General features: G+C 45.2%; 26 protein-coding genes, 1 tRNA gene and 3 pseudogenes (1 of these 30 cut by a window edge). 15 read left to right on the forward strand and 15 right to left on the reverse strand.

The genetic code is table 11. The annotated features are described in order from the left end of the window. The 3 genes in view from tilS to ACFW2W_RS21460 are tightly spaced (at most 34 nt apart) and all read right to left on the reverse strand, a layout consistent with a single transcriptional unit that may run on beyond the window. Window positions 1-937: the 5' portion of a tRNA lysidine(34) synthetase TilS gene (gene tilS, locus ACFW2W_RS21450; protein WP_378182952.1), read on the reverse strand. The gene continues 110 nt to the left of window position 1, outside the view; 937 of the gene's 1,047 nt are visible here — the first part of the coding sequence; its start codon is at window positions 935-937; the stop codon falls past the left edge of the window. 34 nt (window positions 938-971) lie between these two features. Beyond that, window positions 972-2,057, reverse strand: coding sequence for a glycerate kinase (locus tag ACFW2W_RS21455; RefSeq protein WP_378182955.1), 1,086 nt, complete (start codon window positions 2,055-2,057; stop codon window positions 972-974). Further along, entirely contained in the window at window positions 2,057-2,413 is a 357-nt protein-coding gene (locus ACFW2W_RS21460; protein WP_378182958.1) for a DUF565 domain-containing protein, read from the reverse strand. Before ACFW2W_RS21460 ends, ACFW2W_RS21455 begins: the two co-directional genes overlap by 1 nt. A gap of 580 nt (window positions 2,414-2,993) precedes the next feature. On the opposite strand from ACFW2W_RS21460, the gene ACFW2W_RS21465 reads away from it, so the two are divergent. From ACFW2W_RS21465 to ACFW2W_RS21505, 9 genes are all read left to right on the forward strand, one after another. Next, complete coding sequence (locus ACFW2W_RS21465) at window positions 2,994-4,853, forward strand: ATP-binding protein (RefSeq protein ID WP_378182960.1); 1,860 nt, start codon at window positions 2,994-2,996, stop codon at window positions 4,851-4,853. 86 nt (window positions 4,854-4,939) lie between these two features. Beyond that, a complete protein-coding gene (locus tag ACFW2W_RS21470; RefSeq protein WP_378182963.1) occupies window positions 4,940-8,419 on the forward strand; it encodes an ATP-binding protein in 3,480 nt (1,159 codons plus the stop codon). 177 nt (window positions 8,420-8,596) lie between these two features. Further along, window positions 8,597-9,139, forward strand: coding sequence for a hypothetical protein (locus ACFW2W_RS21475; RefSeq protein WP_378182965.1), 543 nt, complete (start codon window positions 8,597-8,599; stop codon window positions 9,137-9,139). 246 nt (window positions 9,140-9,385) lie between these two features. Then, window positions 9,386-11,587: an ArnT family glycosyltransferase gene (locus ACFW2W_RS21480; RefSeq protein WP_378182968.1), complete on the forward strand. Its 2,202-nt coding sequence runs from the start codon at window positions 9,386-9,388 to the stop codon at window positions 11,585-11,587. A 218-nt stretch (window positions 11,588-11,805) separates the two neighbouring features. Beyond that, window positions 11,806-13,047, forward strand: a complete 1,242-nt coding sequence (locus ACFW2W_RS21485; protein ID WP_378182971.1) for a murein hydrolase activator EnvC family protein — start codon at window positions 11,806-11,808, stop codon at window positions 13,045-13,047. Window positions 13,048-13,162: 115 nt separating this feature from the next. Then, window positions 13,163-14,089 carry an acyl-CoA desaturase gene (locus tag ACFW2W_RS21490; RefSeq protein WP_378182974.1) on the forward strand — a complete coding sequence of 309 codons (927 nt, stop codon included), beginning with the start codon at window positions 13,163-13,165 and terminating at the stop codon, window positions 14,087-14,089. A 456-nt stretch (window positions 14,090-14,545) separates the two neighbouring features. Further along, the gene (locus ACFW2W_RS21495) at window positions 14,546-15,826 is read left to right on the forward strand and encodes a class I SAM-dependent methyltransferase (RefSeq protein WP_378182977.1); all 1,281 of its coding nucleotides are present in this window, start codon (window positions 14,546-14,548) and stop codon (window positions 15,824-15,826) included. A gap of 408 nt (window positions 15,827-16,234) precedes the next feature. Beyond that, window positions 16,235-23,296 (forward strand): ATP-binding protein, encoded by a 7,062-nt coding sequence (locus tag ACFW2W_RS21500; protein WP_378182979.1) that lies wholly within the window; start codon window positions 16,235-16,237, stop codon window positions 23,294-23,296. Between the two features lie 167 nt (window positions 23,297-23,463). Next, a tRNA-Arg gene (locus ACFW2W_RS21505) sits at window positions 23,464-23,536 on the forward strand. Between the two features lie 54 nt (window positions 23,537-23,590). On the opposite strand, the gene ACFW2W_RS21510 is transcribed toward ACFW2W_RS21505, so the two are convergent. The 4 genes from ACFW2W_RS21510 to ACFW2W_RS21525 form a co-directional block, all read right to left on the reverse strand. After that, a complete protein-coding gene (locus tag ACFW2W_RS21510) occupies window positions 23,591-24,436 on the reverse strand; it encodes a class I SAM-dependent methyltransferase (protein ID WP_378182982.1) in 846 nt (281 codons plus the stop codon). 494 nt (window positions 24,437-24,930) lie between these two features. Beyond that, entirely contained in the window at window positions 24,931-26,496 is a 1,566-nt protein-coding gene (gene kaiC, locus ACFW2W_RS21515) for a circadian clock protein KaiC (RefSeq protein WP_378182985.1), read from the reverse strand. A gap of 93 nt (window positions 26,497-26,589) precedes the next feature. Next, window positions 26,590-26,904 (reverse strand): circadian clock protein KaiB, encoded by a 315-nt coding sequence (gene kaiB / locus ACFW2W_RS21520; protein WP_378182986.1) that lies wholly within the window; start codon window positions 26,902-26,904, stop codon window positions 26,590-26,592. A gap of 105 nt (window positions 26,905-27,009) precedes the next feature. Beyond that, the gene (locus tag ACFW2W_RS21525) at window positions 27,010-27,945 is read right to left on the reverse strand and encodes a circadian clock protein KaiA (RefSeq protein ID WP_378182989.1); all 936 of its coding nucleotides are present in this window, start codon (window positions 27,943-27,945) and stop codon (window positions 27,010-27,012) included. A gap of 377 nt (window positions 27,946-28,322) precedes the next feature. Here ACFW2W_RS21525 and ACFW2W_RS21530 point away from each other — a divergent pair, with 377 nt between their 5' ends. From ACFW2W_RS21530 to ACFW2W_RS21540, 3 genes are all read left to right on the forward strand, one after another. Beyond that, a complete protein-coding gene (locus tag ACFW2W_RS21530; protein WP_378182992.1) occupies window positions 28,323-31,727 on the forward strand; it encodes an ATP-binding protein in 3,405 nt (1,134 codons plus the stop codon). A 372-nt stretch (window positions 31,728-32,099) separates the two neighbouring features. Next, window positions 32,100-33,107 (forward strand): hypothetical protein, encoded by a 1,008-nt coding sequence (locus ACFW2W_RS21535; RefSeq protein WP_378182995.1) that lies wholly within the window; start codon window positions 32,100-32,102, stop codon window positions 33,105-33,107. Between the two features lie 59 nt (window positions 33,108-33,166). Beyond that, window positions 33,167-34,243, forward strand: a complete 1,077-nt coding sequence (locus ACFW2W_RS21540; RefSeq protein ID WP_378182998.1) for a hypothetical protein — start codon at window positions 33,167-33,169, stop codon at window positions 34,241-34,243. A 109-nt stretch (window positions 34,244-34,352) separates the two neighbouring features. Here ACFW2W_RS21540 and ACFW2W_RS21545 read toward each other — a convergent pair whose 3' ends face one another. The 3 genes from ACFW2W_RS21545 to ACFW2W_RS21555 all read right to left on the reverse strand — a co-directional run bounded on the left by ACFW2W_RS21545 (window position 34,353) and on the right by ACFW2W_RS21555 (window position 35,249). Next, window positions 34,353-34,820, reverse strand: a complete 468-nt coding sequence (locus tag ACFW2W_RS21545; RefSeq protein ID WP_378183062.1) for an isochorismatase family protein — start codon at window positions 34,818-34,820, stop codon at window positions 34,353-34,355. Beyond that, complete coding sequence (locus ACFW2W_RS21550) at window positions 34,717-35,046, reverse strand: hypothetical protein (protein WP_378183068.1); 330 nt, start codon at window positions 35,044-35,046, stop codon at window positions 34,717-34,719. Before ACFW2W_RS21550 ends, ACFW2W_RS21545 begins: the two co-directional genes overlap by 104 nt. An 80-nt stretch (window positions 35,047-35,126) precedes the next feature. Then, entirely contained in the window at window positions 35,127-35,249 is a 123-nt protein-coding gene (locus ACFW2W_RS21555; RefSeq protein ID WP_378183001.1) for a hypothetical protein, read from the reverse strand. Between ACFW2W_RS21555 and ACFW2W_RS21560 the strand changes: the two genes are divergently transcribed. After that, window positions 35,248-35,838 (forward strand): Crp/Fnr family transcriptional regulator, encoded by a 591-nt coding sequence (locus ACFW2W_RS21560; protein ID WP_378183004.1) that lies wholly within the window; start codon window positions 35,248-35,250, stop codon window positions 35,836-35,838. The two genes, ACFW2W_RS21555 and ACFW2W_RS21560, sit on opposite strands and share 2 nt — an antisense overlap. A gap of 226 nt (window positions 35,839-36,064) precedes the next feature. On the opposite strand, the gene ACFW2W_RS21565 is transcribed toward ACFW2W_RS21560, so the two are convergent. Beyond that, entirely contained in the window at window positions 36,065-37,081 is a 1,017-nt protein-coding gene (locus ACFW2W_RS21565; RefSeq protein WP_378183007.1) for a sulfate/molybdate ABC transporter ATP-binding protein, read from the reverse strand. A 517-nt stretch (window positions 37,082-37,598) separates the two neighbouring features. On the opposite strand from ACFW2W_RS21565, the gene ACFW2W_RS21570 reads away from it, so the two are divergent. Together ACFW2W_RS21570 and ACFW2W_RS21575 are read left to right on the forward strand one after the other, a co-directional pair. After that, window positions 37,599-38,198 carry an IS607 family transposase gene (locus ACFW2W_RS21570; protein WP_378183065.1) on the forward strand — a complete coding sequence of 200 codons (600 nt, stop codon included), beginning with the start codon at window positions 37,599-37,601 and terminating at the stop codon, window positions 38,196-38,198. Continuing rightward, window positions 38,086-39,279, forward strand: coding sequence for an RNA-guided endonuclease InsQ/TnpB family protein (locus ACFW2W_RS21575; RefSeq protein WP_378183010.1), 1,194 nt, complete (start codon window positions 38,086-38,088; stop codon window positions 39,277-39,279). The genes ACFW2W_RS21570 and ACFW2W_RS21575 overlap by 113 nt, the downstream gene beginning before the upstream one ends. A 270-nt stretch (window positions 39,280-39,549) precedes the next feature. On the opposite strand, the pseudogene ACFW2W_RS21580 reads toward ACFW2W_RS21575, so the two are convergent. The 4 genes and pseudogenes from ACFW2W_RS21580 to ACFW2W_RS21595 form a co-directional block, all read right to left on the reverse strand. Next, window positions 39,550-40,712, reverse strand: a pseudogene (locus ACFW2W_RS21580) (sulfate ABC transporter substrate-binding protein). Between the two features lie 52 nt (window positions 40,713-40,764). Next, entirely contained in the window at window positions 40,765-41,574 is an 810-nt protein-coding gene (pstB, locus tag ACFW2W_RS21585; RefSeq protein WP_378183013.1) for a phosphate ABC transporter ATP-binding protein PstB, read from the reverse strand. Window positions 41,575-41,708: 134 nt separating this feature from the next. Further along, window positions 41,709-41,975 (reverse strand): annotated as a pseudogene (locus ACFW2W_RS21590) (phosphate ABC transporter, permease protein PstA); the annotation flags it as partial. Between the two features lie 17 nt (window positions 41,976-41,992). Next, window positions 41,993-42,349 (reverse strand): annotated as a pseudogene (locus tag ACFW2W_RS21595) (IS701 family transposase); the annotation flags it as partial.

A 42,349-nucleotide genomic window follows, 5' to 3' on the forward strand; every position in this document is an offset into this window, starting at 1 on the left:
TTTGCTCGAAACTGGGGGCAATTGGTAGAACTGAAGCGAGAAAGTGTCGCATGACGCGACGTTGCAGGGCAAGGGGGGCTTGACGCAATACGAGGCGATTGAGTCTTTTGTCAGTGCTGAGTGCTGTAGGGGCGGGGTTTTCCTGCCCATGCTGAGGGCTGAGTGGCGAGTCTTCGTTTTCTAGGGCTTGTTGCAGCAGCAGCTGGGCGGCTTCTTCGAGATATTCCACATCTGCCCGTAAAAGTTCCGCTGTCTTCGCCAGTGTTTGCTCAACTTTCGGGTTGAAGTGGGTTTGTAAGTAGGGCAGTAACTCTTGGCGGATGCGGTTACGGGCATACTTGAAGTCTTGATTGGTGGAATCTTCCCAAACGGGAATCTGAAATTCTTGGCAAAATTGAGCGGTTTGTGCCCTGGTGACTTCTAGAAGAGGGCGCACCAGTTGCAGTATTGGACTCAGCGGACGCTGCCAGGTTAGGGCTTGTAATCCATCGGCACCACTGCCGCGCATCAGGTTATAGAGGAGGGTTTCGGCGCGATCGCTGGCGGTGTGACCTGTAACAATGTATAGGAAGTTGTTGTTTTGGGCGATCGCACTCAAGGCTTGATAACGCCACTGCCGCGCCGCTGCCTCTGAGGTGATAGATGGCATTTCTGGGGCTGTTTCCAAGTAATAAGGGACTTGCCAGGTTTTCGCCAACTGTTCCACATGGTTGGCATTTGCTTGGGAATCCGGACGCCAGCGATGATCGCAGTGAGCTATTCCTAACTGCCATCCCCACTTTGGCTGCAAATCCAGCAGTAATTTGATTAAGCAGAGGGAATCTTGTCCCCCGGAGACGGCAACTAATAGCGGCTGGTTTCGCGGTAAGAGATGGCGATCGCGTAAAATTCGATGCAATTGGGCATGGAGAGGCGTCCAAGTGGGGCGGTTTGGCATTTATATCTCGCAATTGGAATGCACCAGCTCTTTCCTAGCCCCCCTTTTTAAGGGGGTTGGGGGGATCTCCATCTGTGCGATCGCTCGGTCGATAAACGTCACCAGGAGAGTGGTCGGGATTAATCTCAATCACCAAATCTACCCTCCGGGGATTTCTAGTCAGCGGTTTGATAAATAACTCTGGGTGGAGCGATTTCCAGAAATACTTGACAAATTCATCAATTTCTGAATCTTTCATTCCCGATCTACCAGCGGCAATCATGTCGTGTTCTGCCTGCCGTCGCCACTGCCCAGACAGACGATAGTCAACGGGATACAGCAACATCAACCGATCTAAGCGTTCCCACAGAGGTAAATAGTCCTGCAATCGGGCATTCATATCACGAGCAAACGTTCGCTCAGCGGCGGTTAGAATCGGCGGTGGTGCGTTGTCAAAGGCAGCGGGGTCTATGGGACGGACGCCGACAAACCACCCTTCAAACAGGATGATATCGATGTCTTGGACAATTTCTGGCTGCGTCCTATCACCGGCACCTTCCCAGGCAGATTTATCAAAGCGGGGGACTTGAATCGGTTGTCCGGATGGCTGACGCAGACAGTCCAAAACGTCTAAACCCAACTGAATATCGTGGGTTCCGGGTGGCCCGCGCTTTCTTAAACGGGGATCTTGCTTTCTTAAGGCGAGGCGATCGCTATAGGTTTTGTACAGGTCATCCAGGGATAGGCTGAGTGTCGAGTTTCCCAGGTGTCTGAGAATTAAAATGAGGACGGCTGCGAGGGTCGTTTTGCCAGTTCCCTGCACCCCTAAAATTCCCTGGATGAGGGGGCGTCCTAACTGTTGCCGATCCTGCGCTAGCTTTGTGGCTAGGGGAAGCCAGAGGTTCCAGAGAGTTTCTATGAGGGCTGCGGACTGTAGACTAAGGACTGAGGAAAGATGGGGATAGACCCAGAGGAATAGATGCGATCGCTTGCGGATGACTTCCTCCACATTGGCTGGTGTGATGCCAAAAGCTTTCGCCCGCAAGTCATCTGCTAGCGCCTGTGTTGCCAAATGTTCCAACTGTGCTGAAGTCGGCGTTTTTGTGGCGATCCAGTCATTAAAAATTTGGCTAAGATCCATCACGAACCAAGTTTAAAGGCTTCAATAAATAAGCTGTAAGTCAGACCAATTTTCAGCGCATTCAACATCTCTGTCACTAATAAGCGGTTGGGAACGCCTTCACCCGTTGGCACAATTCGCCGGTTTCTGCCGTAAACCAACCGATTTACGGTTTCGGTGAAGAAAATTAAAAATCCAGCTGCAATCACATCCCAGTTGGCGGTTTGTCCCGCTGTGGTGGGAATGGCGGTTCCCAGAAACACTCCTACTAATAGGCTCATGACCACTAGCGATATCCGTCGCCAGGGATTGCGAAACCATCGCCTCAGCTGTTGGCTGACAACATCGAAGAGATTGTTGAGACGAGTCCTTTGCATCGTTGAGGCTGACTCCGAAGTAATGTCCTGCTTTCCAAAAGCTTTTTTTAATTATCGGATGCTCTTACCACCTCGTCGATTGGGGAGTTTTATTAAAGGCTGAGGAGGAGCTAAGAGCGATCGCTGCCACCTTAATAAAGATTTGTGTTTCTAATATATAGATTTATTTAGAATAAAATCTTTGTTTAAGACTCAGGGCATTCTCAATACAGAAGTTATTGTTCTCCTGTGCCAACCAGCAGACGCATAGCTCCGGCAAAGCTAATCTGAAGACGCCTCAAGATTGGAGCGATCGCGCGGCGACAATGCAGGAGTGAGCGCTACAATCTTCCTACGTCCAGCGTAGGTTTGCACTTCCTCCAAATAGATTTTCTAATAGCGCGGAACTTACAAAACGCAACAACTCGCATACCATCTGTGAGATTTAAGGGTTGAATTGGGAATTATAGAAAGGAAGGTATAAATTCGCTCTGTGTCAATTCCCCGACAACTTATGCCGGAGAATGCCCTCAAAGGAAGTCTCCTGTCCTAGCATCTATCAACATCACACACGAATACTATACTTATCAAAATTCCGAAAATGAGCATCAACCTAACGGGTTATCAACTTTTTCCCTTGCCCCTTCATGAAGGAGTCAAAACGGTTATTTATCGGGGTACCAGAGAGGCTGAACTAACATCTGTGAGTGTAAAAGCCCTTAAAGCCGAATATCCCACTCTTGAAGAAATTACTCGATTGAGACATGAATATAAAATTTTACTTCCTTTGGATATAGAAGGGGTTGTCAAATCCCTGGCATTAGAAAATTATAACAACGGTCTGGCGCTGGTATTAGAATATTTTGACGGAGAATCTCTTGAAAAATTTATCACTCCTCCACTAAAAACTGATTTAAACCAATTTCTTCTTATTGCTATTCAGCTAGCAGATACCATTGCCGCCCTGCATAAGAACCAGATTATTCATAAAGATATTAAACCCCACAATATCCTGATCAACCCTAAAACTGGGCAAGTTAAAATTACAGATTTCAGCATTTCATCGCGTCTTTCCAGAGAAACTCAGACACAAGGCAATCCCAATTTACTAGAAGGCACCCTTGCCTATATGTCACCAGAACAAACAGGGAGAATGAATCGGTCAATTGACTACCGTACCGACTTTTACTCCTTAGGCGTCACCTTTTATGAAATGTTGACGGGAAATTTACCTTTCTCCTCCACTGACCCTCTGGAACTCGTTCATTGTCATATTGCTAAACAACCTGCCTCTCCCAATCAACTCAATCCAGAAATCCCGGCATCAATTTCAGCGATTGTGATGAAATTATTATCTAAAAACGCTGAAGATAGATATCAAAGCGCCGAAGGATTAAAGGTAGATTTAGAAGAATGCCTCCTTCAATTGCAAACAAATGGCAAAATTGAATATTTCCTTCCAGGTCAGCGAGATAAATCTGGGCAATTGCTCATCCCCCAAAAACTGTATGGTCGTGAAACTGAAGTAACCACCCTAATGGATGCCTTTGACCGAGTCAGTGCTGGAACTACCGAGATGATGCTAGTTTCTGGTTATTCAGGCATCGGTAAATCTTGCTTGGTTCAGGAAGTTCATAAACCCGTTGTGCGCCAGCACGGATATTTTATTGCTGGTAAGTTTGACCAGTTTAAGCGAAATATTCCTTATACTGCTCTGATTCAAGCTTTTCAAGAATTAATCCGACAACTATTAACAGAAAATCAGGAACAAATAGCTGTTTGGAAAGAAAAGCTAGAAAATGCTTTGGGAGCGCAAGGTAAGATCGTTATTGATGTTATACCCGAAGTCGAACTAATTACTGGAGTTCAGCCAGAAGTTCCGCAACTAGAACCAAGTGAATCTCAAAATCGCTTCAACCGGGTGTTTCAACAGTTTATTCATGTCTTTACAAAGCAAGAACATCCGCTGGTTATTTTCTTAGATGACTTACAGTGGGCAGATTCAGCTTCTTTAAAATTAATCCAACTGCTGATGACTGACCCCGACAGTCAATATCTGTTAATGATTGGAGCGTATCGAGATAACGAAGTTAGTCAAACTCATCCGTTGATGCTGACTTTGGACGAACTTCAAAAAATAGAGGCAGTTATAAATAATATCACCCTCCGTCCCTTGGATATTGGCAACGTCTATCAATTAGTAGCCGATACCCTTCAAGAAACCGAAAGATCCCAGGAAATCGCTGAGCTAGTTTTTAATAAAACTCAAGGTAATCCCTTCTTTTTAACGCAACTGCTTCAGACGCTTTACTCTGAAAGTTTTTTGCATTTTGACTTCATTGAAAGTCGCTGGCTCTGGAATCTTGAGCAAATCCAAAGGATTGGGATTACAGATTATAACGTCGTCGAACTTGTTGCCAGAAATATTCAAAAATTGTCGGAAAAACCCAGGAAGTCCTAAAATTAGCTGCTTGCATTGGGAACCAATTTACCTTAGAGGCTCTAGCCATTGTCAATGAGCAATCTTTAATCAATACTGCTGACGATTTGTGGGAGGCGCTTCAGGCTGGTTTAGTTTTACCTTTGAGCAATACTTATAAAATCCCTCTGTTTTTTGACCAATCAGAAAAAGGAGATTTACTGATAGAGGATGTCAGGATTAGTTATAAATTTTTACATGACCGGGTGCAGCAAGCTGCTTATTCTTTGATTCCGGAAGAGCGGAAAAAATCAACACACCTAAAAATCGGTCAACAGCTGTTAAATAAAACAGCTAAATATGCGCTGGAAGAGAATGTTTTTGATATTGTTAACCAGCTAAATATCGGTGTGGAATTGCTTGCCAACCAAGCAGAGAAGGATGAACTTGCCCAACTCAATCTGATGGCTGGGAAAAAAGCCAAAGCAGCATCGGCTTATGAAGCATCTGCCAGGTACTTAATAGCCGGACTAAGGCTCCTTAATGAAAATAGCTGGCAAAGCCACTACGATTTAACGCTCACACTTTATCTTGAGTCGGCGGAAGCAGAATACTTAAATATCAACTTTGATCGGGCAGCTACTCTAGCTGAAGTTGCCCTAAAACAAGCTACAAGTTTAATCGACCAAGTGAAGGTAAACGAGCTACAAATACAGATTTATATCTGTCAATTCCAGATGGTTAAAGCCGTCGATACAGGGTTACAAGTCTTGGAACGGCTGGGAATTACTCTCGTAACCTTAACAAGCGACGAGAGTTTGGTAGTTGAGTTGCCTGGACTCGCCGACTTAGAAAATATTCCGGCGATGACAGATCCGGATAAACTAGCGGGTTTGCGAATTTTGAAAACGATTTGTGCGCCTGTTTTCATGGCAAAGCCAGAGATTTTTCCGCAGATAATATTAACAATGATTAATCTCTGTATTGAACATGGTAATTCGGCGCTATCTGCTTTCGCTTATGGTTTTTATGGTTTGTTGCTGTCAGGACTTGGAAAGATAGATGCTGGATATCATGCGGGTAAATTGGCATTAAAACTTCTAGAACAATTTGATGCCAAAGAACTCAAGGCGAAAGTCTATAACCTGTTTAACGCTAATATTAGACCGTGGAAAGAACACGCTAAAAATAGTGTTGTTTCCTTCCAACAAGGGCTTCAAAGCGGCTTGGAAACGGGAGATATTGAATGGGCTAGTTATTGTGGTGGTAACTTTTGCGGATACTTGTATTTTACAGGCGATCGCTTAGATTCTGTAGTGCAGCAACAAGCCCCTTACATTGATATACTCGTAAAAATTAAGCTGCCAACGGGTATCCATTTTGCGAACGTCTGGAGACAACTGGCATTGAATTTTCAAGACAAAGCTGCGGATAAATTTCTGTTGATAGGTGAAAGTTTTAATGAAGCCGAAACCTTGCCCCAGTTAATTGAATCGAAAGGTGGCACAGGCTTGTTTGTTGCCTATGTTGCCAAGACAATTCTTCTGTATCAATTTAAAGATTACGAGGGAGCGATCGCTAACGCAGCTTTAGCAACAGAGCAAGCTGGCTCTGCATTCGGTTTTATGCAGGTTGCTGTACTTAATTTCTACCATTCCTTGGCTCTTTTGGCTCATTATCCCCAAGTTAATGCTACTGAACAGCAACAATATTTAGATAAAGTAAATGCCAACCAGGAGAACATGAAACACTGGGCGTACCATGCGCCAATGAATTATCAGCATAAGTACGATTTAGTGGAGGCAGAAAAGGCGCGGCTATTGAAACAAACTTCTATAGCGATGGAGTTGTATGACATCAGCATTCAAGGAGCCAAACAGCAAGGATATATCCCAGAAGAAGCACTGGCTAATGAACTGGCGGCAGAGTTTTATTTCTCGCGCGGTAGAGAGAAGCTAGCTCAGTTTTATTTAACTGAAGCATACTATACCTTTATTCGGTGGGGAGCAACGGCAAAAGCCAAAGATTTAGAATCAAGATATTCTGAGTTTTTCTCTCGGCTACATATTAGAGAAGCGATTGGCATTGAGGTAACTCGGACGACGAACTCTACAACAGGAACAGGTTCCGCCGTACTAGATTTGGCAGCGATAATGAAGGCGTCGCTTGCTATTTCATCAGAAATTGTTCTCGATCAATTGCTGGAGAAGTTGATACACATTTTGGTTGAGAGTGCTGGGGCGAGAAAAGGTATTCTCTTGCTAAAAGACGCAAATCAATGGTTAATGGTTGCTAAAAAAGTTGTAGAGAGAGAAAGTTGTTTAGTTTTGCCTTCAATTCCCATTGAAACTTGTGAGGATTTACCTGATTCGCTGATTCACTACATCGAAAGAACCAAAAAAGCGGTGGTTGTAGACGCCGCAACTACAGAAGGACTCTTTATCAATGACCCGTACATTCTGAAAAACCAACCCAAGTCTATCTTAGGGTTGCCTATTTTCCACAAAAGACAGTTGACGGGGATTCTTTACTTGGAAAATGACTTGACTCAAGGAGTTTTTACATCAGAACGCTTAGAAGTTCTAAAAGTATTGACATCCCAAGTCACCATTTCAATAGAGAATGCTCATCTCTACAAAAATTTGCAAAGTTACTCCCACGAACTGGAAATAAAAAATAGCGCTTTATCGGAAAAAACTCAGGAACTAGAACAAGCCCTTCACAAGTTACAACAAACTCAGACTCAATTAGTTCAAACTGAAAAAATATCTAGCCTGGGACAACTGGTGGCGGGGATAGCCCATGAAGTGAATAATCCTGTCGGGTTCATTTCCGGTAATCTGCATCATGCTTCTGGGTATGTACACGATTTAATCAACTTAGTTAATCTTTATCAGCAGCATTTTCCCAATCTACCTGCCGAGATTGAAGAGGAAGCTGAGACAATCGAACTGGATTATCTGATAGAAGATTTGCCCAAATTGCTCACTTCGATGCAAGTGGGAACTGACCGAATTCGAGAGATCATGCAGTCGTTACGCAATTTCTCGCGGATTGACGAAGCAACTGGAAAGCCTGCGGACATTCACGCTGGTTTAGATAGCACGTTGATGATTCTACAGCATCGTCTGAAAGCGAGCGCCCAGCGTCCGGCAATTGAGCTGGTGAAAGAGTATGGTGAGTTGCCTTTAGTGGAATGTTACGCCGGACAACTTAACCAGGTGTTTATGAATATTATGGCGAATGCAATTGATGCAATCGATGAGGTAATGAGTAAGGGGGCACGGGGAATAGATAATCGACCCGAAAGCGCTAATTACCCCTTGCCGAAGATTCGGATTCACACGGAAGTAATCAATGGTGAGAAAGTAGCGATTCGGATTGGTGACAATGGGCTGGGGATGCCGGAAAAAGTTCGGCAACGTCTGTTTGAACCCTTCTTTACGACGAAGCCGGTAGGCAAGGGAACGGGACTAGGGTTATCCATTAGCTACCAGATTGTTGTAGATAAACATGGTGGGCAATTGAGCTGTATTTCAGCGCCTGGAGAAGGGACGGAGTTTATTATTGAGATTCCGCTCAGGGCAGCCCTTTCAAAAGTGTTGTAGGGGCGGGAAACGCCCAAAGCTTGAGTGCCTAGAAGCGTCACCAAAGATTCTTGTTTTGTAGCGTAGATGAAAAATGAAAAATGGCGATCGCGCGATCGCTCACGAGAAGAGTCTATCTTTAGCGGGGCTTTTTTGCCATCAAGGGAGGTAAACTCCTGAAAGACTATCCAAAAGCTTATGATTTTAAAGGTTTACCCTGGGGTTCTGATTGCTTTGCTTTTAGGACTCATCGGGTTAGGGCTGGGACTGCTTCAGGAGCGGGTGGAACTCAATCCAGCAAAGTCAGATGCCTCGTTGCTCTCAAAAACGAATGCTTCCCTGCGACAAAATCCTCCTGGCGTGGAAAAGTTGCCGACTTCTACGCCAGTTGCCTCACCCACAGACGAGCCAGAAATACCGCTAATTGCGGCTCGTCAAGGACCTTTACGGGTGACTAATCAAACGGAGTATCCGCTGCGGCTGGCGTTGCTGACTTATCAGCCACCAACGACATCTTATGGGGAGCCAGCACACTGGGATTTTGCCCCAGGAGAAGGGGGCAGCCAAGGCGTGACTTTATCGCTGCCTGGAGGGGATTTGCAGCTGAAAAAGGGGGATATTCTCGTAGCATTTGCCCAAGATGGTTCCCGCCGGTATTGGGGGCCGTATGTTGTGGGTGAGACGCCTCTGCCTGTCTGGAATGCTCAGGTGTCGGAATGGCAACTGGTTTTGCAATCTTAGGGAGTCATTAGTCCAGAGTCAGCACTCAGGAGTCAGTTGTTTTTTCTTTTCCACTGACCAATTACCCATTAACCACTGACAAGTTAGGGAACTCGTAGGTTTTGTCAGAGTCAGGAAATGCTGCTGGGTAGGCGGGAGTCATGACATCCTGCAATGGGTGCGCTGGTGTTGCATTTCCAGCTAGATTAAGGTCTGGGAAAATGCATGGGTGAGGTTGCCCATTACTGACGGACGGTTCGGGGGTTCATGAAATTTAGGGTTAATCGAACGGTTAGAAGTTGGTGGAAATCTTGCCAGAAGCATCCCAACGTGCTGGCGCTATCGATTCTGTGGGTGCTGGTGGTTTGCTGGCTGGCTTTTGTGTGGAATTTAGGGAATATCGGTCTGGTTGATGAAACTGAGCCGCTGTTTGCTGAAGCTGCCCGCCAGATGACGGTGACAGGAGATTGGATTACACCATATTTTAATGGGGAGACGCGCTTTGATAAGCCGCCGTTAGTTTACTGGCTGATGGCGATCGCTTATAAACTGATTGGCGTCAATGAATGGGCGGTGCGACTGCCTTCAGCGCTGTCTGCGATCGCTGTGACAGGGTTAAGCTTCTATACGTTGCGCTACTATGGGCTGCCTTCTCCTAGTGCGGCGACGGGGCAAGTAAGGGATGGGACGCGGCGACGTCAGTTGTGGCTATCAGCTTTGCTGGGTGCAGCCGCGATCGCTCTGAATCCAGAAATGATTGTCTGGGGACGCACAGGCGTCTCAGATATGCTGCTGACGGGCTGCGTGGGTTGTGCGCTACTTTCTTTTTTTCTTGGCTATGTCCACACCAACCAACCCGCCATCCAAACTCGTTGGTATCTAGCTTTCTACCTGCTAGTTGCCTTGGCGATTCTGACGAAAGGGCCGGTCGGCATTGTATTACCCGTTCTGATTATCGGGGCTTTTCTGCTTTACCTGGGCAAGGCTAGGGAAGTGTTACGGGAGATGTTCCCGATTCGAGGCTTGGCACTGGTCTTGGTTTTGGCAGTGCCTTGGTATGTTTTGGTGATTTTGCGGAACGGCGAAAACTACGTTAATAAGTTTTTTGGTTATCACAACTTGGAACGCTTCACTGGCGTTGTTAATCATCACTGGGCACCCTGGTATTTTTACTTCCTGGTGGTGCTGCTGGGTTTTGCGCCTTGGTCAATTTATTTGCCGGTAGCGATCGCCCGCCTCCGTTTTTGGCAGCGTAGCAAATGGCGTGACTCCCCCCGTTCCACTCATTTAGGTTTATTTGCTCTGTTTTGGTTTGCCGGGATCTTTGGCTTCTTCACCGTTGCGGTGACAAAACTCCCCAGCTATGTGCTGCCTTTAATGCCAGCAGCAGGAATTCTGGTGGCACTTTTGTTCAGCGACCAATTGAGGACTGAGGGGAGAGGACTGAGGACTGAGGAGAGAGGACTCAGGACTGAGGGGAGAGGACTGAGGACTGAGGAGAGAGGACTGAGGAGAGAGGAAGAAGTCAGTTCGAGGACTGAGGTGACAGGACTCAGGACTGAGGAAGAAGAAGTCAGGAGTCAAGAATTAGGAGTTAAGAAGCCAGAAGGAGAATTCCCCACTCAGTCTTCTTCTCCCCTCAGTCCTCTTCCCTCATCCCTCAGTCCTCAGCCCTCATCCCTCAGTCCTCATCCCTCATCCCTCAGTCCTCTTCCCTCATCCCTCAGTCCTCTTCCCTCATCCCTCAGTCCTCATCCCTCATCCCTCAGTCCTCTTCCCTCATCCCTCAGTCCTCAGCCCTCTCCCCTCAGTCCTCATCCCTCATCCCTCAGTCCTTTGTTTTGGAGCGGCGTTGTCAATGTAGTGTTTTTAGCAGTCCTGGCGGGCGCGATTCTATACAGCCCAAACTTCTTAGGATATGACCCTGCCGTGCCCGATCTGCGCCAAATGGTTCAACGATCCGGTTTGACGGTGCGGGGAGGCATCATCTGGGCGGTAACTGCTGTTTGGGCAGGGCTGTTGCTGCTGCGACGGCGGTGGCGTTGGCTGTGGAGTCCGAATCTCATCGGATTTATGGCTTTTATCATCTTTGTGGTAACGCCTGCCTACTTGATGATGGATCAAGCACGTCAGTTGCCACTGCGGGAATTATCGGCACGGATCGCCCAAGTCCAGCAGCCAGGGGAAGCCATATTGATGATTGGTTTCAAAAAACCGAGTGTTGTATTTTACACGCAGCGCCCGGTGAATTATTTTGCCAGAGTTGGCTCAGCAATGGAATATATTGAAGCGATCGCGGCTACTCAGCCCAAGCCAACTTCGGTACTGATTTTGACCGAGCCTAGATATTTAGAGAACACAAAACTACAGCCCAATCAATACCAAAATTTAGGCAAAGCCGGTGCCTATCAGCTGATTCGGGTATCAAAACAAATCGTCGCCAGTGTCCAGCATCGACACTCTAGCTAAATTGTTCAACTGCCGCAGCTTGCAGTAATATCAAGCCCGGATAATTGCCCATGATGAGAAGACCTCACGTCCAACCCCGCCCTCGCTTTTCGGTGAGGGGTTGGGGGTAGAGAGGGGTTGGGGAATGCTAGTTCAGCAAGCGGACTAAGATAGGTGAATAAAATTTCTGGTGTCATCATGATGAAATTCGGCGTTTTGGCACGACTGAGTTTGAAAGGATGAAAGCACCATTTTCAGGAAAAAGGAAAAATTTTGGGCATCAGTGCTGGTTGCCGGTTGTTTGTTGCCTAATTTTCCTTTGGCTTTTGCTAGCAATGCCGGTGCTAGCGGAAGATTCACCATCGCCGCCACCCGTCACAGTTGAAACGCTGCGACAGATGCAGCAACAACTGGATCGGCAGCGGTCTAATTATTCCAAAGAAAGCGATCGCTTATCAAAACTCCAAAAAGCCGCGCAGGGACAACTCAGTGGCTTGCAGCAAAACCTGGAATTAACGGGCACCCAGCTCAATGACTACCAGTATCAATTACAACGAGCCGCTCAGGAATTAAAGATGTTGCAAGAGGATCTGGCGATCGCGGAACGCTCTTATCAACAAAAGCAAGCCGCCACCGTCGCCCGTTTGCGTTTCCTGCAACGCCAGCAGCTATCTCACCAAGGATGGGGAATTCTGCTAGCCAGCCAAAATCTCAGTCAATTTTCTGACCGGCGTCGCCAGATCAAATTGGTGTTTCAAGCCGACCAACAAATCTTGAAAAACTTGAAGGCGGAAGCCGACCAAATCAACCACCAAAAAACCGAGATCGAACAGCAGAAAAACCAAATTGCCCTGATTACCCAACAATTGCTCGCACAAAAAGCCGAATTTGAAGCTCAGACACAGGCGCAGCAGCAGCTCATTCAACGCCTGAATACCAACCGGCAAGCCTTAGAAGCAGCTGAGAACGTTTTGGCGATTGATTCCGAAGGGATTAGCACTCTCATCCAAAAACGAGTTGCCCAAGCGAAGGCAAAAAGAGAAAGAGAGGCGGCAGCTAGCAAAGCCATTCTTCGCGGTAGCGAGATTCTTCGCGGCACGGGTATCTTCAGCTACCCTAGCGATGCGGGAATTACTAGCAACTTTGGTTGGCGAGTCCACCCAATTCTGGGCTACCGCCGTTTCCATTCCGGTCTTGACTTTGGGGCAAGTTATGGCAGCACTATCCGCGCCGCCAACAGCGGAGAGGTAATTTTTGCCGGATGGTATGGAGGTTACGGGAAGGCGGTAATCATCGACCACGGCAACGGCATCACCACCTTATACGGTCACACCAGCGAACTCTATGTTTCGGAAGGACAATCCGTAAGCCGAGCAGATGCGATCGCGGCGGTTGGTTCTACCGGCTTTTCGACTGGCCCCCATCTCCACTTTGAAGTTCGTAAAAATGGCACACCCGTAGACCCCATCAGTTTCCTTTAGCGCACTGAAAGCGGACTTCCATCAGCTCTAAACTGGACAATTTTCCAGGAATTTAACGGCAAACAATCAGATATTCTTAGTTTTATTGAGCGAGTATTCTATTTCAACCAAGCAAGTGTCAATCTCTTTCTCCAATCCTTCTAAAATCAGCAATTTTCAGAAAACGCTGAATGTCATCGTCGTCGCCCTGCCTCTGTTGGGATTTATCGCTGCGACCCTGGCTATCATCTTCTGGGAACGTGGGGTCCAGCCGCTGGATCTGAGTCTACTGGTAGGAATGTACGCCCTGACTTTCTTTGGCATCACTGTGGGGTATCACAGGTTTTTCACCCATCGTGCCTTTCAGGCAGGGGCATTTGTGCGTGCCTTTTTAGCGATCGCTGGCTGCATGGCAGGTCAAGGTCCAGTCATTAGCTGGGTGAGTCACCATCGCTGTCATCACCTCTACTCAGATACCCAACAAGACTTCCACTCACCAAATCTTCACGGAGAAGGGTTTTTGTCGGTGGTTCAAGGCTTTTGGCACGCCCATACTGGCTGGCTGCTGAACGTCGATTGGACGCCTCCATACCCCTATGTCTCGGATCTCAATCGTGACAATGTTGTCCAAAAAATCGACCAACTCTACATCCTCTGGGTGCTACTTTCTCTGTTAATCCCGACGCTTCTGGGTGGAGTCTTAACCGGGTCGTGGTCGGGAGCATTGAGAGGCTTAATCTGGGGAGGAGGTATCCGGATTTTCCTCTTGCATCAATTTACTTTCAGCGTCAACTCAGTCTGCCACCTTTTGGGAAAACGCCAATTTCCCACAGACGATCAAAGTAAGAACAACCTTTTCGTCGCCATTATGACCCTCGGTGAAGGATGGCACAATAACCACCATGCCTTCCAGCACTCGGCAAAGTTTGGACTCAGATGGTGGCAACTTGATTTGGGTTGGCTGGGTATCGTCGCCCTCAATCGTCTAGGGCTTGTCTGGAATGTCAAAGTTCCATCCTCAAGCGAAATCGAACTCAAAAGCATCACTTCTTCAGTTGGATAGTTGGTAAATTTGACCCATTAGCCACTGAAAGCATCTCATTTTGGTAAAAACGCCTGACAACATTTTTTAGTTGTCAGGCGTTGTTAGGAGGGGTTACACCCTGACATCCGAAAGACACGGCATTGCCATGCCCCTAAGTTTAGGGAGATTACCTGCCTCCACAAATTAGGTTTATTTTCTACCGCCGTGTTTATGTAAGTAAAATTTTGCGAATCTGCGAAGAGCGCAGTAGTCTCGCCTGCGATTGACAGGTGTGGAAAAATTTGCACGCGGTGTTAGTGATTAGTGGTTATTCGTCTGTAGATATTAAATGGTGCTGAGTTGATAACTGATCCTCAGTACCATTTCGGCGTTGTTGCTATACATCGTTAGGCTAAGGTCGCCTCACAGTTGGATAGCGAATCCAAAATCCCAAATTGCTACTGATACATAACCACTAACACGCTTTCATCAACCATGTTGTACTCTTCTGTTCCTACCAGCATCCGAGATATCTTGAGTGAAATGTTTTCTCTACTGCCTCTGAAATTCTGCATTGATTGCTGGGGGACAGACAAGATACTGAACAATGGCACAGTTGATGACTCGCTTCCTCAACTCACTTTGCAGATTCATCATCCCGGAGTCATCCGGACTCTAATTCTGAGCCAAGATCCTTTGGTTCTAGTAGAAGCTTATCTTCAGGGCTTTTTGGATTTTACAGGCAACATCGACGATCTGATGCTCTTAGAAACGCTTTCCTTTTCCCAGAGCGATCGCAGCAAAGCCATAAAAGCTTGGATGGAAGCGCTGAGTTTACCCCAATTGCCTTTATCGCTGCAAGAGAAATCATCTTGGCAGAAATTAATCACTCATAGCCGCGATCGCGACTCGGCAGTTGTTCAATATCACTATGATGTCGGCAATGATTTTTACCGTCTTTGGCTCGATCCTTTACTCGTCTATTCTTGTGCCTATTTTGAACATCCCCAGATGAGCCTCCCAGAAGCTCAGCAGGCAAAGCTCGATTTGATCTGCCGTAAACTCCAATTAAAACCAGGTGAATATTTATTAGATATTGGCTGTGGCTGGGGAGCTTTGCTACGCTGGGCTGTAACTCATTACGGAGTGAAGGGATATGGCATTACTTTGAGTAAAGAGCAGCTGGCTTTTAACCAACAAGCGATCGAGAAAGAAGGTTTGGACACACAGCTAAAAGTCGAGCTTCTCGACTATCGCAACTTACCCCAAACGCCAACCTATGACAAAATTGTTTCGGTTGGGATGGTTGAACACGTCGGAATTAAAAACTACCCGATTTATTTTCAGAGTGCCTTATCTGCCCTGAAGCCTGGAGGTTTGTTTCTCAATCACGGCATCACCGCCTCAGAAAAATGGGACGGTTCCAGCCTCAACGAGCGCTTTGTTCAACGTTATATCTTCCCGGATGGAGAGCTGTCCAGGCTGTCCGGTTCTTTAGCAGCCGCCGAAGAGACGGGATGGGAAATTGTCGATGTTGATGCTTGGCGGATGCACTACGCCAAAACAATGCGCTGTTGGGCGGCTAATCTGGATGCAGCGATGGAGCAAGCGATCGCCCTCAGCAGCGAACGTAAAGTACGATTATGGCGGCTCTATCTCATTGGTTTCGCTCTTGCCTTTGAACGGAACCACATGGGGATTTATCAAGTCCTATTGCAGCGACGAGCAGATAAAGCTTGGAATTTGCCGCTTACCCGTAAAGATTGGTTATATTAAGAGTTTTAATATTGCTTTTTTCTAGTGCAGATTGACGGTTGTGATGCCACAGTCAATCTGCACAATCAGAATCCTCACCGCATTGGTAGACCACTATGCCCAGAAAACAGCAAAGCTGGATTGTTTTTCAGGCAACACAGCGTCAGAATCGGCGATTCTGACGCTGTGTTGCCAGCAGACTGAACATTTAAATACGCAAGTCCTTACACTGATTCCCCGTTTAAATTTAGTCTGCGCCATTACTTCTGTGACTAAACTTATACCAACCGCAGGCTAATAGCAACATTTGTAGCCTGGTTATCAACCACGCACTTTGGCGAACGATTACTGTATAAATCCCCCTGCACATTCCTGCCCAGTAAAACACTGTAATTGACTCTAGTTGCCAGTTGAAACACAAACCAAATTATGCTAAATATTCCAGATTATACAATCCTATCAAAAATTTACGAAGGAACAAAAACAGTTGTTTATCGAGGGTATCGCCATCATAACGAGCAACCTGTTATTGTTAAGAGTCTTCGGCAAGAGTATCCAGCTCTCACCGAAATTGCTAAGCTTAAACATCAATATGAAATTGCTTACGATTTACCTATCTCAGGAATCGTTAAACCTTTAGAGCTGGAAAAATATAATCAATATTGGTTTTTGATTTTGGAAGATTTTGGAGGAGATTCGCTACAAAATTTTCTTTCAAAAAATCAAATTAGCTTAAAGAAAACAATCCAAATAATTATTCATGTTTCAGAAACAATTAGTCAGTTACATCAAAACAACATTATTCACAAGGATATTAAGCCTCAAAATATCATTATTAATCCTGATACAGGATTGGTAAAAATTACCGATTTTAGCATTGCCTCGCGTCTGTCCAGAGAAAACCAGATGATTGGCAATCCCAATTTGCTAGAAGGCACTCTTGCCTACATATCACCAGAGCAAACGGGGAGGATGAATCGCTCAATTGATTATCGTACCGACTTTTATTCCTTAGGCATCACCTTTTACGAAATGCTAACTGGAAGGGTGCCTTTTCAATCCAACGATCCGATGGAGTTAGTTCACTGTCATATTGCCAGCCTTCCAATTCCACCCCAGCATCTGAATCCAAACATTCCGCCAGCGGTGTCTGACATCGTGATGAAGTTATTATCTAAAAACGCTGAAGACCGCTATCAAAGCGCTTTTGGACTCAAGGCTGACCTGGATATTTGTCTAACTCATCTAGAAAGTACTGGAAAGATTAACAACTTCCCACTAGGTAGACACGATATCTCCGATAAATTTCAAATCCCACAAAAACTTTATGGTCGAGACTCCGAAATTGCTTCTCTAATGGCAGCTTTTGAAAGAGCCAGCTTTGGCTCGACTGAAATGATGCTGGTTTCTGGCTTTTCTGGAATTGGTAAATCAGCTTTAGTAAATGAAATTCATAAACCAATTGTGCGGCAAAGGGGTTATTTTATTTCTGGCAAATTTGACCAATTTAAACGAAATATTCCCTATGCTTCCCTAATTCAAGCTTTTCAAGAATTAGTTCGGCAACTTTTAACAGAAAGTGAAGAAAAAATAGAGCTTTGGAAAGCACAAGTATTAGAATCTCTTGGTTGCAACGGTCAAGTCATTATTGATGTAATTCCTGAAGTGGAACTGATTATCGGCAAACAGCCGCCAGTTCCAGAACTTGCTCCAGCAGAAGCCCAAAATCGATTGAATTTAGTTTTTCAAAAGTTCCTCAGTGTTTTTACTACAAAAGACCATCCCCTAGTCTTATTTCTGGATGACTTACAATGGGCAGATTCAGCCTCATTAAAATTAATTTATCTGTTAATGACCGATCCGGATAGTAAATACTTACTCATGATTGGGGCTTACCGAAATAATGAAGTGAGTGCAACTCATCCTTTGATGCTGACCTTGGATGAAATTAAAAAGAGCGATATTGCGGTGAATAATATATCTCTGCACTCTTTAGTTCTTAGAAATGTAAATTCACTGATTGCCGATACGCTTAAATCTGAACCAGAAAAATTAAATTCGTTAGCAGAGTTAGTTTTTAATAAAACGAATGGCAATCCCTTCTTTTTAACTCAGTTTTTAAAATCTCTTTACGAAGAGAACTTGTTTAATTTTGACTTAAACCAGGGATGTTGGCAGTGGGAGCTTGAACAAATTCGAGGAATGCAGATCACGGATAATGTAGTTGAATTAATGGTAATAAAAATTAAAAAACTTTCCCATCCTACTCAGAAAGCTCTAAAACTCGCAGCTTGTATTGGCAACGAATTCAATTTAAGAGTTTTATCGATTGTTAATGAAAAGTCTCAGGTACAAACATCTGTTGAACTTCGGGAAGCCCTTAAGGAAGGACTAATTATACCAATTGGTAATGCATATAAATACGTTCAATCTTATTTAGAAGATAATTTAAATACTTCTCTCAATGATGATTTAGCAGTTTCTTACAAATTTCTACATGACCGCGTACAGCAGGCAGTTTATTCCTTAATCCCAGAAACTGATAAACAACAGGTTCATCTCAAAGTAGGTCAGCTATTACTTAGAAATACAGCTCGACAAGAACTAGAAGAAAAAATTTTTGATGTAGTTAATCAGCTTAATTGCGGCAAGGACATCATAACTAACCAAAATGAAAGATATGAACTAGCAAATTTAAATCTAACCGCTGGTAAAAAAGCCAAGCTATCCACAGCTTTTGAACCTGCATTAAAATATATAACTGCCGGAATGGAACTGCTTTCAGATAATGACTGGGAATTCCAGTATCTGTTAACATTATCTCTTTATAAAGAACGCGCAGAATGCGAATATCTGAACGGAAATATTGATGAATGCGAAAGATTCTTTGACATTATTTTAAATAAAGCTGCATCAAACTTGGAAAAGGCAAGCGTATATATCATGAAAATCATTATATATACGACCAACTTGATGAAAACTAAAGAAGCTATTGAAATCGGTAAAGCAGGATTGAGATTATTTGGGATCGACCTTCCCGATGGTGAAGAGGAACTAAAAAAACTAATAAAAGCTGAAACTCAAAACGTTAAAGTTAATCTGGCAGGGAGAGAGGTTAAAGATTTAATTGATGCGCCAGATATGACCGATCTGGAGAAAGTAGCTGCTACAAAGATTCTTATAAATATGACTCCACCTGCCCGATTTATCGGCAAGCATATATTTGATTCAATAATGTTAAAAATGGTTAATATTTCCTTAAAATCTGGCAATTCAAATGTCACTTCTTTTGCCTATATGTCTTATGGATGGACTCTGGCAGGAAGAGATGAATTTGAAGCAGCTTATCAATTTGGTGAATTAGGCTTAAAAGTTAATGAAAAATTTAATAATATAACCTTTAAATGTAAACTTAACATGATTTTCGGTTCGTACATTAGTCACTGGAAAAATCATTTGAGGACAGATTGCGAGGGATATCTAAAAAATGGTTTTCAGGACGGAATTGAAATTGGTGATTTTCAATGGGCTACTTATTCAGCTTACTACCGAGCTGTTAAATTAGTATTTAAGGGAGATAATTTGGATGAAGTTTATCAAGAAGTTCAAAAATATTTAGAATTTTCATCAAAGAAGAAAATACGCTCTTTTGTCGATATTTTTTTAGTCATACAGAAGTTTGCTTTAAGTCTAAAAGGAGAAACAGAAGAAAAAACCAGTTTCAATGATGATAATTTTAAAGAAGAAGAGCATTGGGATGAATTAAAAAAAGTCCCAGCTCTTTATGTTACTTATTGTATTTTGAAGGCTCAGCTACTTTATTTATACGAAAAATATGCTGATGCGATGAAAGCGATCGCACAAGGGGAAACACTAATCTCGATTCCCTTTGCTACTATCATGATACCGGAACATTATTTTTATTCTACTTTAATCCAAGCAGCTCTTTATCCTACTTTGCTGGAAGCAGACAAAGAGCAGGCAATGGAAAATCTATTGATAAATCTAGAAAAGATGAGGAAGTGGTCTGAAGCTTGCCCAGACAACTTTTTACACAAATATTTACTAATGTCTGCTGAAATAGCGCGGATTACCGGCAAAGATGGGGAGGCTCTGGATTTATATGAAAAGTCAATTAACTCAGCTAGAGAAAACGATTATATCCAGAACGAAGCGATAGCCAATGAACTAGCGGCAAAGTTTTTTCTCGCTAAAGGATACACCGTGCTGGCAAAAGCCCATATTATGGAAGCTCACTATGGCTATCTTAAATGGGGCGCGATCGCTAAAGTTAATGATGTGGAAGAAAAATATCCGCAGTTCTTTTCCGGGGTATCTGCAACCGGCAAAACTGGGTGTCCGAGCAACATGATTTCCTCTAGTACTGGCAGCGATTCGGGATTGTTGGATGTAACGACAGTCGTGAAAGCCAGCCAAACCTTAGCCAGTGAAATCGTTTTAGACAAGTTGCTAGAAAAATTAATGAAAATTGTGATTGAGAATGCTGGAGCGCAGAAAGGCTTTCTCATTTTGGAAGAATCGGGCAACTTAGCGATCGCTGCTGAGGGAGAAGTCGATCGGGCTGAGGTAACAGTTCTCCAATTTATTCCCGTGGAATCCAGTCAAAAGGTTTCCCCTGCTATTGTCAATTATGTGAAAAGAACGAAGAAAAATTTGGTTTTAAACGATGCCACTAACCAAGGCTTATTTAAATCAGATCCTTACGTTTTACAACATCATCCTAAATCTATCTTATGTCTTCCGATTATTAAGCAAACGCATCTGATTGGTCTGCTTTATCTCGAAAACAATCTGACCACTAATGCTTTTACACCAGATCGGCTGAAAGTTTTAGAAATGCTGTCATCTCAAATTGCTATCTCTCTAGAAAATGCCAAACTCTATGATGAGATGACAGCATTAAATGCTGACCTCAAGCAAGAAATTGACGAGCGCAAGCAGGCAGAAGATCGCTTACGCGAAAGCGAAGAGCGATTTCGATTGATTGCCGAAACTACTCCGATTCCTCTACTGATTAGTCGTGTATCTGATAGCAAGATTCTGTATGCAAACATGGCGTGTAGCTCAACTTTGGGTCTACCCACTCAGGAATTGATAGGTCGTCAGGCACAAGAGTTCCATTACGATTCTGATGCTCGAAAAGGGTTTCTGAAGGTACTAGCTAAAAATGGGTACGTTCGCAACTACGAATTTCAGATAAAAAAGGTAGACGGAACGCCATTGTGGATCAATTTATCCATTCAGCCAATTGCGTTCAACGGCGAGCAAGCAATGCTTAGCGGGTTCCAAGACATTACCGAACGCAAACGGATGGAGGAGTTAAAAGACGAGTTTCTGGCAAATACCTCTCACGAACTCCGCACCCCGCTTAATGGCATCATTGGCATCGCCGAATCTCTTATTGATGGTGTAACGGGACATTTGCCTGAAAAGACGATTTTTAATCTATCGATGGTAGTATCGAGCGCTCACCGACTATCCAATTTGATCAACGACATTCTTGATTTTTCTAAACTGAAACATGGAAATCTAGCGCTTAAAATCAAGTCCGTGGGAATGAGAGAAATTACCAATGTGGTGCTGACTCTTAGCCAACCTCTAATTGGTAAAAAATCTTTACATCTGATAAATAAAATTTCTCCAAATACACCAGCTGTTAATGTTGATGAAGATCGGGTGCAACAAATTCTCTACAACCTGGTCGGCAATGCCATTAAATTTACAGATTCTGGTGTAGTAGAAGTGTCGGCATCTGTGGTCGAGGAGGGAGAAAAGAAAGATTTCTTTGACCCTGCGTATGTACCTTATCTAGCGATTACCGTTGCCGATACGGGAATTGGTATCCCCCCAGAGAAATTTGGCAAAATCTTTGAATCTTTTGAACAAGCTGATGGCTCAACAGCAAGAATTTATGGGGGGACTGGTCTTGGTCTTGCTATCACCAAAAAGCTAGTAGAATTGCACAATGGAGAAATTCGCGTAGAATCCAAAATGGGTGTTGGTTCGCGATTTACGTTTACCCTGCCGTTCTCAAAAGAGTTGAAGATTGAAGAAGAATTGAAGGTTGAAGAATTGCAGCCTCAACTTGGCAACTTGCAACCTACTAATTTGCAACCTGCTAAACAGCAACTTGTAACCCAAAGTGGCGACATCAATATTTTGATAGTGGATGATGAGCCAGTTAACGTGCAGGTGCTGGTTAACTATCTATCGGGGCAAAACTATTCCTTAACCCAAGCCTTCAATGGCATGGAAGCATTGGCAGCGATCGCGCAGGGGCTAAGACCTGACATCATTTTATTGGATTTGATGATGCCGCGCATGACCGGCTATGAAGTTTGCCAGAAAATCCGCGAACAGTATTTGCTTAACGAACTGCCCATCTTGATGTTAACTGCCAAAAATCAAGTATCAGACCTGGTAGAAGGATTTAAGTCTGGTGCCAACGATTATCTAATTAAACCAATCTCGAAGAATGAACTTTTGGCTCGGATCAACCTTCATCTTCAGCTATCTAATCTGGAGGCGCTGCGGCAAGCAGAAGCGCGAGAACGGGAGAAAGCGCAACAGCTAGAACTCACTTTAAGCGCATTGCGACGCACCCAAGCCCAGCTGATTCAGGCGGAAAAAATGTCTAGTATTGGGCAACTGGTGGCGGGAGTAGCCCATGAAATTAACAACCCAGTCAATTTTATTTACGGCAATCTTGCCCCTACAAATGAATATGCGCGAGACTTGCTCAATCTTATACAGATGTATGAGCAGTTTTACCCCAATCCAGTTCCAGAAATTCAGCGAGAGATTGAGACAATTGAATTGGAATATTTGAAAGAAGACTTCCCAAAAATCTTATCTTCTATGCAGGTAGGGGCAGAACGCATCCAATCTATTGTGCTGTCATTGAGAAACTTCTCGCGCTTGGATGAAGCAGCAATGAAGCCAGTAGATATTCATTCAGGCATTGAATCCACCTTGTTAATTTTGCAGCATCGACTCAAACCCCAGAAAAACCGATTGGGGATTGAGGTGATTAAAGAATTCGCTCGCCTGCCTAAAGTGACCTGTTACGCAGGTCAGTTGAATCAGGTATTTATGAATATTCTCAGTAATGCAATTGATGCCTTAGAAGAGGTTCATGGTTCATCGTTCACGACTAATGGCAATGAACAATCAACAATGAACGATGAACAATCACCTACGATTTGGGTTCGCACCTCCATTGTAGAGGAGGGTCGGGTCGCAATCCGGATTGGTAATAATGGGCCTAGCATGACCGAAGAAGTGCAAAAGAAGATATTTGACCCCTTCTTTACGACGAAGCCGGTGGGGGCTGGCACTGGTTTGGGATTGTCTATTAGCTACTCTATTGTGGTGGAGCGTCACGGCGGACAGATTCGCTGTGTTTCATCACCTTTACAGGGCGTAGAGTTTATGATAGAGATTCCAATTCAGCAACAAAAAAAGGGCTGATGTAGACTAGGGGGCAATCAAAATGAACGCTTCTGGCGTCAGGTGCAAGCCTAATCATTCTCTTTGATAGGCATCGCCCAATCGCTGACCAATTTACCGTAAAGTAACAACATCCGGAATGTCCGAATTGCTAAATACCGAAAAATGTTATACTATTCAAGTTATTAGGGCATGTAGCTCAGTGGATAGAGCATCAGATTCCGGTTCTGAGGGTCGGGGGTTCGAATCCCTCCATGCTCGTTTAAAGCCCTAAAATGGAGAGGCGCGATCGCGTCTCTCATCTAGCCTTTACCTTTAACCTTTAGAGTAAACGCGATAACCACTCGCCAAAAGTCCTTTCAAAAACTTGGGAGGATTCCTTTCCCGATCGATATCTGGCGTAGCAGGAATCCCAACTCCCCTCAGTTGTTCTGGCAGCAAGGCAGGTTTATGGGGTTTTATCGTATATTGGGGGCATTTTTGCGATAGTTGGGAATTTTTCAGCAGCCAGTTGATTTCCCGCCAGGAGTATTGCTTTAAATCGGCTAAATTGAGTCCAGATTTCCTCACTTTCCTCAAAACGTTATCCAGGATATTTGCCGGACAGTATCGGTTGTAAAATAAATCCTCAAAAATAAAAACTCCCCCTGGCTTGATGACACGAGCAATTTCTCCCAGGTTCTTTCTAAGTTGTTGTTTTTCCAGGTGAAGAAAAACACTACTTGAGATTACAAATTCTATTGAATTGTCCTCAAAGGGCAACTGACCCATTGGCATACAAATCAAAGAAAAATCCGTTGAAGAGAATAAATTGTATGCCTTATTAAATGTCAGCATCCGACGCAGCAGATTTTCGGAAATATCTATTCCGTAATACTGATTGCAGGTAATTTTTTTTTGTTTTGAAAGATAAGCAGCATGTCTGCCATATCCACAACCCAGATCCAAAATAGAATCAAAATGTTTGCCTGTCGGAATATTCTCCCAAATTTCTCTAGGAGTTTCTATAGAAGCGGCGGTTTGTTCCCATTGCAGTGCAGCTTTCTCCCAGATTTGCTTAAGATTCAATCTGGAATCAGCTTCATAGTTTTTGGGGAAAAATATCTCATTGAGCAGTTGAAAATTGTTTAACTGAAGTTGAGCTTTTTTTAAGGTCAGCATTTGACTCAATCTCCTCCCCTCGGCTGTGGTCAGATGAAAGCGACTACTTTGTATTCTTCAGTCCCCCAGCCTTAAAGATCGGGTAACTCCGTAAATATGCGGATAGGCGTTCCTTATATTTAATCTTTCCTTCAAAAATATTGCTACGGGTTAGAGCTTATCTTTATTTAAGCTTTAAATAAGTAGCGAACTGACCGCAGAATTATAAAGTTTGTGTAAAGAAGCCTGAAATTCTCAATAAAATCAAGGCTTCCAGACGATTTAACCGTTTAAAACATTAGGAAAAATGACCGCACTCCAATTGTGGGTAAGAAAATGCTTATATAGCAATCCTCAATGATTTGCGAACCCCTGTAGAGACGCGATTAATCGCGTCTCTACACTAAGGCGAATACTCGCGCACAACTTAAATAGGATTGCTTATATGCGTATTTCTTCGGATATAAGCCTAAAGATAGAGCCTTTCCAGATCCCAGATGCTCAAACTGGAAGTATTAGCTTTCTCTATCGTCGCTGTTTTCCCTCATCCCTCTGACAATTCGGGAGAGTTCGCTCTTTTCGTCAACCGCAATCCGAGTAGGGGAACCACTGATAATTCGTTCGTAATTCCGGAACGAATCCTTAATTTCAGCTCCCTCGTCACTAATCGTGTACTCGCGGATGCCTTTTTCATGCCACGAACCCCGCATTTTAAAGACATTGATAGCGCGGGACATTTCACCGCGAATTTCCACATATTGCAGCATCAAAATCGTGTCTGTAATGGTGGAAATATGGGAATCTGTAATCGAGTGGGAACCCATGAAGTGGTCTGTGGTATTGGTACAAAAGCCAGTGATTTCCTCTTGCTTGGCATAACCCGTCACACCAATCACAAACTGCCGGAAGGCGTTGTTGCTGACGCCTCGTGCTAATGCCGAAAGCGAATCAATGGCAATGCGAGACGGCTTGAATTCAGCAATTTCTGACTTAATCATCTGCAAGTGATCTTCCAAACCAGCCGACTCTGGATAGGTGCAAAGGATTCTCAGCAATCCTTTTTGTTCCATCTCCTCAAAATCAATGCCCCAAGAGTAGGCGTTGCGAGACAGCTGGGCACGAGATTCTTCGTAGGCAAACAAAATGGCACGTTCGTTGTTCGTACAGGCAACTTGCAAAAATTTGCTGACTAAAAGCGTTTTGCCGGTACCCGTGGCACCCGTTGCCAGAATGATAGAATCTTTAAAAAATCCACCACCACACATTTCGTCGAGGGTTTTGATACCCGAAGACACCCGGACATTGGAAGAACGCTGGGTGAGCCGCATCGCTCCTAGCGGGAAAATATTGATGCCATTATTGGTCATGGTGAAAGGGTATTCCCCCTTCATGTGAGTGGTGCCGCGAAGTTTAAGAATTTCAATCGTGCGGCGACGGCGTTCTCCTTCCAAAACGTTGCGGACAATTGCCACGTTATCGGAAACAAACTCTTCTACTCCGAACCGCGCCACCGGGCCATATTCTTCGAGACGTTCCGTCGTCATCACCGTAGTGACGCCAATTTGTTTGAGGCGGGCTACCAAGCGAAAAATCTCTCTCCGCACGACGGAAGGGGCATCATATTGCTGAAAAACAGCGGTGACAGAATCGATAGAAACCCGCTTGGCTTTGTATTTACGAATGGCGTACTGAATGCGCTCAATTAGGGCAGAAAGGTCAAAGTTACCGACCACTTCCTGTCCTTCTGGATCGGGTGAAGCGTCCAGAATAAACAACTTCCCTTCATCAATTAAGCGTTGCAAATCCCAACCAAAACTGGAGGCATTTTTGATGATATCAGTAGGAGATTCTTCAAAGGTAACAAATACCCCAGGTTCATCAAAATAGGCAATTCCATTGTAAAGAAATTGAACGGCAAATAATGTCTTGCCAGTTCCAGAAGTGCCACTGAATAAGGTAGTTCTCCCTAGGGGTAAGCCTCCATGACTAATATCATCGAAGCCTTCAATCATCGTCCGGATTTTTTGTACTCCCACTGGAGCCAATTCGGCTTGTGGCTCAATCGGATTAGTTTTACTCATCGCTTCAGTCGCAAAAAATTGGCTCTACTTGCAGAAACGGACTAGGAAACATATAACAGTTTAAAGTCTAAAGTCTCCAGTCCGAATTAAAGTTTACAAATCCGCTTCGGCTTCAATGAGTTCTTCGTAGAGAATATCTAGCCCTACCAAGACCTTTTCCCGATCTGAAAGATCCCCGATGATTTTGCGGATAGGAAGCGGTAATACTTTCGCCAAGGTCGGTGTGGCTAAAATTTTATCTTCCTCTGCCAGTTGCGGATTTTTGAGAACATCGATCACTTTGAGAGCGTAGACGCCTTGAAACTCGTGTTCAAGGATATTTTTGAGTGTTGTCAAAGCTCGTACAGAATTGGTAGTATTTCCAGCAACGTAGAGCTTGAGAACATAAATTTTCTTGAGCGCACTCATAACTTAGCCATTAGGGAGAAAGTGTTGGAGGGGGAATTAGGGATTGTCTAAAGTCTAAGGTTTTTTTTCAAAATCTGCCTGAAGCGATGAGCTTAAAGCTTAGGATCATGACTCTCTAGGAATAGAACGGCGATACATTTCGCACAGGTGAGCAATGACATCAATTAAAGTCAATCGATAGTCCAGCAAGACTTCTTCACTTCGCCCCTCTACTTGCAGTTGTTTAGAAAAATCATCCATTAATTCCATGTGAATTTCGACAATTTGAGAAACAGAGATGTCGGCAAAAAAAGCCGTTGTCACAAATTGGTCGATTGTTTGATTCAGTGTACTCTCTTTAGAAAAGTAACTGAGAACAATTTTGCGGTATTCTGCTCGGAGTTGCTGTAAAAGCTCTTGCTTTTCCGTTCGGGATAGATAACGGAAAAAAGACTGCGGATTTCGCTTATAGTACACACCCAAGTATCCTAATCGCTCCTTAAGTTTTTCAGTCAGCCGTCGCTGCTGTAGCATAAGAAAATTTTGAGTATGCAACTCGGTGATGGCATCGATGCTGATGGAGCGATCTGGGAGGAGACAGGTGGGAGCAAGGGTGAGAAACTGAGCGATCGCCCGTTCAATCAACCGCACAATCTTGTCCGCTTGGGTTACGGGTACATAAACTTCTCCAGGGTGGTAAAGATAACTCCCCAAGACTTGGGTAGAATCCGTGGCGGTACTGGTGCGATCTTGCCCATCTAGGGTGGTTGATCTCTGACTGGCTTCATCCGTTACCCCGGATAAAATTACAACTGGCAGCAGTATGCCTTGTTCGTACAAGCGGTTGATGAGTGACCGCAACGACCAGTCTTCTTGTAAAATCAAACAATCAATTTGCTGCTTGTGCTGCTCAACCCAGTCAAAAAACTCAGGTAAGGAAAATATCTGGTTCAGAAGATAGCGATGTTCCACGGCGATCGCTTCTTTCAGGGATTCGCTGCACAATGGGTCGCGTAAGGACTGTGCCAGCGACTCAGAACGCACAAAAGTACAAATAGACAACGGAGGATGCAAAACTTTAAGTACTGTAGAAATTAAATTACTGTTTGTCTTGAGACATCGCTCAGAAGGAGGATCTCTCACCGGACTTCATCAACTACTTAATATTAATTTAAGCATTAATCGAATTGTTATTAATTGTAATTAGTAGGCTCCCATAAGCCCCCTCGACCGATGCATAATTAAGCAGTAGCTTGTTTTTGCTTTTTTGAAACTAGCTGTAGGCTCTCCAATTTTGTTAACTCCTTTTTAAATACATATAGGCTGTAGGCAGGGAAAACCCCAAGCGATACCCGCACCTACTGAGCCTCAGCGATGAATTTGAGCGGCGACGTACTGCGCGTGCGTTCTTGTTGCACTTTCCCCTAGCCAGGTTGGTCATGTCCATATCCACTCCCAGTTTAAAGGAATTTATCGAGCCAGTTCCCGTTTGCGAACAAACAGCGGCATTGGTGAGGGTGCTGGAGATTTTTAGCTCTGGCAGTTACGATCGCCTGGTGGTGGTCAGCGAACAACAACATCCACTGGGAGTCATCAATCTGCGGGCAATCATGCCTCATCTTCTAGTAACAAACTCGTTCAGCCAAGAAAATTATTTGGTTGCTCCTTTGACGCTGGATTTACAGCAACCACTGTGTCACCTAGATTTCCCTCTCATTGAAAGCTTGGCAACGTTGCCAAGCGAGCTTTCTGTGAATGAATTTCGGCTGTATTTGCGTTGCAATTCCCAAATACGGCAACAGTGGGCGGTGGTCGATCCAACTCATCAATTCTTGGGTTTGTTGGATAGCGATCGCATCTTGAAATTCATGGCAACCGCCGAAGGCAGCGAGGAATGGGGCATGGGCAGTAGTCAGAAGAGGGCTTCCCAGGCGTATGCCCGTGAAGAACTCAAAGAAGAGGCAGTAGGCTTGCAGGAAGCAACTTCGCTCCGAGAAGCCGCCCTCCGGGCATCCGGGCATCTACGCAAACCGCCCTTCCCGTGGTCAGTAGCAACAAACACGGCTCAACTCCCCGCTTCGGGGAAGCCGACGGGGGCAAAAGAGGGGCGGTACGGCGGACACCAAACAACAGCCTCTTGGGCAGCCGTCATGCCCTTGGTGCAACTGCTGGAACAACTGCCATTGCCTTTAAGATTGCAAACAAGTTCTGGACAAGCGATCGCCCAGAACCTGACTTGGCGTCAGCAGATTGGGGATTTTGACCCTACCCTGGTACAGCAAGCGGCACCTGCCAGATTAGATTCCTTGCCCGCTGCGTGGAGCGAGAGATTCGTCGGAAGTTCTAGCGCCCAAGAAATTCAGTCTCATCGGCGATGGGAGCCTTCAAAGCCAAACAACCGACCCGATTCGGGTGCAGCTGAAGCCTCTGTTGGCGGCGATTCTGCCAGCGTGATGTCAGCGACAGAAGCCGCCATTACTCAAAACAACCCTCTGGGCAATTCGTCAGCAACCCAGCCCTCTAGAACCTGGAAAAAGAGCAACGAGCGCATTTGGCAGTTCGTCAAAATTCCCCTGCGGCAGAACGGGACTGAGTTAGGACTCCTAGGAGCGTTTGGCGAGCCAGTACAGGAGTTACGAGGAAATTCTGATATTCCCTCTTCTTCCTCTTCACTCAGTCCTGACAAGCAATCTTCAGCACTCAGCACTGACTTATGGCTGGTGATGGCGACTGATGTCACCGAACAGCAGCAGGTTGCCAAGGAACTGACGGCTAAAAATGCGGATTTAGTACAACTCAACCGGATGAAGGATGAGTTTTTAGCCTGTATCAGCCACGAACTCAAGACTCCCCTAACTTCCGTGCTGGGTTTATCCAGCTTGCTAAAGGATCGGTTACTGGGAGAGCTGAACGAGCGTCAGGCACGCTATGCAAAGCTGATTCATCAGAGTGGGCGTCAGTTAATGACGGTGGTCAACGATATTTTAGATTTGACCCGCATGGAGACGGGGCAGATGGAACTGACGATAGAACCCGTGAATATTCTGACAGTGTGCGATCGCGCCTTATCCCAAGCCAGACAACTCCAGACCTTGAAAGACGAACCGGCGACGGGGCAAGAACCAGCCAGCAACGCCAAAGAAGAACTGCGCTTTACGCTCAGTATCGAACCTGGATTAGAAACTATCGTGGCGGACGATTTGCGTCTGCGCCAGATGCTCGCGCACCTGCTTTCCAACGCCCTCAAATTTACCGAAGCTGGCGGCGAAATTGGGCTGAAAGTGAGTCGGTGGGAAGGCTGGATTGCCTTTATTGTCTGGGACACTGGCATTGGTATCCCAGACAGCAAACAACATTTAATCTTTCAGAAATTCCAACAACTAGAAGATCCCATGACCCGCCGCTTTGATGGCACAGGACTGGGACTGGTTTTAACCCAAGGTTTGGCTCGCCTGCACGGTGGGGATGTTTCCTTTATCTCCAAAGCCGGTCAGGGAAGCCAGTTTACCCTGCTACTTCCTCCCATTCCCCCCCCTCGCCAGGAGGAAGGAGGCAGGATGAAGGCTCAAAAAAATCGGGATGCATCCTTCATTCCGCATCGTTCATCTTTGAACCGCAATCGGTTGATTTTGATTGTCGAAGCCGCACCCCAGTACATCGACCATTTAACCCAGCAACTCACCAGTTTAGGCTATCGAGCCGCGATCGCTCGTTCCGGGACAGAAGCCCTCGAAAAGGCACGGCGATTCCAGCCACAAGCCGTACTGCTCAACCCGTGCTTGCCCCTGCTTTCCGGCTGGGACGTTCTGACTCTGCTCAAATCAGACGACCAAACCTGCCACATTCCAGTTATCGTGACAGCCACTAACGCCGAAAAAGAGCAAGCCGCCTCCAACCGAGCCGATGGCTTTTTAACTCTGCCAGTCCAGGCGGAAACTTTACGCCACAGCCTGACTTGTTTAACCAAGCCAAAGCAATGCACCAACGTTAGCCTGACGATTTTACATATCACTTCTGTTGAGCAAGCCGAAGCGGAATTCTCGCCCACCGCCTTGGGACTCTCGCCAAATCACCGGGTTCTAGAAGCCGACGATCTAGAACAGGCAGAACTTTTGGCTCGCGTTTGGCAGCCGGATGTCGTCATCCTTGATGGTGGGGATCTAGAAGATCCGCTTGCCTATCTCAAACAGCTCGCCTCACAAACGACCCTTGCTTCTCTACCATTAGTAACCCTAGATCGCCCGACCGCTGAGGCGGCAAATCAAGTGAGCAGTCTTTGTGTCTTTCCCTGTTTGGCAGCGGATGGGAACGATCGTACCGCAGCTTTATTGCAGGTGATTCAGATTGCCGTCGGGATGAGTTGTAAGCCCAGCATTTTAGTTGTAGATGCGCGATCGCTAACGGATTTGTCCGAAAATTGCGATCGCTACCCGACAAGCGAAGCCTTCGACCCCCGATTGTTCGCTAAACCCCAGTTGGGCGGCTCTACGGCATCCCCTCTGGTTCACTACCTGCAAACAGCCGGGTTTAGAAGTATACTTTCGCGCTCTTGGACTGAAGTGTTGCGGCAACTTCAACACCAAAACGTTGATTTGTTGCTGATCGATCTGGCAGATATGGAGCTAAATCCAGCCTTGATGGAGGCGCTGGCTTCCTTGGGACAGATGCCGTTTCTACCGCCGATTTTGGTGCTGGAGCATCAATGGGATGGGGTCGATGAACCTACCTCAGAGTTGCAGGCAATCCTCAGCGCGATCGCTACCAAAATTCTGCGCGTACCCGCCCTATCGATGGCAGAAGTGTTAGACCAGATTCACCAAACCCTTACCCAAGCTAGTTACTAGCCTCATCCTCGCTTCAGCTTCTCGTTCCCTGCTCCCAGACCTAACCCCCCGCCCCTTCCCTATGTAGCTTGCTTCCAAGGGAGCGGTGGGAAGGGGAGCCATATTCAAAGCCCCTCTGGGTGTCGGAGAGGTGGTTTCGGTATTAGGGGGTTAGGTTTGTCTTATCCGAAAAGTATTGGGATGGGTTTATCTATAAGCAGTAACTTTTTATACACCAGTTCTACGTTATTTTCCCTTGACATTGCCTAATTCGCTTGAGTATATTGCACTAGAACAAATGTTCTACTTGAGGACGGCGTTCCCGGTCAGATGGCAACACTCGGCTGTAGAAAATTTACCTGCAACGGAGTAACTTTGTTATGGAGAAAAAGCATGAATAAATTGGCATCCAAAGACAGCAAAGAACAGATTCTGGAAGCCTTCAAACAACTGATTGCAGACCAGAAAAAAATTGATTCAAAAATAGCGACCAAGGAACAAGAAGCAGAAAAAGAAAAAAACAAAGAAATTCTTCAAGCTGCTTCCACCTATACCATTGATAGTATTGTCAAAGGTCTAGCCGATCTGCAATTAGAGTTTGGCGGTATTGTCTCTGGAGTGTCCGCAAAATTAACTGGTGAAACTTCAAAGTTAGACGAACTAAAACGGGCGCTAGACATTGAAACGCAGCATTTGCAAGAACTTCAGCAAATCAGAGTAGTAGCAGATGCGTTGCACATCTTGACGCAAGAACACCAAGAAAACCTAAAATGGCTTGAACAAAAAACAGCCAGCGAACGGGAAGCACTGGAAAAACAACAGTCTACCATCCGCAAATCTTGGCAAAAAGAGCAGGAAGAATTTGAAATAACACTCCAAGAACAAAATGCTCTATTAACTGCCGAACGCCAGCGGGAAGTTGAAGAGTATCAATACGATTTAGAACGGACTCGGAAAATGGAGACAGATGAGTACGAAGAAATTAAGCGAAACCTGGAACGGGAATTGCAAGAATCTGAGAAAGAGAAAGAAAAACAGTGGTCAGATCGAGAAAACAGTCTGACAAAGCGTCAAGCAGAATTTGCAGATCATCAACAGAAAATCGCAGGATTTCCTAAAGAATTGGAGGACGCCGTTAAAAAAGCCAGAGAAGAGGCAATCAAAGACGTTCACCAAGATGCTAAAGTGCAATCTGATTTGTATGAAAAAGAGTGGGAAGCGACTAAACAGGCAAATGAATTTAAAATTCAATCCCTAGAGCAAACAATTCAAAGACAATCTGAACAAATAGCAGAAATTACTGCCCAACTTCAAGCCGCTTTGAAGCAAGCACAAGATATTGCCATGAGAGCCTTTGAAAACTCCTCCGCTAAATTGACAAGCACCGAAAAGAGAAATTAGAAATTTGCTTCTAGCTGGCTCCAGAGTAAATAGCGTTTCTCAAAAATAGGAGATTATCAATGGCAAGAAAACCCAACGACAAAAACACCAAGGCTGAAATCTTAGCGGCGTATGAGGAATTAAGTAAGGAGAAAGCAGCGCTAGACTCGCAAGTGAAACAACTGAATCAAAGTAACCCACCGGCGATTAAAGACAAACAGCCATTGGAATCGAGGATAACAATGAATCAGGCTACTGCGGATCAACAAAAAATGGATCGGGTAATTGAAAGTCTGGCGAAACTGCAATTAGGATTTGGGGGTGCTGTCAGCGAGTTGTCAGAGAAACTGACATTAGAAGCTTCTAAGCTACAAGAACTCAGGGGTTCTGTCGCCACAGAGGTTAAAGAATTAGAATATCTGCATAATTTAGAAATCGCTGAAGGAATGTTGGATACGCTCATCCAACAGTATGAGGAAAGTTCCAAAACTTTTGAAGAGGAACTTAGCCAAAGACGTGAAAATTTAGAACAAGAAACTCTAGAGCAAAAAAGCGCTTGGTTCAAAGAGCAAGAAGAACGTAAACGCTCCATTAAGGAGCGCAATGAAACGCAAGCTAAAACGCGACAACGGGATGTTAAAGAGTATAAGTACGATCTAGAACTCCAACGCAAAATCAACCAAGACGAGTCCGATCAAACCAAGAAAGGTTTGTATAAGCAACTGGAAGAATTCCAGCAAGAAGAAGAGAAACAGTGGGATGAGCGGGAGAAAGCGATCGCTGAACGAGAAAAACAATATGACGAGGCGAAAGCTAAGGTAGAAGTATTTCCCAAAGAACTGGAAGCGGCTATCAAAAAAGCCAAGGAAGAAGGCAAAGGCATTGCCCATCACCAAACCAAAATTAAGTCTGATTTGTATGCTAAAGATGTGGAAATGCAAAAGCGTTTTCACGAACAGAGAATTCAGTCTTTAGAGGAGACAATTCGCAATCAGGACGCGCGGCTTCTCAGCCTCTCGAAACAACTCGATTCTGCGCTCAAGCAGGTTCAGGATCTGGCGGTTAAAGCGATTGAAGGTGCTTCAAATGCTAGTTCCTATCAGTCGCTCAAAGAAATCACGCTGGAGCAAGCGAAAACCCTCCAGAAAAACAAATAAGATGATTCGTTGAATTGCATAGATTGTAGAGACGCGAAATTTCGCGTCTCTACAGAAGGGAAAATTCTGGCATCTTTTTACTAACCGAACCGTTTATCATCTGCTGCTTCTACGGCGCAGCTAGCATCCCTCCTCCAAGACCCGCATCGTGCAACCGCTGGGCACCAATATTGCGGCTGAGTACCGCCAGTCCCGCCAAATGCGCTTGCAAACCTGCTGTGCTGGCGCAGCAGTCAGTCAGTACAAGTGGTTCAATGCCGATATCGAACAGATCCATCGCCATCTTCAACACGCACATATCGGTATCGATACCGACGACAGAGATCCGCTGAATCGAATTTTCGCGCAGGTAGTTCGCCAGTTTGTCTGGCATTCCGCACAGTCCCGACTTTGAGAACACAAGTTCTGGCTTGGCAAAGGGTTCGAGTTCCGAGACAAGGTTTGTTTCTGCGTCGCTGTCGCAGCCGTGCCAGTTAAGAAAGCGACAGTACGGCCCGTCGGACACATTGATAAAGCGCGTAAACAGAATTGGCGCGTACTCGTGGCGCTGGAGCAAGCGGACAACACGCTCCGGAATATGATGCGTGAAGTCGTTGATAAAACCAGATTGCACATCGACGATGAGTAATGGCTCGGACATCTAAACGCTTTCCTTCGGCAGCCTTGCTTTCTACTATGAGCTGATTATCTCGTAACCTGCCCCTACAGCCGCATCGTACAGAAGACGCGATCGCGTCTTCATCTTCTGGCTGCACCAGGTCAATTGCACGCAGACGATAGGGCAATTCCGGCGAGTCACGCAATTCTTGTTCTCATACAGTGCTATCAATTGCCGCACAATTTCGGGAAGGCGGCGATTTTAGTTTCTCAATCTACAGTTCTCCTAGCGGAATATAGTATATTTGGATGAAATCCCTTCAATGCATCCCCGCAACCAGCGTTCGGCAAGCAGAATTGCGATCGCTCTGAATTTTCGTAGCTGTTTTAAAATTGGATGACTATCCATGACTGCTTCCCCGTTTTTATTACCTAGCGCTGCTCACCTGAAGCGACGTACATTTTCTCGCCGCTCTCTACTGCCCTTAGAGCAGAATTTTCTCTGGCAAATCGAGACTGGGGTAGTTCGCACCTTGACCTGGCTCGAAGACGGCACACCCATCACGCTCGGTTTATGGGGGCCAGGAGATATTGTTGGCAGAGTGCTATCCAAGGCTGACCCTTATCAAATTGAATGCCTAACCCTGGTAGAGGTAAAAATTCTCCCTGTTAGCAAGTGTCAAGAAGCCACCGAGTCGATGATTCTGCATATTCAGCAATTTCAAGAATTAATCGAAATTCTGCATTGCAAATCGGTGGATGCTTCACTGCTGCGACTGTTGACTTGGCTGGCGAAAAAGTTTGGTCGTGAAATTGAGCAAGGAAAACAGATCGATTTGCGCTTGACGCATCAGGAAATTGCCGAACTCATCGGTGCCACCAGAGTCACGGTGACGCGACTGCTCAATGAATTTGAGAAGCGGGGAATTATTCAGCGCCTGCCTCACCGCTTCATTGTTCTGCAAGAGCAACAGCCGTTCTGGCACTACGAAATTTAATCCGATTAAACTACATCACTTTCAGTTGTACAGAGGCTGAGTGGTGAGCGATACAGAGAGTAAAGGGCGGCAGAATTTGTCGCGGGTGCGCGATCGCACGCTTTGCAAACGAGCGCACCTATCTGGCGTGGATGCGGGTGCGCGATCGCTCTGATGGTTGGCGTCGTCATCGTCCGCCTTCGCAACTTCTTTCCACCCAGCAGTAACGTTGTTGCTACCTAATTTCTCAAGTTAATGAGTATGCGGGGAAGGTCTTGGCGTGTTGGGGTTTTACATAAACTTGCTGCTGTGGTTTCAGCTGCAACTGGTTCAGGCGATCGCGCGTAATATAGGCTATCACTTCCTGACCATCCTTAAAACGCAACTCAACTTGAACTTCCCAACCTAGATGCACAATGCGGTTGACCTTGGCTGGGGCAGCATTTTCTTCAGGCATAGTCTGGATTGCGACATCGTGGGGACGCAAAAATACATCAGAAGTTGGCGACTCCAAATTTGATAAGCGAAAAATGCCAGCAGTACTCGGTAGAACATTCACCGGACCAACGAAACTCATCACAAACGGGGTTGCTGGTTGATCATAAATCTCTGCGGCAGTCCCTACCTGTTCCACCCGACCTTTGTTAAACACCACAATTTGATCCGCAAGTTCCATTGCTTCTTCTTGGTCGTGGGTGACAAACACGGTGGTGACATTCACCCGTTCGTGTAAGTGTCGCAAGGAAGCTCGCAGTTCTTTACGCACTTTGGCATCCAAAGCTCCAAACGGCTCATCCAACAGCAAGACTTCGGGATCGACAGCCAAGGTTCTCGCCAAAGCCACCCGTTGCCGCTGTCCGCCAGAAAGCTGAGATGGGTAGCGATCGCCAAAGCCATTGAGCTGCACCAAGTCTAAAAGTTCCTCTACCCGGTGTCGAATCCTGACTTTGGGCGCTTTGCGTAACTCTAGACTAAAGGCAATATTTTGGCGAACGGTCATGTGCTTAAACAGCGCATAGTGCTGAAACACAAAGCCGATGCCGCGCGATCGCACACTTTGCAGGGTCACATCCCGATCGGCGATTTTGATTCTGCCACTGTCTGGAGCCTCTAAGCCTGCAATCAGCCGCAATAAAGTGGATTTCCCCGATCCAGAAGGTCCCAAGAGTGCTACTAAAGAGCCACTTTTAATATCTAAATTTACCTCTGAAACCGCTTGAAAGGAGCCAAATCGTTTGGATACGTCTTGAATCAAAATACTCATAGCGACTGTTTCCCAATTTTCCTAAAGTGCGGGTTCCCTTGATAAACAACCGAGTTAGGTTAAATGAATGCCTTTAATCTACGGTTCATCGCTCAAGTTACTGTACATTTAATACCATAAAACTAACAACACTTCTATCCGAGGTACGAGGCTGGCTGGTTCGATGGGGAACTCCGCTCGGAAGATAACTCACGAGAGCCTAGCTACGCATTGATTACAAGGCACTGAGGAGCAGAGGAAAGATTGCCATGTACAGGCGCTCTTTTCCAATTCCCAAAGGCTGTAAAATTTAGGCAATTAATCTACAGTTTACCGATCAAGATTAAATAATTTGTGGTCAGAATTTCTGATTAATCTTTTCCAGGCTGGGTAAACAAACTCAGCTAAATGGGATGACGAGGGAAAAAAGTAGCGATCGCGCCCTGACTTCCCGTAGAGAGAGTAGCAATTTAATCTTTGGTTAACCGGACATATCCGGGCGTAGTGGTATAATGATGCCAGAGTTGAGGATACCGCTATTGTCAAATACGTCACCCCAAGGGAAGCTACCCAGACTCTTGGGGTTCACGAACGGACGCTCCGACGTTGGCACGAAGAGGGAAAAATCGAAGCCATCTGGACGGAAGGAAAACAACGACGATACAACGTCGAAAGCTATACAGCTAGAGCTAAATCTGGAGTGGATACCCGGATTGACATTCTCTACGCCAGAGTCAGTTCTCACGCTCAAAAACCAGACCTCGACCGACAAGTTGAATACCTACGCGACAAATATCCAGGTGGAGAAGTCGTCTCAGAGATTGGAGGAGGTCTTAACTTCAAGCGCAAGAAAATGCTTACCGTACTGGGACGAATCATGTCAGGAGATATCAAGCGCCTTGTGGTCGCACACAAAGACCGACTGGCACGATTCGGATTTGACTTGTTTCGATGGATCTGCGAACAAAACAGGTGTGAACTCGTGGTTTTCAATGAATCAAGTCTCTCTCCTCACGAGGAAATGGTTGAGGATATACTCGCCATCCTTCATTGCTTCAGCTCAAGGCTTTACGGACTCCGCAAATACAAGACTCAGATGCAAGAAGATCCGGATTTACCCAAGCGTCGAACTCGGTAAAATTTGGCGTAAATGGTTAGCAGCTTGCAGATACTGTTTCAATCAAGCTATTGCTTATCAGCGGCCAAATAAGCGAACAAGCTTGCTAAAGTTAAGAAATATTATTATGCGGTCTGACTTACCTGAGTGGGTAAAAGAAACGCCTTGTCACATTAAACAAAATGCCATCTTTGATGCTCATCGGGCATACAGCGCCAGTGTTGATGCTAGGTTCAGGAGTTGCCGAAATCTTCAGCAAACAATTAAGTTCAATAATAGCAATTTTAGTTCTGGTTGCTGGTATCCCAAGTTAACTAAAGGGCTTAGTTTTACTGCATCTGAGACATTACCAGAAAACTGCTCAGCCGCTACGCAGCTTACATTCTCCTCATGTAGATGGTTCGCTATCGTTCCAGAAGAAATGGTAGTGGAGAGGAAAGAGAAAGATGGCATTATTGCCCTAGAGCCGGGAGTCAGAACGTTTTTGACTGGATTTGATGGTCATCGCTTTGTTGAGTTTGGTTATGGGGATATCGGCAGAATTACCCGATTGTGCCAATATCTTGACGACTTAATCAGTCGAATGAGTAAGGTTTGTCGAAAACAACGACGAAGAATGCGGCAAGCAGCTCACCGGATGAGGATTAAAATTCGCCACCTCATTGATGAAGCCCACAAACAGATTGTTTGCTATCTAACTGACAATTATCGGGTTATATTTCTTCCGACCTTCGAGACTTCCCAAATGGTTGCCAAGGCTCGAAGAAAGATTCGGTCAAAAACGGTTAGGTCAATGCTGGCTTGGGCGCATTACCGCTTTGAACTGTTTTTAGCTCAAAAAGCAGAAATGACTAACACAATTGTCATTACAGGTTCAGAGGCTTATACCTCCAAGACCTGTACCAAGTGTGGTCATATTCATCAATCCCTAGGTGGCTCTAAGGTGTTTAAATGCCCATCCTGCGGTCATACGTTACCACGAGATATGAATGGTGCTTTGGGCGTTATGCTCAGAGCTTTGCGGGATACCGCCTTCACCGTTAGTGATGATGGTGTTGCTATCGCTGCATTGTCCGGAAATTTTCCGTATTGTGTCGCGTAAATGTATCAGGGAATCAAAAAGTCCAGACCCCAAGAATCCCTCACCAGCTTTTGGCTGTACTGCCTTTTTGAGAAGTGTCCCATCAGTCTCACCAGCGAGTGCATCCCATTTTTGAAAATTTATCATCTGTAGGAGCGCCCAACCACGCTAATGTGCAATAGTAAGAGGCTGCCTAGGCAGCCTTAGTCTGTATAGCCTAGAGTTTACTCGTCAGGCGTTTTAGAAAAGTGGGATGCACCCGCTGGACTCGCCCTTCTGTAATCAGCAGGCTCATATCTTGCCAGCAACCTGAATTTGGTCAAAAATTGCCCCCTCAGCAAAGAATTTCTTCTGGACATCATCCCAACTCCCCAAATCTTGAATTGTGAAGAGAGTTTGGAGTTGGGGATAATTCTGAGCTACTTCTGCTACCACGCTAGGATTAACGGGGCGATATCCTAACTTCGCAAATTCTTGTTGGGCTTCCTTCGTGTAAATAAAATCGACAAATGCTTGTGCAATTTGTCTGGTGCCGTGTTTATCAACGTTTTTGTCTACAAGAGCGACAGGGTTGTCGATCGAAATGTTAACGTCGGGTACCACAGAAGGTAGTTTCTCACCATTCTGCTGAGCCAAAATTACCTCGTCTTCGTAGTTGAGTAAGACATCTCCCTTACCTTGCTTAAAAAATATATCGCTAGCCTGACGCGCATTGTTGGTTAGCACGGGGACGTTTTTATAGACTTTGGTTGCAAACTCCTGCGCTTGAGCTTCATCACCCCCTTTTTGCGTCACAGAACCCCACAAAGCCAGGAAATTCCAAATAGCAATACCAGATGTTTGGGGTTAGCTGTAATGATACTCAGGCCATCTTTTGTCAAGTCTTCCCAAGTGTTGATGCCTTTCGGATTGCCAGGGCGGGTAACAATAGCGACGACGGAACGGGTAACAATGCCACCTCTGGGAGATTTTTTTTCCCAACCTGGTTGAATTAAACCTGCTTCCTCAATTTTATGGGTGTCAAGGGCAAGTGAGAGATGGACGATATCTGCTTCTTGCGAGCCATCAATGACAGCACGAGCTTGGGAGCTAGATCCGCCATAACTCTGCTCGATAGTGACGTTTTGGTTATGTTCTTTTTGCCAATTTTCTACAAATTTCGGTACGATCTTCTCGTAAGCTGCTTGAGTAACCGAATAGGAGACGAGGGATAGCTTTACGTCACCACCTTTAGAAGCTGAGTTAGCGTTGCTACCACAGGCAGCGATCGCCATGCTCAAGCTCGCTCCTATTAAAAATAGAGACAAAAAATTCCTGATGGAATGACCGTTTGACCAACTTTTTATCGGTCGTTTGCACCACTGTCCAAGAGCTTGCCAAGCATTAACAAAATAATGCTGAACGTTCGCGATCGCCTGCCTCCCTTGCTTGGGAAAATGTTGCCATTTGCTCATCAAGATCCTCACTAAGACTTGCTGCAATAACGGGCAATTTTACTGTTCTAACTCAACCAAACTTACCGCTGATGTAAGCCTTAGCTTCTTGAGTACGAGGAGGATTGAAAATTTCTTCGGTAGGACTGAACTTGACTAATTTTCCTCTGCGCTTGCCGCTTGCATCTGTTTCTGTATTGAAAAAGCCAGTTAAATCTGATATTCGCGAAGCTTGCTGCATATTATGAGTCACCATAATCATGGTGTATTGTTCTTTAAGCTCGCGACAAAGTTCTTCAACCTGCTGAGTTGAAATTGGGTCGAGAGCCGAACAGGGTTCATCCATTAATAGAACATCGGGCTTCATAGCGATCGCTCGTGCAATGCAAAGCCGCTGCTGCTGTCCTCCAGATAAAGCTGTCCCCTTCTCTTTTAACTTGTCTTTCACCTCATCCCAAAGCGCAGCTCGCCGCAGCGATTGCTCTACCAGTTCAGCCATATTTCCCTTATAACCATTCGCACGCGGGCCAAAGGCTATATTTTCGTAAATTGACTTTGGAAAAGGGTTTGGTCTCTGGAATACCATCCCAACTTGACGCCGGATTTTAACCGGATTAATCTTGCCATCATAAATGTTTTTCCCCTGGTAATTAATCTGGCCTTCTACCCTGGCTCCAGGTATTAAATCGTTCATCCGGTTGAAGCATCGCAAGAAGGTACTTTTGCCGCATCCTGAAGGGCCAATAAAAGCGATGATTTTTCTTTCAGGAATTTCCATATCGACTTCCTGAAGCGCCAGAAAATCACCGTAGTAAACCTTAACACCTTGGGCGTTAAGAACCGGGTTAGTTTGCGTGCTTTGAGCTTTTTTTGGGGAGCGCATATCGTGTACTTTCCAGTATTTATTACATTAAAGCTTTTAACGTTGAGTTTTGAGTTTATGCCACGAAGGAATTACGAGGCATTTGAGCAATCTTTTTAAATTAACTCTAAAAAATCCTAACTTTACTTAGGACTTTATTTAAATGCAGAAAAGCGTTGCCGGAGGTATATTGCTGTACCATTTAAGACCAAAATCAATAACAGTAAAACAATGATTGACGCTGCTGCTGCATTAGCAAAACCAGGCTCAGGGCGAGTGATATAGGTATAAATTTGAATGGGCAGAGCCATAAAGCGCTGAAACAAACCAGGATTAAATGTGAGAAAACTCACAGCTCCGACAACAATTAAAGAAGCCGCATCGCCAATGGCACGGGAAACGGAAATAATCACCCCTGTTAACGGGACTTGAACTTTGTTCAAGCCCAAACAAGCCCTAAATGGGCTAGGTGTAAGGCAAATACGTCAGTATTCTCCTGAAGCCAACGGACAAACCGATAGGATATAGCTGTTCTAAAAGCTGACAAAGCTTCAGGAAATGTATTCAACGGTTTATTAGCCCAACATCGTCTTAATCCTCCGGTTAATTGTTGCCAAAGGATAAAACTATAGGCACAGAAGACTAATATCAAATGTCGATGAAGGCTTCTGATACTTCGTGTCTGATATTCTCTTAGTCCTAACCATCATGAGAGCTTCACGGTAGAATACTTCCACCCAATTTCTTTGGGAGTAAGTTTTAACTATCCATTCACACGTTGCCTTTTCATGAGCAA

The sequence above is a fragment of the Coleofasciculus sp. H7-2 genome (assembly GCF_042747725.1).
GTDB lineage: Bacteria > Cyanobacteriota > Cyanobacteriia > Cyanobacteriales > FACHB-T130 > FACHB-T130.

Coding starts and splice junctions, on each gene's coding strand:
- ACFW2W_RS21455 (WP_378182955.1), bottom strand. CDS start 2,057: ATGGATCTTAGCCAAATTTTTAATGACTGGATCGCCACAAAAACGCCG.
- ACFW2W_RS21460 (WP_378182958.1), bottom strand. CDS start 2,413: ATGCAAAGGACTCGTCTCAACAATCTCTTCGATGTTGTCAGCCAACAG.
- ACFW2W_RS21465 (WP_378182960.1), top strand. CDS start 2,994: ATGAGCATCAACCTAACGGGTTATCAACTTTTTCCCTTGCCCCTTCAT.
- ACFW2W_RS21475 (WP_378182965.1), top strand. CDS start 8,597: ATGATTTTAAAGGTTTACCCTGGGGTTCTGATTGCTTTGCTTTTAGGA.
- ACFW2W_RS21480 (WP_378182968.1), top strand. CDS start 9,386: ATGAAATTTAGGGTTAATCGAACGGTTAGAAGTTGGTGGAAATCTTGC.
- ACFW2W_RS21485 (WP_378182971.1), top strand. CDS start 11,806: ATGAAAGCACCATTTTCAGGAAAAAGGAAAAATTTTGGGCATCAGTGC.
- ACFW2W_RS21495 (WP_378182977.1), top strand. CDS start 14,546: ATGTTGTACTCTTCTGTTCCTACCAGCATCCGAGATATCTTGAGTGAA.
- ACFW2W_RS21500 (WP_378182979.1), top strand. CDS start 16,235: ATGCTAAATATTCCAGATTATACAATCCTATCAAAAATTTACGAAGGA.
- ACFW2W_RS21510 (WP_378182982.1), bottom strand. CDS start 24,436: ATGCTGACCTTAAAAAAAGCTCAACTTCAGTTAAACAATTTTCAACTG.
- kaiC (WP_378182985.1), bottom strand. CDS start 26,496: ATGAGTAAAACTAATCCGATTGAGCCACAAGCCGAATTGGCTCCAGTG.
- kaiB (WP_378182986.1), bottom strand. CDS start 26,904: ATGAGTGCGCTCAAGAAAATTTATGTTCTCAAGCTCTACGTTGCTGGA.
- ACFW2W_RS21530 (WP_378182992.1), top strand. CDS start 28,323: ATGTCCATATCCACTCCCAGTTTAAAGGAATTTATCGAGCCAGTTCCC.
- ACFW2W_RS21535 (WP_378182995.1), top strand. CDS start 32,100: ATGAATAAATTGGCATCCAAAGACAGCAAAGAACAGATTCTGGAAGCC.
- ACFW2W_RS21540 (WP_378182998.1), top strand. CDS start 33,167: ATGGCAAGAAAACCCAACGACAAAAACACCAAGGCTGAAATCTTAGCG.
- ACFW2W_RS21560 (WP_378183004.1), top strand. CDS start 35,248: ATGACTGCTTCCCCGTTTTTATTACCTAGCGCTGCTCACCTGAAGCGA.
- ACFW2W_RS21555 (WP_378183001.1), bottom strand. CDS start 35,249: ATGGATAGTCATCCAATTTTAAAACAGCTACGAAAATTCAGAGCGATC.
- ACFW2W_RS21565 (WP_378183007.1), bottom strand. CDS start 37,081: ATGAGTATTTTGATTCAAGACGTATCCAAACGATTTGGCTCCTTTCAA.
- pstB (WP_378183013.1), bottom strand. CDS start 41,574: ATGCGCTCCCCAAAAAAAGCTCAAAGCACGCAAACTAACCCGGTTCTT.